Genomic DNA, 55,103 nt, shown 5'->3' with positions numbered 1-55,103 from the left:
CCACCACGACGGCGTTCAGCGCGAGATAGACCCCGACCAGGGCGAAGGCGACGCCGATCGCCTCCACGAAGCCCTTGAGGAAGACCGCGCCGAGCAGCGCGATGAGCAGGAGCGTGATCAGTATCTGGTGGCTGTGCAGCGCGGCCGTCAGATGCGGGTTCTCCACCAGGTGGGTCGAGGCGTCCGCGGCCGAGAGCGTCATGGTGATCAGGAAGTCGGTGGCGGCGAAGCCGAGCAGGGTCAGCACGAACAGCTTGCCCTGCCAGAACGACAGCAGCCGCTCCAGCATCGCGATCGAGCCCGCGCCGTGCGGGCTCTCCGCCGCCACCCTGCGGTACACCGGCAGGGCACCCGCGAGGGTGACGAGGACCAGCACGAGGGTGGCGATCGGCGACAGCAGCCCGGCCGCCAGCGCCGCGATACCCGGCTGGTACCCGAGCGTCGAGAAGTAGTCCACGCCGGTCAGGCACATCACCCTCCACCACCGCTGTCCCTTGTGCGGGGGCTCCGGCAGGGCGTGCGGGGCCTGCTGAATGCCCTTGCCCATGTCGGACAGGCCCTCCAGCATCCAGGCGCGCAGACGACTGGGAGGGTGCTCGGTGGTCGCCATGCCCCTGCTCCTGAGGTGTGGCTCGCGTGCGGACCGGGCCGTCACGGACCGGCCATCATGCGGACGGGTCACCAGCGTATGCGGAGAGTAACGCAGGGGCTCACGAGTACCCGAGTGAGCAGACGTCAATCTTCTGGCAAAAGCGGCTGTGACGACCCAGGCGTCACTTCATGACCAGCGGACACGCAGCTGTCACCGCGCCTTCGGCCGTCCGGGGGAGACACAATGGCGGGGCCCGGGCGGACACCCGGCGTCATGACTCCAGTCCCGAGACACGGAACACCGCCAGTGCGGTCTCCCGGTCCACCTGCTCGGAGATGTCGCGCAGCTCGTCCGTCCCGCACTGGAGCCTGCCCGCCGCCACACAGTGCCGGGCGTCCTCGTCGAGGCGGTACCAGACGTCGGGATGGTCCACCAGGACCTCGGGATCCAGCTCCACCCGCCCGCCGAGGGAGTCCAGCAGCACCAGCCGCCGGCAGACGCCGTCGACCGCGCGCACCGACACCAGCAGATCGGTACGGACCAGGCGGCTGCGCAGCAGCGACCGAGAAGCGATCCAGCCCCGACCGGCGTGGACGCGGGGCGGGCACAGCACCACGAAGAGCAGAACCGCGAGCGTGAACCAGAGCACCCCGCGCCACCAGGTGAGGCTGCCGGTGCCCCAGTCGATCAGGAGCAGCAGGGCGAGCAGCGCCACGGAGCAGCCGACCGAGGTGCGCAGCTCCCGCGCCCACGGATGGGTGCGGGCCTCGCGGCCGGGTTCCCGCGGCACCGGATCGGTGCCGGCTCGCTCGTCGTCGCGGTGTCCCATGTGCTCGACGTTAGAGCCCCCCGAGGCCTTCGGCACCTGCCCTTGACACGCCCCTGACGCGCCCGGGCCGGTTCTTGATGCCACTCCGCCGACGCGACCGGGTGGCGCGTCGTCAGGGGTCCGTCAAGGGTGGGTGTGCCGCCGTATGAGAGCCGTCAACGGTGGTCGGAATCGGGCAGAGGAGGTCGTTTCCTCGAATCGTCGATGTCCGTTCGCCTCTCATTCCAGGAGTTCGCGATGGCCGATGTGGCCTTCGTCGTCATCACGCTCGCGGTGTTCGCGCTCGTGGCCCTCGCCGTCAAGGGGGTGACGAAGCTGTGACCGCCGAGAACGTCGTCGGCCTGGTCGTGGCCGTCGCCCTGCTGGGCTATCTCGTCCTCGCCCTGATCTTCCCGGAGAGGTTCTGAGTAGCGTCATGAGTCCCGTACTCGCCGGAGTCCTCCAGCTGCTCGCTCTCATGGCCGCACTGGCGCTCGCCCACGCTCCGCTCGGCACCTACATGGCCGGTGTCTACCGCGCGCAGCGCCACTTGCGGGTCGAGAGATGGATCTACCGGGCCGTCGGCGCCGATCCGGACGTGGAGATGCGCTGGCCCGCGTACATCCGCGCCGTGCTCGCCTTCTCCCTCGCCGGTGTCCTCTTCCTGTACCTGCTCCAGCGGATCCAGGGCGTGCTGCCGCTCTCGCTCGGTTTCCGGTCCGTCGGCCCCGCCCAGGCCTTCAACACCGCCGCGTCCTTCGTCACCAACACCAACTGGCAGTCGTACTCCGGCGAGCAGACCATGGGGCACGTGGTGCAGACCGCCGGTCTCGCCGTGCAGAACTTCGCCTCCGCCGCCGTCGGCATGGCGGTGGCCGTGGCACTGGTACGCGGCTTCGCCCTCCCCCGAGCTCTCGGCTCCGCTCGAGCAGGGGGGACCCCCTTGCGCACCGGTGAACTGGGCAACTTCTGGGCCGATCTGGTGCGCGGCACCGTGCGCATCCTCCTCCCGCTGGCCGGGGTCGCCGCGATCGTGCTGGTGGCCTGCGGGGTGATCCAGAACTTCTCCGGGATCCACGAGGCCGGCCAGTTCCTCGGCGGCTCGCAGCAGTGGAACGGCGGCGCGGTGGCCTCCCAGGAGGCCATCAAGGAACTGGGCACCAACGGCGGCGGCTACTTCAACGCCAACAGCGCCCACCCCTTCGAGAACCCGACCCCGTTCTCCAACCTCTTCGAGATCTTCCTGATCCTGGTGATCCCCTTCGCGCTGACCCGGACGTTCGGCGTCATGGTCGGCTCGGTCCGGCAGGGCTACGCGATCCTCGCGGCGATGGCCACCATCTGGCTCGCCTTCGTCTCCCTGATGATGTGGACCGAGTTCGCCCACCACGAGGGCGCGCTGCGGATCGCGGGCGGCGCGATGGAGGGCAAGGAGGTCCGGTTCGGCATCGGCGCCTCCTCGATCTTCGCGGCGTCGACCACGCTCACCTCGACCGGCGCCGTCGACGCCGCGCACTCCTCGCTCACCGGGTTCGGCGGCGGGATCGCGATGCTCGGCATGATGCTCGGGGAGATCGCGCCCGGCGGAGTCGGCTCCGGCCTGTACGGCATCCTGATCATGGCCGTCATCGCGGTCTTCATCGCCGGTCTGATGGTCGGGCGCACACCCGAGTACCTGGGCAAGAAGATCGGCTCCCGGGAGATCAAGCTGGCCGCCGTCTACATCCTGATCACCCCGGCGCTGGTGCTGGTGTTCAGCGCTCTCTCGATGGCCCTGCCGACCCCGCCGCACTCGGCGCTCAACCCGGGCGCGCACGGATTCTCCGAAGTGCTCTACGCCTACACCTCGGCCGCGAACAACAACGGCTCGGCCTTCGCCGGCCTGAACGCCAACACCGACTGGTTCAACACCACGACCGGGCTCGCCATGCTGCTCGGCCGCTTCCTGCCCATGGTGTTCGTCCTCGCCCTGGCCGGCTCCCTGGGCGCGCAGCGGCCGGTGCCGGTCACCGCGGGCACCCTGCGCACCGAGAAGCCGCTGTTCACCGGCATGTTGGTGGGCGCCGTCCTGATCGTCGTCGGTCTGACGTACTTCCCGGCCCTCGCACTGGGCCCGCTCGCCGAGGGGCTGGCGTGATGACCACCTCCACACAGAACCACGAGGACTCCATGTCCGCAGTCACCAGGACCCGGGCACCGCACAGCGACGTGCCCACCGGGCACCCGTCCGGCCGGAGCCGGGTCGGTGCCGGTCTCTTCGACGCCCGGCAGCTGGTCAGGTCGCTGCCCGACGCCTTCCGCAAACTCGATCCGCGGGTGATGGTCAAGTCACCGGTGATGTTCGTGGTGTGGATCGGCTCGCTGCTGACCACCGCCTTCTCCCTCACCAGGCCGGGCGACTGGTTCGGCTGGGCGATCAGCGCCTGGCTGTGGCTGACCGTCCTCTTCGCCAACCTCGCCGAGGCGGTCGCCGAGGGCCGTGGCAAGGCGCAGGCGGAGACCCTGCGCCGGGCCAAGACCGACACCGTGGCGCACCGGTTGGACGGGACCGAGGTCCCCGGCACCGAGCTGCATGTCGGCGATCTCGTCGTGTGCGAGGCGGGCGACGTCATCCCCGGCGACGGGGACGTCGTCGAGGGCGTCGCCTCGGTCGACGAGTCGGCCATCACCGGGGAGTCGGCGCCGGTGATCCGCGAGTCCGGCGGCGACCGGTCCGCGGTGACCGGCGGCACCAGGGTGCTGTCCGACCGTATCGTCATCAAGATCACCACCAAGCCCGGCGATACCTTCATCGACCGGATGATCGGCCTCGTCGAGGGAGCCGCCCGGCAGAAGACGCCCAACGAGATCGCGCTGAACATCCTGCTCGCCTCACTGACGATCGTCTTCCTCCTCGCCTGCGCCACGCTGCCGCCGTTCGCCGACTACGCGGGCACCCACCTGACCATGGTGGTGCTGGTCGCGCTGCTGGTCTGCCTGATCCCGACGACGATCGGCGCGCTGCTGTCGGCCATCGGCATCGCGGGCATGGACCGGCTGGTCCAGCGCAATGTGCTGGCCATGTCGGGACGGGCGGTGGAGGCCGCCGGGGACGTGTCGACGCTGCTCCTGGACAAGACCGGCACGATCACCCTCGGCAACCGCAGGGCCGCGGAGTTCGTACCGGTGCGCGGTACCACCGCCGCCGAACTGGCGGACGCCGCCCAGCTCTCCTCGCTGGCCGACGAGACGCCCGAGGGCCGTTCCGTGGTGGTGCTGGCCAAGGAGAAGTACGGGCTGCGCGAGCGGCACCAGGGCGAGCTCGCCGGAGCCGAGTGGATCGCGTTCACCGCCCAGACCCGGATGTCCGGCGTGGACGTGGACGGCCGACGGATCCGCAAGGGCGCGACCGGATCCGTCATCGCCTGGGTCGAGGAGCAGGACGGGCGGATCGGCGAGGACGCCGACCGCCTCTCGAAGGAGATCTCCGCGGCCGGCGGCACACCGCTGCTGGTCGCCGTGCAGGACCAGGACGGCGCCCGGGTCCTGGGCGTCATCCACCTCAAGGACGTGGTCAAGGACGGTATGCGGGAACGTTTCGCCGAACTGCGCCGGATGGGCATCAAAACCGTCATGATCACGGGCGACAACCCGCTGACCGCTCGGGCGATCGCGAGCGAGGCCGGTGTCGACGACTTCCTCGCCGAGGCCACGCCCGAGGACAAGATGGCGCTGATCAGGCGCGAGCAGAGCGGCGGCAAGCTGGTCGCGATGACCGGTGACGGCACCAACGACGCGCCCGCGCTGGCCCAGGCCGACGTCGGCGTGGCGATGAACACCGGTACGTCGGCCGCCAAGGAGGCCGGCAACATGGTCGACCTCGACTCCGACCCGACCAAGCTGATCGAGATCGTCGAGATCGGCAAGCAGCTCCTGATCACCCGCGGCGCGCTCACGACGTTCTCCATCGCCAACGACGTGGCGAAGTACTTCGCGATCATCCCGGCCCTGTTCGCCGCGGTCTACCCGGGCCTGGACAAGCTGAACATCATGCGGCTGTCCTCGCCGGACTCGGCGATCCTGTCCGCGGTCGTCTTCAACGCGCTGGTCATCATCGCGCTGGTGCCGCTCGCCCTGCGGGGTGTGCGCTACCGGCCGACGAGCGCGGACCGGATGCTCCGCCGCAACCTCGCCGTCTACGGCCTCGGCGGGCTGATCGCGCCCTTCGTCGGGATCAAGCTCATCGACCTGATCATCTCCCTGATTCCCGGGATCGGCTGACGACATGAACCAGACCTTTGTGAACACCGGCCGTCTGCTGGCGGCGGCCCTGCGGGCGCTGCTCGCGCTGACGCTGCTCACCGGAGTCGTCTACCCGCTCGTCGTCACGGGCGTGGCCCAGGCCTTCCTCGGGCACCGGGCGAACGGCTCGGAGGTCAGGGAGAGCGGCAGGGTCGTGGGCTCCTCCCTGATCGGGCAACAGCACTACGGCCTCGACTACTTCCAGCCGCGCCCGGCCGCCGGGCTGGGCACGAACACCCTGAACACCCAGTACAAGCTGGTCCTTTCCGGCGCCACCAACCTCGCCGCCGACAACCCCAAGCTGGTCAAGGCCATCGAGCAGGCTCGGGCAGAGGTGGTCAGGGTCAACTCCACGTCCGGCTACGAGGTGAAGCCCTCCCAGGTTCCGGCCGACGCCGTGACCTCCTCGGGTTCGGGTCTGGATCCGGACATCTCCCCGGCGTACGCGCTGCTCCAGGCGCACCGGGTGGCGGAGCGCAACCACCTGTCCGTGGCGCGGGTCGAGCACCTGGTGCGGGAGCACACCGAGAGCCGCACCCTCGGCTTCATCGGCGAGCCGCGGGTGAACGTCCTCCAACTCAACGTCGCGCTCAGGGAACTGACCACGGGCCGCTGACGGCCCGCCCGCGCCCCGCGCACTCTTGTCGCCTTCCGGAGCTACAGTGCGGCTCCGGAAGGTTCGCCGTCAGTGGCGAAAGTTTCGCGGACTCAGGGAGGGGTGACGGGAAGTGAAGGCACCGGCCGCCGTGCGGACGTACGAGAACCCCGTGATCGGAGGCTTCCACCCCGATCCCAGCGTGTGCCGGGTGGGCGAGGACCACTACCTGGTGTGCTCCAGCTTCGAGTACTTCCCCGGGGTCCCGCTGTTCCACAGCCGCGACCTGGTGCACTGGCGGCAGATCGGCAACGTGCTGGACCGGCCGGGGCAGTTGGAGCTGCCGGACGACCTCCCCGCCTCCGCCGGCATCTACGCCCCGACGATCCGCCACCACGACGGCCGCTTCTACGTGATCACCACCAACGTCGCGGCCGGGGGCACCTTCCTGGTCAGCGCCGAGGATCCGCGGGGGCCCTGGTCGGACCCGGTCTGGATCGACCTGCCCGGGATCGACCCCGACCTCGCCTGGGACGACGACGGCTCCTGCTGGTGCGCCGTCGCCGGGGTGCGGGTGGCCCGCATCGACCCGGCGACCGGCAAGGTCCTGGAAGGGCCGCTGCCGGCCTGGTCGGGGACAGGGCTCCAGCACCCGGAGGCGCCGCACCTGTACCGGATCGGCGCCTGGTGGTACCTCATGCTGGCCGAGGGCGGCACCGGGCACGGCCACGGTGTGTCGATCGCCCGCGCCCGCTCCCCGCGCGGCCCCTGGGAACCCGCGCCGGACAACCCGGTCCTCTCCCACCGCGGCACCGACCAGCCCGTCCAGTGCACGGGCCACGCCGACCTGGTGCGGGCGGCCGACGGCACCTGGTGGATGGTGCTGCTCGGCACCCGCCCCCGCGGCTGGTTCCCGGAGTTCCACGTGCTCGGCAGGGAGACCTTCCTGACCCCGGTGGCGTGGGTGGACGGGTGGCCGCGGGTCGGCCCGGTGCGCGAGCGGCATCCGGCGCCCGCGGCCTGGCACCCCCTGCCGCCGGAGCCCGAGCGGGACGACTTCGACGCGCCGTCCCTGGCGCCGGTCTGGATCTCCCCGCGCAGCAGGCCGGAGGGCTCCTGGTCGCTGAGCGAACACCCCGGCCGGCTGACGCTGCACGCGACCGGCGACAGCCTCGACCGGCCCGGCCACACCTTCGTAGGACGACGGCAGCAGCACCCCGACTGCCGGGTGGCCGCGCGCGTCGAGGCGGTCTCGGGCCGTGCCGGGCTGTCCGTCCGGCTGGACGAGGCGCACCACTACGACGTGGAGATCGGCGGGGGAGTGGTGGGCGTGGTCGCCCGGATCGGGCCGCTGCGGCAGCGGATCGCGGAGCACCCGGTGCCGCCCGGACCACTCACCCTGGTCGTGGACATCCGCACGGACGACGTGCCCCCGCCCACGGTCACGGCTCCGGACCGGCCGGCCACCGGCGCGCAGGCGGCGACCGGGGTCCGCGCGGCCGGCCCGGACGTGATCGCCTTCTCGGCCGAGGGCCCGGAGGGCACACTGGCGCTGGCCGAACTCGACGGACGCTATCTGTCCACCCAGGTCGCGGCCGGCTTCACCGGGCGAGTGATCGGCATGTACGTCACCGAGGGCAGTGCGGCCTTCGACTGGTTCGACTACCAGCCCCGGCATCCGCGCCGCCCCGTCGGCGCCTGACGGGCAGCGGGGCGACCGAGGCCCGGTCCGGATCGGGCCGCTGCGGCAGCGGATCGCGGAGCACCCGGTGCCGCCCGGACGGCTCACCCCGGTCGTGGACATCCGTGCGCCGCCGGTGACGGGCGGGCACCCGGGCGTGCACAGTGACGGGCGGTTCCCGGGACCGTGTCACCGGCCCGTCACCGACAGTGGCCGGCCCGGACATGCGTCGGGGCCGGTACGCGCGGGTGTGCGCGCCGGCCCCTGGTGATCCGCGGGCGGTTCGCCGAAGCCGCCCGGTGGTGCTCAGGCGGCGGTCACCACCCGGTCGGCGCCCAGCGGGCGGTGCGGGGCGATGATCTGGCCGTCCGGCAGGAGCTCACCGGTGTCCTCGAAGAACAGGACGCCGTTGCACAGCAGGCTCCAGCCCTGCTCCGGGTGGTGCGCCACGAGACGGGCGGATTCCCGGTCGGCGGAGTCGGCTGACGGGCACGGTGGCTGGTGCTGGCACATTGATGGGATCTTTCGCTCAGTCGTGTGGTCGCTGTCGGCTGTCGTACGTGTCCCGCGGCTGATGGTGTTCTCCATGGCCGCCCCCCGTTGTCGAGTCGGTCCAAAACCAGTGTTCCCCCACGGGCCTGATTCCGCAGGGATTTCGCAGCACCGCTTCTCACCGGTTGGAGACGCGTCACACGCGCGAGCGGTTCATCCCGAGAGCACCGTCTCTTCGGATGGTTCGCACTGGCCGGATGGGGCTAGTCCGATGGGACCCCCGTCGCGAACGCGGGTCGTGCGAGCGGATTTCGCCACGTACGAGCGTCTTCGGCGGCCGAACGGCCGAACGGCCTCGTACCCGGCTGCCGGAGGTTCCGACAGCCGGGTACGAGGCCGATGGGCGGGCGGTCAGGCGGGGGAGCCCATGAGCCGGATCGGGGTCACGCGGTGGGTGAGGACGGGGAGCAGGTCGGCGACCTGGTGCGGAAGATGGGCCGCGATACCGGGCGGGGCCGGCGCGAGCGGCACGAGCAGGTCGGTGGCGGCGGGGTGCCCGGTGGCGCCGTCGTCGGAGAGGTCGCCGTGCAGCCACAGCGTGAGCATGTACAGGCTGGGTATGGACAGCAGACGCGGCTGGAATGGCTGGTCCAGGGCCTCGGCCTGGCGCAACGCGCGCTCGGTGGAGGCGACGTAGGGGCCCTCGAAGAAGTGCGAGAAGGTCCAGCCGTCGGGGGTCAGCATGGTCTCGGCCGCTGCCACCGCGTGGTCGCCGGACCGGATCAGGAAGCGCCATCCGGCCAGCCTGGTCGCGGAGATCCCCTCGGGGGTGATCCGGTCCAGGACGTGCACCGGCAGCGGAAGCTCGGGGATCGCGGGCTCCTGGGCGGAGCGCAGTGCGGGGGAGCCGGCCTCGCGGACCGCGGTGGGGGAACCGAGTGCCGTGAGAACGGAGCGCAGGGCGGGCGCGGGAGCCGGGGGTACGTGCAGCGGCATGGTGGGTCGCCTCTCATTCGACAGGCACGGTGGCGCGAGGGCGGGCTGGGTGCGGACGGCGTTGTCAGCTCTCAGGGCAGGAGGAGGCTGGGGCCGGGCTCTGGTGAGCGAGGGGTGCGGGGCGCGGCCTGCCTCACGGGCTCCTGACAGGGTTCAGGGCTGTGGGCGCCAACTTCTGCTGTGGAGCAGAGTTTATACGACAAATGTTCAGGTGGTGTTTCGCCTAGCTGTTTTCAATGTGAACGGCAAGAGGTTATTCAGCCGGAGTCAATCGGGAATCATCCCTGCTCCACGTCAGCCGTATCGCGATGACCTCGGGTTGTGCCCGCACGGCGGTCGGCCTGATCTTGTCGGCGTTTTTCACGAGTTTCGTGGGGTACTCGAAACTGCTGGCTGCCGTATGCCCCGTGAATGTGCCTCCGGTCACTACACGACCAGAGTAGTCGGTGCGGGGCGGGAGCGGGACGTTATCGATCGCGTCGGCGGGGCATCATCCCACCTGACCGGGACCCCGGCGGCCGGATCTTCGGTCCGCCTTGCGAGGAGGGACGCTGCGATGGGGGAGAAGGTCGTCGCCGGCCAGTTGGACCTGTCGGACCGCAACCGCTACCGCGACAAGCTGCGGCGGTGCCTGACGGGGCTGGAGCGGTTGCTGGACGAGAAGCGGTTCGACCGGCCGAAGAACCTCATGGGGCTGGAGATCGAATTGAATCTGGTCGGCCCCGACGGCATGCCGAAAATGCTGAATGCGCAAGTTCTCGAGCGCATCGCGAGCCGTGACTTCCAAACAGAACTCGCCATGTTCAATCTGGAAGTCAACATTGCCCCACACCGCTTGGGCGGCCGGGTATTCGACCAGCTCGCCGAGGAGCTGCGGACGTCACTGGCATATGCCGACCGGAAAGCCGGTGAGGTGGACGCCGGAATAGCGATGATCGGCATTCTGCCCACCCTGGGCCGGGACGACCTGGTGTCCTCCAATCTCTCCGACGTCGACCGCTACGTGCTGCTGAATGATCAGATCGTGGCGGCCCGCGGAGAGGACTTCACCCTCGACATCGACGGCGTGGAGCATCTCACCTGCACCTCGAAGTCCATCGCGCCCGAGGCCGCCTGCACCTCCGTGCAGCTGCACCTCCAGGTCACCCCGGGCCGTTTCGCGGACGTGTGGAACGCGGCAGAGGCCGCCTGCGCCGCACAGATAGCCGTCGGCGCCAACTCGCCCTTCCTCTTCGGGCGCGAGCTGTGGCGGGAGTCGCGGCCGCCGCTGTTCCAGCAGTCCACCGACACCCGCCCGCCCGAGCTCCAGGCCCAGGGAGTTCGGCCGCGCACCTGGTTCGGCGAACGGTGGATCTCCTCGGCGTACGACCTCTTCGAGGAGAACCTGCGCTACTTCCCGGCCCTGCTGCCGATCTGCGACGGCGAGGACCCCCTCGACGTGCTGGAGGCGGGCGGCGTGCCCAAGCTGGCCGAACTGGTCCTGCACAACGGCACCGTCTACCGCTGGAACCGTCCGGTCTACGACGTCGCGGACGGCGTGCCGCACCTGCGTGTGGAGAACCGGGTGCTGCCCGCCGGACCCACCGTCACCGATGTGATCGCCAACGCGGCCTTCTACTACGGCCTCGTGCGGGCCCTGGCCGAGGAGCCCCGGCCGGTGTGGACCCGGCTGCCCTTCGAGGCCGCGGCCGCCAACTTCGACGCCGCCTGCCGGCACGGCATCGACGCCCGGTTCACCTGGCCCCGGCGCGGACGCCACTCGGGCACGGCCGAGGTCGACGCCGTCACTCTCGTCCGCGACGAACTGCTGCCGCTCGCGGAGGCCGGACTGAGCGCCTGGGGCGTGGAGCGGGCCGACCGGGACCTGTATCTGGGCGTGATCGAGGAGCGGTGCCGGCGCCGGACCAACGGCGCGGAGTGGCAGGCCGCCACCTTCCACCGGGCACTGGAGACGGGGATGGGCCGGGAAGCCGCCCTGGCCGCAACGACCCGTCGCTACCGCGAGCTGACGAAGTTCGGCGAGCCGGTCCACACCTGGCCGATCGGCCTGCCGGAGCCGGTCCCGGCAGGCTAGCTAGGGCCTGTCGTCGAATTCCCGCCTGCCGTGCGACGACAGGACCCAAGGACCTGCCCGGCGACGACTGCGATTCCCGGCGCCCTGACCCGCGGACGGACCCAGCCGGCCGTGCCGCCTCGCCGTAGACGGGGGGCACTCGTGCCCGCGGGAGAGGGATCGGGCAAGCTGTGACGTCCCACGACGGTGGCGCCGCGCGTGCGCACCCGTGCCGGAATCCGGCCGTACCCGTGCGGCGGGCCGGCGCGCCCCGTGGCGGGACGACCGAACTGGAGGCAGGTGTGCTGGCGGAGTCACAGCCGGTGGGCGACTCTCAACCGCAGGAGCGGCTGTCGCGGCGGATCCTCCGCGACGAGACACTGCTCGTCCTCGGGCTCTCGCTCGGGGCGAGCGGGGTGTCCGCGCTGATCAGCTTTGTCGGGTCGGTCACCAAACCCGGTGGGCTGAAGGACCAGGCCACTACGCTCAACGCCTCCGCCGCTCCGGGCCGTCCCTGGCTCGACCTCGCCTGGCAGCTGTTCGGGATCGCCACGGCCCTGATCCCCGTGGCCCTCGTCGCCCACTTCCTGCTGCGCGAGGGGCGCAGCCTGCGCACGCTCGGCTTCGACCGCACCCGCCCCTGGCCGGACCTCGGCCGCGGAGCGCTGGTCGCGGCGGTGATCGGCAGCACCGGAATCGCCTTCTACCTGGCCGCCCGCGCGTTCGGCTTCAACCTCACGGTGGTGCCCGAGGCGCTGCCCGCCGTGTGGTGGAAGTTCCCGGTGCTGATCCTGTCCGCGCTGCAGAACGCCGTCCTCGAAGAGGTCATCGTCGTCGGCTATCTGCTGCGCCGGCTCGGGCAGTTGGGCTGGACCCCGGGGTCCGCGCTGGTGGCCAGTTCCGTACTGCGCGGCTCGTACCACCTCTACCAGGGCGTCGGCGGCTTCGTCGGCAACATGGTGATGGGCGTGGTCTTCGTCTGGCTGTACCGGAGGTGGGGCCGGGTCGGCCCGCTCGTCGTGGCGCACTCCCTGCTCGACATCGGCGCGTTCGTGGGCTACGCCCTGCTGGCCGGGAAGGTGGGCTGGCTGCCGACGGCGTGAGCGGCACGGGGAACTTGAGAGGGGGCGTACGACAGTGTCGTACGCCCCCTCTCGGTGTTCCTAGACGAGCAGGTCGCCCTCGATGACGGTGACCGCGTGGCCGGTGAGCAGGGTGCGGTCGCCGCGCAGGCCGGTGCGCACGAGGCCCGAGCGGGCGGAGGCCTGGAGCCCGGTGAGGTCGGGGCGGCCGAGGCGCTCGGACCAGCAGGGGGCCAGGGCCGTGTGGGCGCTGCCCGTGACCGGGTCCTCGTCGATGCCGACGTTGGGGAAGAAGCACCGGGAGACGAAGTCGTAGCCCCGGGAGGGATCCTCGGCGCGGGCGGTGGCGATGATGCCGCGCGCGGAGTAGGCGGCGAGGGCCTTGTGGTCGGGGGCGAGGCCGCGGACGGTCTTCTCGTCGGCGAGCTCCAGGACCAGGTCGCCGACGTTCGCCCCGGTGTCGTAGGCGGTGCGGGGCTCGGTACCGAGGGCCCGGGCCACCCCGTCGGGGACGTCCACCGCGGTGAGCGGGGCGGTCGGGAAGTCAAGGGTGATCGCGCCGTCGCCGGCCGGGCTCGCGATGAGCACACCGCTGCGGGTGGCGAAGCGCACCGGCCCCTCGTGGGCGCCCGTCGTGCGCAGGACGTGGGCGGTGGCGAGGGTGGCGTGACCGCACATCGCGACCTCGGTGGCGGGCGTGAACCAGCGCAGTGCCCAGTCGGCCTCGCCGCCCTCGGGCAGCCGGTGGGCGAACGCCGTCTCGGCGTGGTTGACCTCCAGCGCCACCTTCTGGAGCCAGTCGTCCTCGGGGAAGGCGTCCAGCAGCAGCACCCCCGCGGGGTTGCCGGCGAACGGGCGGTCGGTGAAGGCGTCGACGATTCGAATCCGCATGCCCAGACGGTACGGGTTGCGGCGGGCGGCGAACCAAGGCCAATCCGGGACCGGCGGCCTTGGGGCAGGGGAAGCCGCAGTTCGGAGGGGATGGCCAAGCGAGCTGTTCCGATATATCGTTGAAGCATCGTGACAGATCGACGATGGGATGGAGTGGTTGCGATGCGTACCCATGGATTCGAGCACGGGCACCGGCAGGGCGGTCCCCGGCGCGGCCGCGGCGGTTTCGAGGAGCGCCGGGCGGCCTTCGGGCCCTTCGGTCCGGGCGGACCGGGTTTCGGTCCCGGCTTCGGACCGGGGTTCGGCCCGGGGCACTGGGGCGGGCGAGGGCGCGGGGGACCGCGTGGCCGGGCCCGGCGCGGTGATGTACGGGCCTCGATCCTGGCCCTGCTGAAGGACCGTCCCATGCACGGCTACGAGATGATCCAGGAGATCGCCGAGCGCAGCGGCGGCGCGTGGAAGCCCAGTCCCGGCTCGGTCTATCCCACCCTCCAGCTGTTGGAGGACGAGGGCCTGATCGTCAGCGAGAGCGAAGGCGGCAAGAAGCTGTTCTCGCTCACCGAGGCGGGCCGCAACGCCGCCGACGAGGGGCCGGACGCGCCCTGGGAAGAGGCCTCGCGCGGGGTCGACTGGGAGGCCCTCGGTGAGATCCGGCAGGCCGGCTTCGGTCTGATGGAGGCCTTCGGTCAGGTGTGGAAGACCGGCAGCAAGGAGCAGCGCGAGAAGGCGCTCGCCGTCATCAACGAGGCCCGCAAGAAGCTGTACCTGATCCTCGCCGACGAGGACTGACGGACGGCCTCGGGGTCCGGAAGTCCGCCGCGTCCGGGGAGCCGCAGGCGATCCGCCCCCTGTGGGCTCCCCGGCCAGGGGCTGTGCGGATGCGTCCCGATCTCATCCGTAAGGAGGAGATTCCGTCCGCCCGGGTCCACTTCCCGTGGGACGCCGAAATGCTTCCCGCCGGGGATGACCGGAGCCGGAGAGGCTGGTGAGCTGGACGATGTGCGATCCCGTGTTCCCCGGCAGCCGCCCTCCGGGCAGGACGCCCTCCGTCCGGACGACGACGCCCGGCTCAGTGCCGAGCTGGCGGCGGCGGTCGCCGGTGCCCGCAGAAGGGCCGTCCGGGACAGGGACCGGCAGATCGACACCGCCCACCTGCTGCACACGCTTCTGGAGTCCGACCCCGAGGTGCGCGCCGTGTTCGACGGCGGGCCGCAGATCGCCCGGCTGCTCGGCTACCTCGTGCAGCGCAGCATCGGATACGGCCTGCGCTGGCAGAGCACCGTCGAGGACTCCGGCGCCCTTCCCGTGGTGACGGAGACCGACGGTCTCTCGCCCGTGGCCTTCGTCGCCCTGGAGTACGCCTGCGAGCGCGCCGCCCGGCGCGGCGACGACCTGGCGCGCGGCCTCGACCTGCTCGCGGCGATCGTCGTGGACCCGCAGGCGCGCGCCGTGGAGGTGCTCAGCGGCGCCGCGATCGACGCGGGAGAGCTTGCCGCGCGGCTCGACAACGATGCCAAGGACTGTCCGGGAGAGTGCGCCGCGGACGGCGGACCCACCCGCTGAGGGGCGAGAGGGTCGCCCGGGGTGGGCGTGTCGTCGGGGCGTTCCTGGGCTTTTGTCCGGTGTGCCCGGTGGTGGCCCCGTCCAGGCGATGAGACAGGTGCCATCGAAGATGACGCTCATGTCATCGCCTGTCATCATGTGCCGGTGCGTACGTCTCAGATCAGTCAGGGCCGTCCCGGCAAGGGTGTCGGGCTCGGTCTCGCGCTCCTGTCCGCGGTCGCCTTCGGCGGTTCCGGTGTCGCGGCCAAGCCGCTGATCGAGGCGGGTCTCGACCCGCTGCACGTGGTGTGGCTGCGCGCCACCGGCGCGGCCCTGGTCATGCTGCCGCTCGCCGTACGCCACCGCGCGCTGCTGCGCAGCCGCCCCGCACTGCTCGCCGGGTTCGGACTGCTCGCCGTCGCCGGCGTCCAGGCCTGCTACTTCGCCGCGCTCTCCAGGATCCCCGTCGGGGTCGCCCTGCTCGTCGAGTACCTGGCGCCCGCCCTGGTGCTCGGCTGGGTCCGGTTCGTGCAGCGGCGGCCGGTCACCCGGGCCGCCGCCTTCGGCGTGGTCCTCGCGGCGGGCGGACTCGCCTGTGTCGTCGAGGTGTGGTCCGGCCTGAGCTTCGATGTCCTCGGACTGCTGCTCGCGCTCGGCGCCGCCTGCTGCCAGGTCGGTTACTTCGTGCTGTCCGACCAGGGCGGCGACGCGGGCGACGCGGCTCCGAACCCGCTCGGCGTCATCGCCTACGGACTGCTGATCGGCTCCGCCGTCCTGACCGTCGTCGCACGCCCCTGGAGCATGGACTGGTCGGTGCTCGCGCACAGCGCGGACATGAACGGCACATCGGTCCCGGCCGTCGCCCTGCTGCTGTGGGTCGTACTGGTCGCCACGGTCCTCGCGTACGTCACCGGGGTGCTCTCCGTGCGGCGGCTCTCGCCGCAGGTCGCCGGGGTGGTGGCATGTCTGGAGGCGGTCATCGCGACCGTGCTGGCCTGGGTGCTGCTCGGCGAGCGCCTCTCGGCGCCGCAGGTCGTCGGTGGCGCGGTCGTCCTGCTCGGCGCGTTCATCGCGCAGTCCTCCACGCCGTCGAAGGGGTCGGCGGAGCCGGTGGCGAGCGGCGGGGCGGAAAGGGAGTTGTCGGCCCGGGGAACGGCGGCCTAGGGTACGGATCATGCATTCGGACGCACTCGTTCTTCCGCCTCCGGCCGCCTGAGGCGGGCCCTCCGGTGAGCGCGCCCGGCGGTGAGCCGGGCCGAACGGTGCTGCCCGCAGAGGAAGTCCGCACGATCCCGACCGACGGGGTCCTGCCTCCCGAACTTCTGCACCTCTGCGGAGACGACTCATGTCCCATGCTTCTTCTGGCCTGCCCGTCGGGCGTGGCCTGCTCTATCTGATCGTCGCCGGTGCCGCCTGGGGCACCGCCGGCGCGGCCGCCTCGCTGGTCTACCGGACCAGCGACATCGGGCCGGTCACCCTGTCCTTCTGGCGCTGTGCCATCGGCTTCGTCCTGCTGCTCGCCGCGCGCCTGCTGCGCCCGCGCGTGCGGCCGGCCGTGCCCGTGCCGCTCGGCCGCAGGCTGCTGCGGGCCGGTGCCACCGGCGTCGGGCTCGCCGTGTTCCAGACGGCCTACTTCGCCGCGGTCGCGGCCACCGGGCTGGCCGTGGCGACCGTCGTCACCCTCGGCGCCGGGCCTGTCCTCATCGCGCTCGGCGCCCGTCTGACGATGGGCGAACGGCTCGGCCGGGCCGGCCTGACCGCCGTCGCCGGGGCGCTGGCCGGTCTTGGGGTACTGGTGCTGGGCAGCGGCGGTGCCGCCGTACGGCCGTGGGGCGTGCTGCTCGCCCTGCTCTCGGCGGCGGGCTACTGCGTGATGACGCTGCTCACCCGCTGGTGGGGCCGCGACGGCGGAGCCGACCACTCCGGGTCGACCCTCGGGGCGTTCGCGGTCACCAGCCTGTGCCTGCTGCCGTTCGCGCTGTGGGAAGGGCTGGTGCCGCACACCGACGACCCCGTAAGGGCGCTGTGGCTGCTGGCGTACATCGCCTCGGTCCCGACGGCCCTGGCCTACGCGCTCTACTTCGCGGGCGCGGCCGTCGTCCGGTCGGCCACGGTCTCGGTGATCATGCTGCTGGAGCCGGTCAGCGCGGCCGTGCTGGCCATCGCCCTGCTCGGCGAACGCCTCACGGCGGCGACCCTCGCCGGCACCACGCTGATGCTCGGCTCAGTCGCCGGCCTCGCACTGACGGAGGCGCGCGGAGCGCGAACGACGGCGGAGGAACCGGCGCTGGCGTGACGCTGGACGGGCGCGGATCGCGGGCCCGTTACCGGGCGGTCCGCCGGGCCGTCGCCTGGATGGGCCCATCTGCTCACTCGGCTCGCGCCTCTGCACAGCAGAGGTTCCCCGGCCGCCGCGTCGCGCGGGCCGTCCTGGTCCGCGAATGCCGTCGCGATACGGTCCTGGCCCTGTGAGCCGCACTGGAGGCGAACTCGAAGGTGCCGCTGAGCGTCGTCGACGACCACGGGTACGTCCTCGGTCCCTGGCAGGCGGAGCCGCGCACCCCGCCCGGGCGCGGCGTCCCGCCCAGCTCGGCCACTTCCACGCCGAGGGCGGCTCGGCACGAGCGGGGCGGGGCGGGGCGTCGTACGGCCGTCCGCTGTCCGGTAGCCGCGGGTTCGGGCCGGGCACGTGGGTGACGGCCTCGCCACGCCCGACGTCGTGGGGGAAGTGCGGGGGGCGTGACGGTCGGCCGGCCGAAGTCGTGGACGGACAGCCACCGTTGCCACACGGGTGGATCAGATCACAGCACCGTGAGATAGCCGGGAAGCTCGGTGCCGGGGGCCAGGTCGGGGTCGGCGAGCGGGGTGCCGTACTCCCTGCGGACCGGGACCACGCCGGCCCAGTGCGGCAGGGAGAGGTCCTCGGGCTCGTCGTTCACGCCGCCGACGCGCAGCTTGGCGGAGACCTCGTCCAGCTCCAGGCGGAGCACGGCGGTCGCGGCCAGCTCCTTGGTGTTGGCGGGACGGGAGTCGGCCGACCGGCCCGGCACCACGTGGTCGACCAGCGCGTCCAGCGCCAGGCGCTTCTCCTCGGGGTCGGTGACCTGGTGGGCGGTGCCGTGCACCACCACCGAGCGGTAGTTGATCGAGTGGTGGAAGGCGGAGCGGGCCAGGACCAGGCCGTCGACATGGGTGACCGTCAGGCAGACCGGCAGCCCGGGGTCGGCCTTGCCTGCCATCCGCAGCGGGCGCGAGCCCGTCGAACCGTGCACGTAGAGCCGCTCGCCGACCCGGGCGTACAGCGTCGGCAGCACCACGGGCGCGCCGTCGCGGACGAAGCCGAGGTGGCAGACGTAGCCCTCGTCGAGTATCGCGTGCACCAGCTCCCTGTCGTGCGACGCCCGGTCGGCGGAGCGGGTGGGAACGGTGCGCTCGGTCGGGGCGTAGGCGGCGGGTGGCGACGTCGGCGGCTGGGTCTCCTGCATTGCGGTCTCCATTGCATTAGTGCATAATCTGCTTTGTGCTAGGAGAGTATCGGATCGAAGGGCGGCGCGCAGCCGAGATCGCGGCGAGCGTCGAGCGCGCGGTGGGCTCCGGGGATCTGGAGCCGGGTCAACCGCTGCCGCCCATGCGGGAGTTGGCGGCCGAACTCGGGGTGAACCCCAATACCGTCGCGGCCGCGTACCGGACCCTGCGCGAGCGTGGGGTCATCGAGACCGCCGGGCGCCGCGGCAGCCGGGTGCGGCCCGCGCCCGCCACGACCGGGCGGGACCTTGTCCGTGTGGACGTGCCCGAGGGGGTGCGGGACATGTCGAGCGGCAACCCGGATCCGGCGCTGCTGCCGCCGCTGGCACCCGCGTTCGCGGCGGCCGCCGCGCTGGCCGACCGTGAGCCGGTGCTCTACGGGGACGTGGCCGTGGAGCCGGAGCTGGCCCGGATCGCCCGTGCCGCGCTGGACGCCGACGGGGTGCCGGACGGTCCGCTCGCCGTCCTCTCCGGTTCGCTCGACGGGGTGGAGCGCGTCCTCGCCGCCCACCTCAGGCCCGGCGACACCGTCGCCGTCGAGGACCCCGGGTGGGGCCGCACCCTGGACCTCGTCCCCGCCCTCGGACTGCGCACGGCGCCGGTGGGGGTCGACGACGAGGGCCCGCGCGCCGACGACGTGCGCCGCGCCCTCACGGACGGCGCCCGCGCGCTGATCGTCACGGCCCGCGCGCAGAACCCGACCGGCGCCGCGGTCGGCGCCACGCGCGCGCGTGCCCTGCGGGCCGTCCTCCGGGAACATCCGGAGACACTGCTGATCGAGGACGACCACGGCCACGGCATCGTGGACCTGCCCCCGCACCCGCTCGCCGGCGCCACCCGGCACTGGGCCTTTCTGCGTTCGGTCGCCAAGGCGTACGGCCCCGACCTGCGGCTCGCCGTGCTCACCGGGGACGGGACCACGGTCGACCGGGTGCACGGCCGCCAGCGCCTCGGGCCCGGATGGGTGAGCCGTCTGCTCCAGCGCGCCGTGGTGCGGCTGTGGTCGGACGGAGCCCTCGACCCGAGCGCGGTGGCCGCGTCCTACCGGCGGCGGCGCGACCTGCTGACCGGCGCGCTGGCCGACCGCGGCATCGCGGCCCACGGGCGCAGCGGGATGAACGTATGGGTGCCCGTGCCGGACGAGACCGGCGTCGTCGCGAGCCTGCTGCACGCCGGCTGGGCCGTCGCCCCCGGCGCCCGCTACCGGCTCGCCGCCCCGCCCGGCATCCGGATCACCATCTCCACTTTGCGGGACGAGGAGGCCGAGCGGCTCGCGGAGGCGATGGCGACGGCCCTGCGTCCGGCGCCCGCGCGCAGTTACGTCTAGGGTCTCTCGTTTGGATCAGCCGGGCTCGCGGGCCCTGGCACCGTTCCCCCGAGCTCTTCGAGCAGGGGGTACCCCCAGCCGCGTCGTCGTCGGCGGCAGGGCTCCGCCCTGCCGCCCTCCTCCGCCTTGCGATGCACGGCACCAGACCCCGCTCCCTGATCCGGCCTGATCCAAACAAAAGACCCTGGGACAGACCCGAGGCGTCCGGTCTTTTCGGTGCTACGCCGTCGTGGCCGGCTCCGGGCGGGACGGCGGCTCGGGCGTCTTCGAAGCGGAGGCGGGCTCCTGGTCCGGCCGGGGCTTGCCGGGTCCGGCGGACGTGACGCGGCTCTTCGGGCGGGCCTGGGTCAGTGCCGCGCCCGCCAGGACGATCACCGCGCCGACCGGGGTCGACCAGGTGAGGGTCTCGCCCAGCACGGCGACACCGGCCGCGGTGGCGATCACCGGGACGAAGTACGTGACCATCTGGGCCGTGGTCGGCCCGACCTCCGCGACCAGGCCGTACTGGACGAGCATCGCGAAGCCGGTGCCCAGCGCGCCCAGGGCGGCGATCGCGAGCAGCGGCACGACGGGCAGATGGTCCGGAGCGCTGGTGAACAGTGGTGTGACGACGGCAAGTTGCACCGTGGCCAGCAGCAACTGCCCTCCGGTCAGCGACAGGTGGGACTCGCTGGAACCCGCCAGGGTGCGCCGTACGTAGATCCAGCCGACCGGGTAGCTCAGCGAGGCCAGCAGCGCCATCGCCGTGCCGCCGGCGTCCAGTCCGTGGAAGCCCTGCCAGGCGCCGAGCACCGTCAGCACACCGAGGAAGCCCAGCCCGAGGCCCGCGACCCGGAGCCGGGTCGGGCGGTCCTCGGAGAGGGCGACGAGGGACAGGACCATGCCCCACAGCGGCGAGGTCGCGTTGCAGATCCCCGCGAGGGTGGACGGAATCGTCAGCTCCGAGTACGCGAAGAGCGAGAACGGCAGCGCGTTGAGGAAGAACGCCGCGACCGCCAGATGCCCCCAGGTCCGCGCACCGCGCGGCAGCCGCTCCCGCTTCACCGCCATCGCCACCGCGAGCACCGCCGTGCCGAACACCAGCCGTCCGAGCGTCACCTGGAACGGGGCGAAGCCGTCCGTGCCCACCTTCATGAACAGGAAGCTGAAGCCCCAGACCAGCGACAGGAAGGCGAAACGGATCCGCCAGTGCACGGGACGCCGGGCCGGTCTGGCCGGGCCGGACGGGGACTGCGGGGAGGTGGGCGAGGTGCTGCTCATGGTCGTACGATGCACGCCCACGACCTCGTAGCACAATCGAGAATTCGCGCGCGATATCTCGTAGCATCGCTTACATGTTGAATCTGGAGCGCCTGCGCACGCTGGACGCCCTCGCGCGGCACGGCTCGGTCAGCGGCGCCGCGGAGGGTCTGCACGTGACGACCTCCGCCGTCTCCCAGCAGATGGCCAAGCTGGAACGGGAGGTGGGCCAGCAGCTCCTCGCCAAGAACGGCCGGGGAGTGCGGCTCACGGACGCCGGACGGCTGCTCGCCGAGCACGCGACGCGCATCCTGTCCCAGGTCGAGTTCGCCCAGGCCGATCTGGAGGCACAGCGCGGACAGGTGGTCGGCGAGCTGCGGCTCGGCGCGTTCCCCACCGCCGCGCGCGGGCTGTTCCCGGCCGCCCTGTCCCATCTGCGCGACCGGCATCCGAGCCTTCGGGTCCACACCGCGGAGATGGAGCCGGCCGCGGCCGTGCGCGCCGTGCTGCGCGGCGACGTGGACCTGTCCGTCGTCCTCGACTGGTACAACAAGCCGCTGCCCGTGCCGGACGGGCTCAGCCGGGCCGCGATCCTCGACGACCCCGCCGACGTGGCACTGCCCGCCGCGCACCCCCACGCCGACCGCACCGAGGTCGACCTGGAGGACTTCGCGGACGACGACTGGGTCACCTGGGGCGAGGCCCAGTTCTGCGACGAGTGGCTGCTGGACACCCTGCGCTCCAAGGGCGTCGAACCGCGCATCGCCCACCGTGCCGAGGAGCACGCCACCCAGCTCGCCCTGGTCGCCGCCGGCCTCGGCGTGTGCGTGGCTCCCCGGCTCGGGCGCGGGCCGCTGCCCGCCGGGGTGCGGACCGTCCCGGTGCGGCAGGTGGTCCGGCGGCACGTCTACGCCGTCTGGCGCGCCGACGCCGACCGCCGGCCCTCCATCCGCGCGGCCGTCGACGCCCTGCGGACGGTGGGCGCGCGGATCGTCTGAGCCGCCGCCGGCGGGCCTACACCGAGCCCAGCTTGCGGAAGTCCCAGGAGACGATCTTCTCCGGGGTAAGCCGCAGCCACGCGTGCCGGCCGTCGTGCGGCATCTCCTCCAGGCCGAAGTTCTTGCGGGCGAACAGCGTCTCGGGCAGGTCGAGTTCGGCGCACAGCTCCCCGGTGCGCGGTGCCTCGCCCACGACCTCCGCCGCGCCGGACAGCTCCGCGCCCCGCAGTTGTTCGTACTCCTCGCCCGTGTCGACGACCACGGCCACCCGCGGATCGCGGCGCAGATCGGCCCAGCGTCTGCTGCGCACCACGGAGTAGAGCCACAGCGAGGTGCCGTCCCAGACGAACCACAGGGCGCTCACGTGCGGAGCGCCGCCGGGCGACACGGTGGCGACCCGGCAGGTGCGCTGAGTGGTCAGGAACTCGTCCAGCTCGCCCGGCGTCATCATGATCTTCCGGCCCCGGCGCTGGGTGACGGTCATGCGGCCCTCTCTCTTCTCTTCTCCCACGCGCGGGGGCACCTTCCGACGGCCCGCCACGACCCGCCCCACCCTCCGCGGGTGTCAGGCGAGCCTGATCTCCCCGTCCGCTACCGAGATGTCCTTGGCGGGCAGCGGCTTCAGGGCCGGGCCCTTCTTGACGCTGCCGTCGGCGGCGGAGAACTCGCTCTGGTGGCACGGGCAGACGATCACGCCGTCGGCTATCCGGTTCACCGCGCAGCCCTGGTGGGTGCAGGTGGAGGAGAAGGCCTTGAACTCGCCCTTCGCCGGCTGCGTGACGACCACGCCCTGGGTGCCGAAGACCTTGCCGCCGCCCTCGGGGATGTCGGACGTCTTCGCGAGCACGGTGCCGCCGGAGCCCGCCGCGGCGCCGTCACCGCCCGAACCGCCGGTCGTCCCGGACCCGTTCTGGGTGGTGGAGGCACCGGAGCCGGAGTTGTCCTCCGATCCGCACGCGGTCAGCGCGGCGGCGAGCCCCGCCGCGCCCACCGCCGCCACCACCGTGCGGCGGGCCGGTGCCCCCTGGGGGTGAAGCGATTCGCTGGTCATGCCGACGTCCCCTTTCGATACAGGTCTCACGCTGGTTCCGCGCGGGTTCCACGCAGGGCTTGCTGGTCCGTCCAGGGGTACGGGCGGCGGGCATCCGGTGTTCAGATCGGGTCCGGACCCCGGCCGGCGGGCGAATCGGCCGGCCGCGGGACGCCCGGTACCGCACCGGTAAAGTGGGGCGGTGCTCAAGGAAGTCATCGCGACCCGCTACATCACTCCGCTGCGCGAGGGCGGCTCGCTGCCGGGGCTCGTCGAGGCCGACGACTTCGGGACGTACGTCCTGAAGTTCACCGGCGCCGGGCAGGGCCGCAAGACGCTCGTCGCCGAGGTGGTCTGCGGGGAACTCGCCCGCCGGCTGGGACTGCGGGTGCCCGGGCTGGTCACGGTCGACCTCGACCCGGTGCTGGGACTCGGCGAACCCGACGAGCGGGTGCAGGAACTGCTCAGGTCCAGCGGTGGCACCAACCTCGGCATGGACTTCCTCTCCGGAGCGCTCGGCTTCGACCCGCTCGCCTTCCCGGTGGACGCCGAAGAGGCGGGCAGGATCGTCTGGTTCGACGCGCTGGTGAACAACGTCGACCGATCCTGGCGCAACCCCAACCTGCTCAGATGGCGCGGCGAGCTGTGGCTCATCGACCACGGCGCCACGATGATCTGGCACCACAACTGGCCCGGCGCGCAGGCCTCGGCCGGGCGGCCGTACGACGCCTCGGACCACGCCCTCGCGCCCTTCGGTCCGGACGTCGCCGCCGCCGCGCGACGCCTGGCACCCCTGGTCACCGAGGACCTGCTCGCCGAGGTGACCGCCGAGATCCCCGACGCCTGGCTGACCGACGAGCCCGGCTTCGACACGCCCGACGACCTGCGACGGGCCTACGCACGACCGCTGCTCGCACGGGCCCCCGTGATCCACGAGCGCATCCACGGCATCGAGGAGGCCCAGTGAGCGAGCGTCACCTCGCCGGAGGCGGCCGGGCGGGCGACCGCCACATCGTCCGGGCCGGCCGGACGGACGACCGCGACGTCTTCGAGTACGCCCTGCTGCGCGTCGTCCCGCGCGTCGAGCGCGGCGAGTGCATCAACGCGGGCGTGCTCGTCTACAGCCGCGCGCGGGCGTACGTCGGCGCGCGCACCCACCTGGACGAGTCCAGGCTGCTCGCCCTGGACCCGGACGCGGACGTCGAGGGCGTCCGTGCCGCGCTCGCCGCGATAGAGAGCGTGTGCGCCGGGGGAGCGGCCGCCGGGCAGGCCGCGGGCGACGACGCCGGGCGGCGCTTCCGCTGGCTGGTCGCGCCCCGCTCCACCGTCGTCCAGCCCGGTCCGGTGCACACCGGACTGACCACCGACCCGGCCGCGGAGCCGGAGCGGTTGCTGGACCTCCTGGTGAGGTAATGGATCACATGCGCCCGGTGCGCCGTTGACACCGGGTGCCACGGCTTCTAGCGTCGCATCCACCAAAGGTACTAAGCGGTCGCTCACCGTAGATCAGGTTCTCTCAAGGGCGAGGAGAAGCAGCAATGTCCACCACTGAGCAGCGGGTCGCCGTCGTCACCGGTGCCGCGCGCGGCATCGGCGCCGCCACCGCCGTACGACTGGCCGCCGAGGGGCGCGCGGTCGCCGTGATCGACCTCGACGAGTCCGCCTGCAAGGACACCGTGGAGAAGATCACCGCGGCCGGCGGCAGGGCCATCGCGGTCGGCGCCGACGTCTCGGACGAGGCACAGGTCGAGGCGGCGGTCGCGCGTGTCGTCGAGGAACTCGGCGCGCCCACCATCCTGGTCAACAACGCGGGGGTGCTCCGCGACAACCTGCTGTTCAAGATGAGCGTCTCGGACTGGGACACCGTCATGAACGTCCACCTGCGCGGCTCCTTCCTGATGAGCCGTGCCTGCCAGAAGCACATGGTGGACGCCGGCTTCGGCCGGATCGTCAACCTCTCCTCGTCCTCGGCGCTCGGCAACCGCGGCCAGGCCAACTACTCGGCCGCCAAGGCCGGTCTGCAGGGCCTCACCAAGACCCTCGCCAAGGAACTCGGCAAGTTCGGCATCACCGCCAACTCCGTCGCCCCGGGCTTCATCGCCACCGAGATGACCAAGGCCACCGCGGAACGCGTCGGCATGGGCTTCGAGGACTTCAAGGCCGTGGCCGCCACCCAGATCCCGGTGCAGCGTGTCGGCGAACCCGAGGACATCGCCAACGCCATCGCCTTCTTCACCGGTGACGCGGCCGGCTTCGTCTCCGGCCAGGTGCTGTACGTCGCCGGCGGGCCGCTCGACTAGGGATCACGGACATGACTGAACTTTCCGGCAAGGTCGCCCTCGTCACCGGAGCGAGCCGCGGCATCGGATACGGCATCGCCGAGGCGCTGGTCGCCCGCGGCGACCGGGTGTGCATCACCGGCCGCAACGAGGAGGCCCTGAAGGAGGCCGTGGAGAAGCTCGGCTCCGACCGGGTCGTCGCGGTCGCGGGCAAGGCCCACGACGAGGCCCACCGGGCCGAGGCCGTCGATCGCGTCATGGAGGCGTTCGGCCGCGTGGACTTCCTGATCAACAACGCCGGCACCAACCCGGTGTTCGGACCGATCGCCGACCTCGACCTGAACGTGGCGCGCAAGGTCTTCGAGACCAACGTCGTCTCCGCGCTCGGCTTCGCCCAGCGCACCTGGCACGCCTGGCAGAAGGACAACGGCGGCGCGATCGTGAACATCGCCTCGGTCGCGGGCCTGTCGGCCTCGCCGTTCGTCGGCGCCTACGGCGTCAGCAAGGCGGCGATGATCAACCTGACCCAGCAGCTGGCGCACGAGTTCGCCCCGCGGGTGCGGGTCAACGCGATCGCGCCCGCCGTGGTGAAGACCAAGTTCGCCAAGGCGCTCTACGAGGGCCGGGAGGAGGAGGCGGCCGCCTCCTACCCGCTGGGCCGGCTCGGCGTGCCCTCCGACATCGGCGGCGCGGCGGCGTTCCTCACCTCCGCGCAGTCCGACTGGGTCACCGGACAGACCCTCGTCGTCGACGGCGGCATCTTCCTCAACGCCGGGGTGGGCTGACGCGCCGACGAGTCCCGGGCGCCGATACCGTCTCTTCGTCCCTTCGTCGACATACGGCTTCGTCGACGTTCCGTTGACGGAATCGGCGCCCGTGCCGCAGGCCGCCACGCGCTCGGCGGGATGACAACGTCGTCATGTTCCGAACTGATCAAGAGCCCCGTCCGAAGCAGGTTCAACGGGCGGGGCTCTGCGGTATGGTCTGCCGACCCCTTGGTATGGCAGATCGAGGAGCGTGCGCGTGTTCAACCGGAACCGATGTCTGCGGCCGGCGGTGGCGACAGCGGCCATATCCCTGGTGGCCGGCTGCGGCGTCTTTTCCAACGGCGGCTCAGATGGCAAGGGACCGATCTTCGTCGGGACCACGAGCGCCCCCAGCACCCTGGACCCGGCGGCTTCCTGGGACGGTTCCTGGGAGCTCTTCCGGAACATCTACCAGACCCTGCTGGCCTACCCGAACGGCGCGACCACGCCCCAGCCGGACGCCGCGGAGAGCTGCAAGTTCACCGACAACAGCTACCAGACCTACCGCTGCGAGCTGCGCCCGGACATGAAGTTCGCCGACGGGGACGCGCTGGACGCGCGTGCCGTCAAGTACTCGATCGACCGGATCAGGACCATCAACGTGGCCGGCGGCCCGGCGGGGCTGCTCGGCAGCCTGGACCAGGTGCAGGTGGCCGGTGACCGGGTCGTGGTCTTCAAGCTGAACAAGCCCGACGCCACCTTCCCGTTCGTGCTCGCCACGCCGGCCATGTCGATCGTGGACCCCGACGACTACCCCGAGCGCTCGCTGCGCAAGGACAACAAGGTCGTCGGGTCCGGCCCGTACTCCCTGAAGGCGTACGAGGAGGGGAAGAAGGCGGAACTGGTCAGGAACGACAACTACAAGGGGTTCGCCGACCGGAAGAACGACGCGGTGACCATACGCTACTTCCAGGACTCGGCCGCCATGGTCAAGGCGCTGCGGGACAAGCAGATCGACGTCACCTACCGAGGTCTGGGCGCCGACGACATCATCTCCCTCCAACACAGGGACACCAAGGGCCTCCAGCTCGTCGAGGGCGCCGGCACCGACATCAGCTACCTGGTGTTCAATCCGAAGGACCCGTGGTCCGCCAAGCCGGCCGTGCGCAAGGCCGTCGCGCAGGTCGTCGACCGCGCCGCCATCGCGCACCATGTCTACGAGGACACGGTCGACCCGCTGTACTCCATGGTCCCCAAGGGCCTCACCGGCCACACCACCGGGTTCTTCGACGAGTTCGGCGACCCCAGCGTCGCCAAGGCCCGCAAGATCCTCACCGGCGCGGGCATCACCGAGAAGGTGCCGCTCACCTTCTGGTACACCACCGACCGCTACGGCTCGGAGACGGCCAAGGAGTTCGAGGAGCTCAAGCGGCAGCTCGACGACTCCGGCCTGTTCACGATCACCCTGAAGAGCAGGCCCTGGAAGGCATACGTCGTGGGCTACCAGAAGGGCGAGTACCCGGTCTTCGGGCGTGGCTGGTTCCCGGACTTCCCCGACGCCGACAACTTCATCGCCCCCTTCGTGGGCGAGCAGAACGCGCTCGGCACGCCCTATCCGGAGTCGCAGATCACCAAGGTGCTGCTGCCCGAGTCGCGCCGCGAGGCCGACCGCGCGAACGTGATCACGCAGTTCGAGCGGGCGCAGCAGATCCTGGTGGACGACGCGCGGCTGCTGCCGCTGTGGCAGGGCAAGGTGTACGTGGGCGCCAGCGACGACATCTCCGGCGGTGAGCGGGCGCTCGACCCGTCGACGATCATGATGATGTGGGAGCTGTTCCGGAAGACCAGCTGGTAGGCAGGGCGTTCTTCGGGGCGTGAGCCCGTTGTCAGTGGTCGCCTGTAGGTTCTGAGACCTGGAAGTGACCGCACATCGTGAGGACGTTGACGTGACCGACATCGCCATGCTGCCCGAGTCCTGGCGCGGGGTTCTGGGCGACGAACTGCAGCAGCCCTACTTCAAGGAGCTGACCGAGTTCGTCGAGGAGGAGCGGGCGAAGGGCCCCGTCCATCCGCCGCGCGAGGAGGTCTTCGCCGCGCTGGACGCCACGCCGTACGACAAGGTGAAGGTCCTGATCCTCGGTCAGGACCCCTACCACGGCGAGGGCCAGGGTCACGGCCTGTGCTTCTCGGTCCGCCCCGGGGTGAAGGTCCCGCCGTCGCTGCGCAACATCTACAAGGAGATGCACGAGGAGCTGGGCACGCCGGTGCCGGACAACGGCTACCTGATGCCGTGGGCCCGGCAGGGCGTGCTCCTGCTGAACGCGGTGCTCACGGTGCGCGGTGGCGAGGCCAACTCCCACAAGGGTCGCGGCTGGGAGCGGTTCACCGACGCGGTGATCCGCTCGGTGGCCGGCCGGCCCGACCCCGCGGTCTTCGTCCTGTGGGGCAACTACGCCCAGAAGAAGCTCCCGCTGATCGACGAGACCCGGCACGTGGTGATCAAGGGTGCGCACCCGTCGCCGCTGTCGGCGAAGAAGTTCTTCGGCTCCCGTCCGTTCACGCAGATCAACGAGGCGGTGGCGCGGCAGGGGCACGAGCCGATCGACTGGCGGATCCCGAACCTCGGGTGACGTGGGCGCGGGGGCGCCCGATCGGCGGTGGTCGCGGTTAGCGTCGTAGGCGTCGGTCGGGACAGGCCTGGAGGGCGTGCGGTGGCGGAGCGACAGGAGCAGGCGTCGTCGGACGCCGTGCTGACGCGGATCGGGCAGAGTGTCCTGCTGCATCACGCCGGGGACCGGGAGGAGGCCCGTGGCCGCTTCCTGGCCCTGTGGGCGGAGATCGGCGAGGACGGCGATCCACTGCACCGCTGCACGCTGGCCCACTACATGGCCGACACCCAGGACGACCCCGCGGACGAGCTGGCCTGGGATCTCAGGGCGCTCTCGGCGGCCGAGGAGCTGACGGGGGACCGGCTCGCCGGGCGTGAGGGCGCGCCCGCGGCCCGCGCCCTGTATCCGTCCCTGCATCTCAACCTGGCCGCCGACTACGCGAAACTCGACCACCGCGCGGCCGCCCGGGACCACCTCCACCACGCCCGCACCGCGGCGGACGCCCTCGGCCCCGATCACTACGGCGACGGCGTCCGCTCGGCCATCCAGCGCCTCGCACTGCGGCTGGGGGAGGGCGGGCCCGGCCCGGAGCCGGGCGGCCCGCCGCGCCAGCGGTCGTAGGACGGGCCACCGGGCCGCCGCGGCCGGCTGGGCGTGCGCGGCGCACAACAGCCCGGACGCCGCCGTGCCCGGCACGGCACCGCGCCAGGGACGCCGCGTGTGGTGCTGCGGGATTGCGCTCGCCGATGATCGACGGGGGACGGACGCCTTACCGGGCGTACGTCCGCCCGCGCGCGGTGGCTGCCGGGCCTGCTCCGTGCTCGCCGTGAGGCTGACAGCTCCTTGTCCGCGTGGTGCTGTGCCGGGGTCCCGCGTGTGGTGCTGTGGGGTTGCGCTCGCCGATGATCGACGGGGGACGGGCGTCTCCTCGGGACTACGTCCGCCGGTGCGTGGTTGCTTCCGGGCTGCTGTGGGGCCTGCGCTGTGCCTGCCGCGAGGTTGGCGGCTCACTGTCCGCGTGGTGCTGTGCCGGGGTCCCGCGTGTGGTGCTGCGGGGCTGCACTGGCCGTCGGTCGACGGGGGAGGGGCGCCTCGCCGGGCGTACGTCCGCCCGTGCGTGGTTGCTGCCGGGCCTGCGCCGTGTCCATGGTGCAGGCCCGTTGTGGCTCAGCGGTTGTACGTCTGGCGGCAGATCCTGGTCTCCGGGCTGTCCGGTTTCCAGCCGCCGTACTGCCTGCCGAGGGCACAGAGGTCCGCGTTCGGTGGCAGGGCGTGCTTGGTGCCGGGGAGCTGTGCGCGCGGCGGCGACGCGGGCCGTGGGTGCCGGGGAGCCGCGTGCGCCGGGGCCCGGCTGGGGGAGTGCGCCGGTGCCGGCGGCCGCCGCTTGCCGGGCGGGTCTTCCGGGGACGGCGCCTGGGCCGGGGTGGCGGAGTGGCGCGGGTCGCCGATGTGCTCCAGGGCCTCGCGGGCGGGGGCCTGCACGGCCGCGTGCCCGGCGCCGTCCGGGCGTGGGACCGAGAGCGGGGTGGTGGCGGCCGCCGGGCCGGGCGCGGGCGGCCGCTCGACCGTGACACAGCCGGAGAGGGCCGAGACGGCCGCGGAGACCAGGAGCGTTGCGGTGGTCGTCGTACGATGCACCCGCGCAACTCTGCTGGGTCCGGGCCGTGAGCGGACCGCGGTCGGGCGGAGGATGCCACGGACGGGTGATCCTGGGCCCCGTAAGGGGTGTCTCACCGCGCCCGCCGCTGACGCCGGGTGACGGGTGTCGGCTTCAGTCTCCCGTCGTTCCGTCGATCCGCTCGCGGAGCAGGTCGGCGTGCCCGTTGTGCCGGGCGTACTCCTCGATCATGTGGGTGTAGATCCACCGCAGGTTGAACGGTTCGTCGGTGCGGTTGCTCTTGCGCTGCGACAGCTCGTCCAGGCCGAGGCCCGCGGCGTTGCGGCGGGCGGTCTCGATCTCGGACTGCCAGGTGCCGTACGCCTCCGCCCAGGTGTCCGCCTCGGTGACGTGGAAGTCGCCGTCCGGGTCCTGCTCGTCGTAGTAGATCGGTCCGGGGTCGTCCATCAGGAGCACGTTGCGGAACCAGTGCCTCTCCACCTCGGCCATGTGCCGCACCAGACCCATCAGGGTCAGCTCGGACGGCTCCGCGGACGCGGTCCGCAACTGCTCGTCGGTCAGGCCCTCGCACTTGCGCGCCAGCGTCTGCCGGTGGTACTCCAACCAGCCTTCCAGCATGGCGCGTTCGGAGGCGTTCAGGGCGGGCACTTGTCGTCGCTCGGTCGTCATGCCCCGATCCTGGCCCACAACCGGCCCGTCACACCAAGGGTTTTCCGGCGCCGAACATCCCCTCCAGCAGCTCCCGCAATCCCGCCCGCAACTCCTCCAGTTCCGGCACCCGGGCATGGAACGAACCCGCCACGCAGGAGTACATGAGCCCGTCCGCCCAGGCGACCAGGGACAGCACGTGCCGCTCCGGGGCGGTCGAGCCCATCGCCGTGACCAGCGCGCCGAGTTGGTCACGGAAGCGGGCGCCCGCCGCGTCGAAGTGGGACCGCAGTTCCGGGCGGCGGGTGGCCTCCAGGGCCAGCTCGTAGCGGGCGAGCGTCAGGGCCCGGTTGCGGGTCAGCGCGCGGTGGGTGGCCAGCGCAAGTCCCTCCACCAGCGAGTCGAGACCCCCGGTTCGCGGGTCCGGCATCTCGTGCAGCGCCAGCACCCGCGCCTCCCGCTCGGCCAGCCGCCGCACCGCCAGTTCCAGCAGGGCCTGCCGGGTGCGGGCGAGGTTCGACGTCGAGCCCTGCGGCAATCCGGCCCTCTCGTCGACCGCCCGGTGCGTCAGACCGCGCATCCCGCGCTCGGCGAGCAGGGCGAGCGCGGTGTCGGCGACGAGATCGGCGCGCTGAGCGCTGTCGGGACGTGCGGACATGGGGATCAACCTACCCGGCGACTACACCCGTAGTGCGGCGCACTACATCCGTAGTATCGTCGAGGCGCCGGTTCACTACAGATGTAGTCTCGCTGTGCAGGAGGAGCCATGCCCCAGCAGCCACGCGCCGTCGTCATCGGCGGCGGCATCGCAGGACTCACCGCGGCCGCGGCCCTGCACCTCGGCGGCCGGCAGGTCACCGTGCTGGAACGGGCCCCCTCCCTGGAGCCCGTCGGCGCCGCCATCTCGCTCTCCCCGAACGCCCTGCGCGCCCTGGACGTCCTCGGCATCGGCGACCGGATCCGTGATCTCGCCGCCTGGCAGGGCGAGGGCGGACTGCGCAGCCCGGCCGGCCGCTGGATCACCAGGACGGACGCCGCCGCGGCGGCCGAGCGGTTCGGCGGTCCCCTCGTCCTGCTGCACCGCGCCACCCTGATCGACAGCCTGGCCGCCCTCCTCCCGCCCGGCACCGTCCGCACGGCCGCCGACGCGCGGCTCGCCGACCCCGGGGACGACCACCGCCCGGCCCGCGTGAGCACCCCCAACGGTGAACTGGAGGCCGACCTGGTGGTGGCCGCCGACGGTGTCCACTCCGCCGTGCGCCGCACGCTGTTCCCGGACCATCCCGGGGCGGTCTACGCCGGATTCACCACCTGGCGGGTCGTGATCCCCGTACCCGGCGCCGAGTTCGCTTCCCACGAGACCTGGGGCAGGGGACGCCTGTGGGGCACGCACCCGCTCAAGGACGGCAGGGTCTACGCGTACGCCGCCGCCCTCACGCCTCCCGGACAGCGCGCGGCCGACGACGAGAAGGCCGAACTCCTGCGCCGCTTCGGCCACTGGCACGACCCGATCCCCGCCGTCATCGCCGCCGCCCGTCCCGAGGACGTGCTGCGCCACGACGTCCACCACATCGCCCAGCCGCTGCCCGCCCACCACCGCGGCCGGACCGTGCTCATCGGCGACGCCGCCCACGCCATGCCGCCGAACCTCGGGCAGGGCGGCAACCAGGCCATCGAGGACGCCGTCGTCCTCGCCCATCACGCCGACGACCTCGCCGCCCACACCGCGGCCCGGCTGCCCCGCACGACCATGATCGCCCGCCAGGCCGTCAGGGCCGCGCGGCTCGACATGATGCGCAACCGTGCCGGGATCGTCCTGCGCGACAACGCGATCGCCGCGCTGTCCAGGGTCAGCCCGGACCTGCTCCTGCGCGGATTCGACGGCATCGCCGACTGGCGTCCCCCGCAGCCCCCGTATGCTGCCGTGCAGTCAGGCACGGCAGAGCGGTGAAGGAGCCCACGTGAAGGTCGGCTGCATCGGACTCGGCGACATCGCGCAGAAGGCGTACCTGCCGGTGCTCGGCACCCAACCCGGAGTCGACCTGCACCTGCAGACCCGGACGCCCCAGACGCTCCAGCGGGTCGCCGACAGCCTGCACCTGCCCGCGGAGCGGCGCCACGCCGACCTGGACTCCCTGCTCTCCCAGGACCTCGACGCCGCCTTCGTGCACGCACCCACCGCCGTCCACCCGCAGATCGTCACCCGGCTCCTGGAGGCGGGCGTGCCGACGTACGTCGACAAGCCGCTCGCCTACGAACTCGCCGACTCCGCGCGCCTGGTCGGGCTCGCCGAGAAGCGGAACGTCTCGCTCATGGTCGGCTTCAACCGGCGCCACGCACCCGGCTACGTGCAGTGCGCCGACCACCCCCGCGAGCTGATCCTGATGCAGAAGAACCGCATCGGACTGCCCGAGGTACCGCGCACGATGATCCTCGACGACTTCATCCACGTCGTGGACACCCTGCGGTTCCTGGTGCCGGGCGAGGTCGACGACGTCACCGTACGCGCGCGCGTGCGTGACGGCCTGCTGCACCACGTCGTGCTGCAACTCGCCGGGGACGGATTCACCGCGCTCGGCGTGATGAACCGGCTCAGCGGTTCGACGGAGGAGGTCCTCGAGGTCTCCGGGCAGGACACGAAGCGGCAGGTGGTCAACCTCGCCGAGACCGTCGACCACAAGGGCCAGCCGACCGTGCGCCGGCGCGGCGACTGGGTGCCCGTCGCCCGGCAGCGAGGTATCGAGCAGGCCGTGCTGTCCTTCCTCGACGCCGTACGCGCCGGGAAGGTGCTCAGCGCCCGTGACGCGCTGGAGACCCACGAACTGTGCGAACGGGTGGTACGGACGGTTCTGGAGCGCTCCGGCGCCGCCTGAACGCCCGCAGTCCCTCCGCCGCGCCCAGTACGGCCAGCACCAGCAGCGCGCCGTGCGCGGGCCAGTCGCCGAAGCGGACGTACAGGGTGACGCCGTGCGCGGTCGGTACGTCGTACACGCGCGCGGTGCCCGTGTCCGTGCCCAGCCAGGAGCCGACGCGCTGCCCGCGCGGGCCGTACACGGCGGACACGCCCGTCAGCGTGGCGTGCACCATCGGCCGCCCGGTCTCGGCGGCACGCAGCGCGGCCAGCGAAGCGTGCTGTTCGGGGGCCCAGCTCTGCTGGAAGGTCGACGTCGAGGACTGCGCGAGCAGCACCCGCGCGCCGTCCTGCGCGAGATGCCGGCTCATGTCGGGGAACGCCGTCTCGAAGCAGATCATAGGGCCGACGCGCAGGCCGTGGCCGACGTTCATCACCACCTGCTCGGTGCCCCGCCGGCGGTCCTCACCCGCGGCCCGGCCGACGGAGGTCGCCCAGCCGAGCACCGAGCGGGCCGGGACGTACTCGCCGAACGGGACGAGCCGCATCTTGTCGTAGCGCTCGCCGGTCGGGCCGTCCGGACCGACGAGGACCGAGCTCTTGTATATGCCGGGCTGGTCGGAGCGCCGGGCGTCCACGTTGACCAGCACGTCGGCGCCGGTCGCGCGGGACAGCGCCGCGATCCGCCGCGCCAGGTCCGGCCGGTGGCTCAGGTCGAAGCCGACGCTGCTCTCGCCCCAGACGATCAGGTCGGGGTGCTGCCCCACCAGCCGGCGGGTCAGCTGTTCCTCCAGATCGAACCGCCGCTGCCCGCTGTCGGTGCCGGCCACGACACCCGGCTGCACGACGGCGATCCGGACGTGGCCGTCGACGTCGGGGCGCGGCGCCCACATCCACACCGCGGAGGTCGCCGCGGCCGTGGCCACCAGCCCGGCCACCGCGGGCACCCGGGACGCGCGGACCGCGACGAGCAGCGCGACCGCGACGTTGACGGCCACCACCAGGAAACTCAGCAGCCACACCCCGCCCACGGAGGCCAGCCGCAGCGCCGGCGCTACCTGCCACTGGCTGGAGCCCAGCATGCCCCACGGCCCGCCCAGCCCCTGCCAGGACCGGACGAGCTCGATCGCCAGCCACGCCGACGGCAGCACGACCAGCGCGGCCGCCGCCCGCCCCGGCGAGGGCGTCCCCGCCAGGAACCGCCGTACCAGCCGGCCCCAGGGCGCCCACAGCAGGCCCATGAGCGCGGCGAGCACGACGGTGAACACGTGCAGGTTCGGCAGCAGCCAGTGGAAGACGGCCAGCATGAACCCCAGGCCGCCGAACCAGCCGTCGTACGCCGCCCGCCTCCCGGTCGGAGCGGAGCGGACCAGCAGGATCCACGGGACCAGCGCGACGTAGGCGAACCACCACAGCGAAGGGGCGGGAAACGCGAACACGAACAGGGCACCCGCGAGCGCGGCGAGCACCGAACGCCGCCACGGGGAGGTCAGCCACCGGCCGAACGTCTTCATACGGTGCCCTCCTACCCCCACGGATGGCTCCAGTGTGCGCGCCCCGGAAGATCCCGCCCAGAGGGCCTTGGAGGGGCTGGGAATTCCTGCCTCCGCGCGCGGGCGGCCGGGGTCCTAGGATGATCACATTGGGTGTGGTCGCTCGGTGCTGCGGAGGTCCGAATGAAACGTCTCGTGACAGTCGTCACCGGCGGTGGCCGGGGCATCGGGGCCGCGATCTGCCGGCGGCTGGCGGCCGACGGGCACGACGTGGTCGTGGGGTACGTCGACGACACCGCGGCCGCCGAGGCGGTGGCCGACGAGGTGCTCGAGGCCGGGGCGCGCGGGGTGACCGTGCAGATGGACACCTCGGTGGAGGCGGACGTCGAACGGCTCTTCGCCCTGGCGGAGGAACGGCTCGGGCCCGTCACCGGACTGGTGAACAACGCCGGGGTGAGCGGACCGCTGGGCCGGCTCGCCGACACCGACACCGCCGATCTGCGTCGTGTCGTGGACGTCAACCTCCTGGGCACCCTGCTGTGTTCGCGCCGTGCGGCCCAGCTGATGGCGCCCCGGAAGAACGGCGTGATCGTGAACGTGTCGTCCGCGGCCGCCACACTCGGCAGTCCCGGGGAGTTCGTCCACTACGCCGCGACGAAGGCCGCCGTGGACGCCCTCACCCTGGGCCTGGCCAAGGAACTCGGCCCGGACGGCATCCGCGTCAACGCGGTCGCGCCGGGCATGATCGACACCGGGATGCACGCGGCGATGGGCGACCCGGACCGGGTGCGGCGGGCGGCCGGAAACATCCCGCTGGGCCGGGCCGGCCGGGCGGAGGAGATCGCCGCGGCCGTCGCATGGCTGATGTCACCGGACGCCTCCTACACGACGGGAGCGGTGCTGCGGGTGTCGGGCGGACGCTGAGCCTGAACCGGGTCGCCGGAACGGGCCGGCCCGGGCCGGAGCGGCGACCGCCGGTGGACCGGGGACGTCAGGCGGCCGCGATGAGCTCGTCCCTCATCGCGGTGGCCCACTCGACCACCAGCAGCTCGTACTCCTCGCGCTCCTGGGCCGACAGGGACCCGCCTGAGCGCAGCCACAGCGACCGGATCTGCTCGTTCAGCTCGGCGGCGGACCGCACGGAACCAGGGGCCACTGAATCGGGGAACATGGCCACAGCCTAGGGGCAAGGACTGACACTGCGCTACCGGACGGCTACAGCGGCCGTATGGACTCGGTCACCCGCGCCCGTCCCGGCCGTCGTACCGACCGGGTCGTCGGGTACGCGTACGCGTGCGGTGCCGTCAGTGATTCCGCAGGTGGTGGCGCTTGCGCCAGGCGACCGCCGTGCCGAGCACGGCCGGTACCGCGATGCAGGCCATCGCCAGGAGAAAGGCCGGAGAGGTCGGTGCGGAGGCGCGGGCGCCGGCGACGGCGTAGGCGGCGGTGTTGGGGATCGAGCCGAGGGCCGTGGCGAGGAGGAACGTCGTCCAGCCCATGCGGGAGACGGCGGCGCAGTAGTTGGCGGCCCAGAACGGCACTCCCGGGAAGAGCCGGGCCGCCATCATCGAACGGAAGCCGTGCCGGCTGAGCTGCCCGTCCGCCGCCTTCAGCAGCCGGCCGCGCAGCAGCGGGCGCAGCGCGTCCTGGCCCAGCACGCGGCCGAGGCCGAAGGCCGCCCCGGCGCCCAGCACCGTGCCGGCCAGCGCCGCCGCCAGTCCCAGCTGCGAGCCGAACAGCGCGCCCGCGGCCAGGTTCAGTAGCGGCCGCGGCACGAACGCCACCGTGCACAGGCAGTACGCCGCGGCGAACACCACCGCCGCGACGGCCCCGCCCAGCTGCGGTGGCCAGCCGTGTGCCAGCAGTCTCTGCGGCTCGAAGAGCAGCACGGACACTCCGGCCGCCGTGAGCAGGACGAGCAGGAGGGAGAGCCGCGCCCAGGGCGACAGCAGCACACGCGCCCAGCGGGCGGAGAGGCCGGCCGGCGGGGCGGACGGAACGACCGGGACCGGCGGGGCCGTGGGGACGGCGACGGCCGGCTCGGTGGCGGCGGCCCGGGGAGAGGCCGTGGCGGTGCCCCCAGAGCGGGTGGTGGCATCGAGCATTCGGTGACATTAGCGGACGGATACGAGTGAGCGCCGGATGGCCCGGCTCACGCGTGCGCCGAGTGCGCACGCCATCGGCGTCTCGGCCAAGTCCCCGAGCCCCCGGCCCTCCTGTCCTGAGAACCGCTCGCCGCCCAAAAACCGTTCGACGGGCGGCCGGGTGTCGTGAATGATCGGTCCCATGTTCCGGCACGCCTTCGTCCTCGCAGCATCCGCGGTAGCGGATGCCCCGGAGGCTGCCGTCCTGATCCTCGTCGCCGCAGTCGACGGCGCCCGAAGCTGACCCTCCCCGGATCGTCCGGCGGACCCCTCAGGGGGAGGGTCGGCCATCCCGTGGGGTCCCGCAGCATCTACCAGGCTTCGAGGTACAGCCATGCCCAAGACGGCGTACGTACGCACCAAACCGCACCTGAACATCGGCACGATGGGCCATGTCGACCACGGCAAGACCACGTTGACCGCCGCCATCACGAAGGTGCTGGCCGAGCGCGGCTCCGGCACCTTCGTCCCGTTCGACCGCATCGACCGGGCCCCGGAGGAGGCCGCGCGCGGCATCACCATCAACATCGCGCACGTCGAGTACGAGACCGACACCCGGCACTACGCGCACGTGGACATGCCGGGCCACGCCGACTACGTCAAGAACATGGTCACCGGGGCCGCGCAGCTCGACGGCGCGATCCTCGTCGTCTCCGCGCTCGACGGGATCATGCCGCAGACCGCCGAACACGTGCTGCTCGCCCGGCAGGTGGGCGTGAACCACATCGTCGTCGCCCTCAACAAGGCCGACGCCGGCGACGAGGAGCTCATCGACCTCGTCGAACTGGAGGTCCGCGACCTGCTCACCGAGCACGGCTTCGGCGGCGACGCGGTACCCGTCGTACGGGTCTCCGGGCTCCGCGCCCTGGAGGGCGACCCGCGCTGGACGGCGTCGATCGAGGCGCTGCTCGACGCGGTGGACACCTACGTGCCGATGCCCGAGCGGTACCTGGACGCGCCGTTCCTGCTGCCGGTGGAGAACGTGCTCACCATCACCGGCCGCGGAACCGTGGTGACGGGCGCGGTCGAGCGCGGCACGGTCCGCGTCGGCGACCGGGTCGAAGTCCTGGGTGCCGGTCTGGAGACGGTGGTCACCGGACTGGAGACCTTCGGCAAGCCCATGGAGGAGGCCCAGGCCGGGGACAACGTGGCGCTGCTGCTGCGCGGGGTGCCGCGTGACGGGGTCCGCCGCGGCCACGTCGTCGCGGCGCCGGGCAGCGTGGTCCCGCGCCGCCGCTTCGCCGCGCGGGTGTACGTGCTGTCGGCGCGCGAGGGCGGCCGTACGACACCGGTGTCCACCGGCTACCGGCCGCAGTTCTACATCCGCACGGCGGACGTGGTGGGCGACGTCGACCTCGGCGAGGCAGCCGTCGCGCGGCCCGGCGACACGGTCACGATGACGGTGGAGCTGGGGCGCGAGGTGCCCCTGGAGCCGGGGCTGGGGTTCGCCATCCGTGAGGGCGGCCGCACCGTCGGCGCGGGGACCGTGACCGCCATCGTGTGAAGGGGACCGCCGGGGCCGGGGACCGCCGGCCGGTGCTTGCCGGCCGGCGGTCCCCTCGCCGCCTCTCGCGTGACGGCGGCGTCCGGTGCGTGACGGGGCCGTCCGGGGTGTGACGGCCCGGCACAATGGACGCGTGAACGAGCCGATACCCGTGACCCGAGCCGTCGATCACGGGACCGCCAAGCTGATGCCCGACGTCGACCGCGAGCGGGCCTGGCTGCTGACCGTGGACGGTGCGCCGCAGTCGTACGTCGACCTGGACGCGCCCGCCCACCTGGAGTTCGAGTACGCGCGGCGGCTCGGCCACGCCCTGGACACGGTCGCGCGGCCGGGCTCCCCGCTGGACGTGCTGCACCTCGGCGGGGGCGCCCTCACCCTGCCGCGGTACGTGGCCGCGACCCGGCCCGGCTCCCGGCAGGACGTCGTCGAGGCCGACCGCGGACTGCTGGAGATGGTCGTCGCCCACCTGCCGCTGCCGGACGGCGCCGACGTCTCGCTGCACACCGCCGACGCCCGCGCCTGGCTGGAGGCCGCCCCCGACGACTCGGCGGACGTCCTGATCGCGGACGTCTTCGGCGGCTCCCGCGTCCCGGCCCACCTCACGTCCCTCGGCTACGTCCGCGAGGCGGAGCGCGTGCTGCGCCCCGAAGGGGTCTACCTCGCCAACCTCGCCGACGCCGCCCCGTTCGCCTTCCTGCGTTCCCAACTCGCCACCCTCGCTGCGGTGTTCGAGGAGATCGCGCTGATCGCCGAACCCGCGGTGCTCCGCGGCCGCCGCTTCGGCAACACGGTGCTGATCGCCGCGCACCGCCCGCTCGACGTGGCCGCGCTGACCCGGCGGACCGCCTCCGACGCGTTCCCCGCCCGCGTCGAACACGGCGCCGCGATACGGGAGTTCACCGGGGATGCCGGGCCGGTGCGGGACGACGAGGCCGTGCCGTCGCCCGAGCCTCCGGACGGCGCGTTCGGCATCGGCTGATCAGCGCGGCCGGGCGCCGCCACGAGTGTCGCTCAGCCGCCGGTCGGGGTTCCGTGCAGCCGGACCGTGCCGAGGATCTTCATGATGGTCGCGGTGGGGACCTCCTCGCCCACGCCCTTGGCACCGTAGAAGTTCCAGGACACGAAGTCCCCGGCGGAGTTCTTGAAGCCGAAGGAGAGCGCCTTGCCGTCGCTCGCGCACTTGCCCTTCTGGGGCGTGTTGTTCGACTGGGCCCAGGCGATACTGCCCTGGATGCCCGACGTGGTCGTGTAGGGCTTGGCCTTCTGGTCGAACGTCAGGCTCTTCTTGTCGGGCTGCGTGTAGCCGCCGTAGACCCACCAGCCCACGGTGTTCACGGCCACCTCGTTGGTGTCCTTGGCGCCGTCGGCACCCTTGGTGCCCACCGCGGCGAGCGACGTGTCCTCCTCGCGGCCGTCCTTGTCGTCGTCGGACGTGCACCACTTGGACTTGTACTCGGCCACGCCGGACATGATGGTGATCAGCTTGCCGTCCTTGTGCTCCTCGAAGCCGATGCTCACCCCCGGCGACTGGACCTCCCAGTCGGCCGGGACGTCGAAGGCGATGCCCCGCTTGGGGTTCACGACGACCTTCCAGCCGGGGATCGTCGGCTTCTCGGTCTCCGTGCCGCGCGGATTGTCGACCGAGCCCGAGTCCGAGGCGCTCGGGTCGGCGGAGGCCGAAGTGGTGGGCGACGGGCTCGACTTGGCGTCGTTCGACCCGCCGTCGGCCTTGTCGTCCTTGTTCCCGCCGAGAACCAGGAAGCCGGTCACACCGGCGGTCAGGGCCACAGCCGTGACGCAGAGGATCGCGATGAGCCTCGTCCGGTTGCCGCCTCCGCCCGGCTGCTTCGGCGACTGGGGACCGCCTATCTGTGTGGGCGCACCCCACTGCGGTTGCTGGGCATATGGGTTGGGCTGCTGGTAACCGGGCTGCTGATAGGGATTCGGCTGTTGGTATCCCGGCTGCTGGTACGGGTTGTTCTGCGGGTTCTGCTCGCCCCCGGGCGGCTGCTGTCCTGGCCACATGGCCAGCAACCCTAGTGGCGCCAGGGACACGATTCGGTCACCGCCCTTTGTCAGGGACGTACCAGTAACGGGTGCGGATACCGGCCCGTCCGGTCTGGCCCGAACGGCCTACTGGTGAGTAACATTCTGGTATGAGCGCTGACCAGATGTCGATCGGCGAGATGCTCGCCGCGACCGTGCCGATGGCCCGGACCCTGAATCTCGAGTTCCTTCAGACCACGCCGGAGAAGGCGGTGGTGACCCTGCCGGACCAGGCCGACTACCACAACCACGTGGGCGGGCCGCACGCCGGCGCGATGTTCACGCTGGGGGAGTCCGCGAGCGGGGCCATCGTGCTGGCAGCGTTCGGCGACCAGCTCTCCCGTGCCGTGCCGCTCGCCGTGCGGGCCGAGATCGCCTACCGGAAGCTGGCCATGGGGGCCGTCACCGCCACCGCGACCCTGGGCCGTCCCGCCGCCGACGTCGTCGCGGAACTGGACGCGGGGCAGCGGCCGGAGTTCCCGGTGCCGGTCGAGATCCGGCGCGCGGACGGTGCCGTCACGGGAGAGATGACCGTCGTCTGGACCCTGCGGCCCAACGGCTGAGCGGCCGCCGCCGCCCTCCACACGGCCGCGGAGCGCCAGGCGGACATCCGGCGATCCCCGAGCATCGGGCGAGCCCCCGAGCCGGCGTTCCCGTCCGCCCGGTCGCGGACGGGAGCGCCGGCGCGATCCGCGGGAGCCGCCCGGCCGGGCCGAACCGGTAGGCTTCCCGGGGGTGCGTCTTCGTGGCGCTCCGCAGCACATGCACGCGAAACGGGGAGGAACCGGCGGTGCACGTCCAGGAATGGCTCGACACGGTACCCGCGGCCGCCGTCTACGCCGTGGTCGGCCTGGTCATCGGTCTGGAGAGCCTGGGCATTCCGCTGCCCGGCGAGATCGTCCTGGTCTCCGCGGCCCTGCTGTCCTCGCAGCACGCGGGCATCAACCCGGTCGTCCTCGGCGTGTGCGCCACCGTCGGCGCGGTCGTCGGCGACTCCATCGGCTACGCCATCGGCCGCAGGGGCGGCAGGCCGCTGCTCGCCTGGCTGGGGAAGAAGTTCCCCAAGCACTTCAGCGAGGGGCACATCGCGACCGCCGAGCGCTCCTTCGAGAAGTGGGGCATGTGGGCGGTCTTCTTCGGCCGCTTCGTCGCCCTGCTGCGCATCTTCGCCGGCCCCCTGGCGGGCGTGCTGCACATGCCGTACTGGAGGTTCCTCGTCGCCAACGTCCTCGGCGGCATCTGCTGGGCGGGCGGCACCACGGCGGTCATCTACTACGTGGGTGTCGTGGCCGAGTCCTGGCTGAAGAAGTTCTCCTGGCTCGGCCTGGTGGCGGCCGTGCTCTTCGGACTCGGCTCGATGCTGGTGCTCAAGCGCAGGGCGAAGAAGGCGCAGGCGGGCGCGCAGAGCGAGACCGAGGAGCCGGAGACGGTTCCCGCCGGGGAGTAGCCGGGCGCCCCGGAGGGGGCGCGGGTGCTGGGCCCTACGCGTGCACCTCGCGGTGCGCCTGCGCGAGCTGCGTGTACATCGTGCCGTTCAGGGTGATCCCCTGACGCTCCTCCTGCGTCAGCTCCCGCCTGACCTTCGCGGGGACGCCCGCGACCAGCGATCCCGGCGGCACCCGCATGCCCTGCGGCACCAGTGCCTGCGCCGCCACCAGGGATCCAGCGCCGATCACCGCGCCGTTCAGCACGGTCGCCCCCATGCCGATCAGGCAGTCGTCCTCGACGGTCGCGCCGTGCACCACGGCGTTGTGCCCGATGGAGACGCGCTCGCCGACGTCGACCGGGAAGCCGGGGTCGGCGTGCAGCGTGCAGTTGTCCTGGGCATTGCTGCCCGCGCCGACGGCGATCCGCTCCACGTCGCCGCGCAGCACCGCGCCGTACCAGACGCTCGCGCCCGCGCCCAGTGCCACGTCGCCGATCACGGTGGCCGTGGGCGCCACGAACGCCTCCTCGTCCACCTGCGGCTCGCGGCCGCCGATGCCCGCGATCAGCGCCTTGTCCGTCATCCTCGTTCTCCCTTTCGCCGCATGGGTCCGACGGCACCGTACGTCATCCGGTAGGGCGAAGATCACAGACGTGCGGCGCCATGGCGTGGCCCGGGCTGAGTACGGTGAGCGGGTGCCCACGCGTAGGAACACGTTCTCATCATGGTGGCGCCGCCTCGCGCAGCGCGCCGTCCACGCGGGCTGGGCCTGGGTGCAGCGCACGGGTTCCGTGACGGCCGAGCGGCCCGGACGCCTCCGCTTCGGCTCGATGGGAACGGGTACCAGGCTGGCCTTCCCGCTCGGCACGGTCTTCGGCGAACCGTGGATCCACCTGGGAGCGCACTGCATCGTCGGCGAGCAGGTCACGCTGACCGCCGGTCTGATGCCCGACCTGGACCTCGGCCCGGAGCCGATCCTGCGCATCGGTGACGGGGTGGTGCTCGGCCGCGGCAGTCACGTCATCGCCGACACCACGGTCACCATCGGCAGCGACTGCTACTTCGGCCCCTACGTCTACGTCACCTCCACCAACCACTCCTACGACGACCCGCACCAGCCCATCGGCAAGCAGTGGCCCCGGATGGAGCCGGTGGAGATCGGCCCCGGCTGCTGGATCGGCACCGGCGCGGTGATCCTGCCCGGCGCGCGGATCGGGCGGAACGTCGTGGTGGCGGCCGGCGCGGTGGTGCGCGGCGAGGTCCCCGACCACGCGGTGGTCGCGGGGGCGCCCGCCCGGGTCGTACGCCGCTGGACCGCCACCGAGGGCTGGCAGCCGCCGTTGCGGACCCCGGCCCCGGTGCCGATACCGCACGGCATCACCCCGGAGCAGTTGCTGGCACTGGCGGAGCTGGACGAGGAGAGCGCTGCCCGGCTGGCCGAGTGGGACGAGGAGTCCGGTTACCGGCTGGCCGGGCTGGAGACCGAGGGCGGCTGATCCGGCCCCGGACGGCCTTCGGCCGGCCCGGGGAATCAGCCCGTCGCCAGCAGCAGGGTGCCCACCAGCGCCAGACCCGCTCCGGCCGCCTGGACGGCCCGCAGCCGTTCGCTGAGGAAGCCGCGGGCGGCGAGCGCGGTCACCACCGGGTAGAGGGAGGCGAGGACGGCGGCCACCGTGACCGGGCCGTGCTGGGCGGCGACGCAGTACGTGCCGTTGGCGGCGACGTCCGCGAGGCCGACGAAGCCGAGCGCGGGCAGTGAGCGCCAGGGGAATCCGGCCTCGGGCAGTACGGGCCCGCCGCGCCGTGCGGAGGCGTACAGCGCGGCGCCGCCCGCCGCCACGTTGGTCACGCGCTGCACGAAGAGCGCGAGGAACAGGCCGGTGACGGTGGTGGAGGCCTCGGCGATCAGCGCGAACACCGTGCCGAAGCCGAGGGCCGCGACCAGGGTCAGCCCGATCGCCCGCCGCTGCACGGCGGCGCCTCCCAGACGCGGCCCGCCCGCGAGCACGACACCGGTGACGGCGACCGCGATCCCCGCGACCTGGAGCAGTCCCGGCCGCTCGCCCAGCACCAGCCCGACGGAGATCGGCACGGCCACGCCGAGCGAGGCCAGCGGCGAGATCACGCCCATCGGGCCGAGGGCGAGCGCCTTGTAGAAGGAGAACATCGCGACCGGGCCGACCAGGCCGGCGGCGAACGCGAACCACAGCCGCGGTCCGGCCTCGCTCCAGCCGCCGGTGGCGACGACGATCACGCCCAGCACCGCCGCCGCGACGGACTGGGAGACCACGACGACCGTCAGCGCGGGCATGCGCCGGGTGAGCAGTCCGCCGCCGAAGTCGGCCAGCCCCCACAGGAGGCTGGTGGCCAGGGCGAAGAATGCTGTCACGGCGTGCCTCGCAGTACAGTTCGGTGAACGATCGGGTGCAACCCACCGTAGTTCAGCGAAGTAAACTCTGTCATCCAGAATATTGGACGGAATGTGTCGGACCTCGAACTGCTGACCCAGTCCCTGGCGCGCAACGTCAAGCGCTGGCGTACCGAGCGGGGCTTCACCCTGGACACGCTCGCCGCACGCGCGGGAGTCAGCCGCGGCATGCTCATCCAGATCGAGCAGGCCCGCACCAACCCCAGCCTCGGCACCGTCGTCAAGATCGGTGACGCGCTCGGCGTCAGCATCACCAGCCTGCTCGACTACGAGCAGGGCCCCCGGGTCCGCGTCGTCCCGGCCGACCAGGCCGTCCGCCTGTGGCACACCGACGCCGGCAGCTACAACCGGCTCCTGGCGGGTGTCGAGGCGCCCGGTCCACTGGAGATGTGGGAGTGGCGCCTGATGCCCGGCGAGGGCAGCCCCTCCGACCCGCACCCCGCCGGCACCGTCGAACTGGTCCATGTCACCGCGGGGGAGCTGACGCTCACCGTCGACGCGGTGGAGTACCGCGTGCCGGCGGGCGCGAGCGCCTCCTTCGAGGCCAACACCCCGCACACGTACGCCAATGACGGCGCAGAGCCGATGGACATGGTGATGGCCGTGTCGGTCCCGCCCGTGCACTGAGACGCCCCGTCGTACAGCCCGGCGCTGCTGTTAGCGTGCGGTCATGCGCGCACCCATCGGGAACTTCGACCAGGCCACACCCGCCCCCGACTGCCTCGACGAGCTGATCCGCCCGGTCGCCGACGCCGTACGCCACTGGCACGGCGGTGTCCCGGCCGACCAGATCGTCTACGTCGAGACCGACCCGGAGTGGGCCGACACCGCCGTCTTCGTCGAGCACTACGGCCCGGAACTGCTGGAGACCTCCGCGAACTGTGTGGTCGTGGCGGGCCGGCGCGGCGGCGAGACCCGGCTGGCCGCCTGCCTCGCCCTGTCCGCCACCCGCGTCGACGTCAACGGCGTCGTGCGCCGCCAACTCGACGCCCGCAAGGCCTCCTTCGCGCCCATGGAGGTGGCGACCGGGGAGACCGGCATGGAGTACGGCGGCATCACGCCCATCGGACTCCCCGCCGACTGGCCCCTTCTGGTCGACTCCCGCGTCGTCGACCTGCCCTACGTCCTCGTCGGCAGCGGGCGGCGCCGCGGCAAGCTCCTGGTGCCGGGCAAGGCGTTCGCGCAACTGCCCGGCGCGGTGGTGCTGGACGGGCTCGGGGTCTGATCCCGCCCGCGGCGCTCAGGCCGGCGCGTGGTGGGCGAGGCGCAGATGCGGATCGGCCTCGCCGGGGGCCGGGGCCGGGTCGGCGTGGACCAGGGCCGCGGTGAGGCCGGGTACGGCGTGGAGCAGGGCGTGCTCGGCCTCCACGGCGGTGGCGTGGGCCTGGCGCACGGTCGCCTCGCCGTCCACGACCACCGCGACCTCCGCGCGCAGCCGGTGGCCGATCCAGCGCAGCCGGAGCTCGCCGACCGCCCGCACGCCCGGCACCTCGCTCAGCGCCCGTTCGGCGCGGTCCACCAGGGCCGGGTCGACGGCGTCCATCATCCGCCGGAACACCTCGCGGGCCGCGTCGCGCAGCACCAGCGCGATGGCCGCCGTGATCGCCAGCCCCACGATCGGGTCGGCGGCCCGCAGCCCCAGGGCCGAGCCGGCGGCGCCCAGCAGGACGGCCAGTGAGGTGAAGCCGTCCGTGCGCGCGTGCAGCCCGTCGGCCACCAGCGCGGCCGAGCCGATGGCGCGGCCCACACCGATCCGGTGGCGGGCCACCCACTCGTTGCCCGCGAACCCGACGAGGGCCGCCAGGGCGACCGCGGGCAGGTGCTCGACGGGGCGCGGATCGAGCAGCCGCTGGAAGGCGGCCCAGGCGGAGAAGGCGGCGGACGCGGCGATGGTCACCACGATCACCAGGCCCGCCAGGTCCTCGGCGCGTCCGTAGCCGTAGGTGAAGCGCCGGGTCGCCGCGCGGCGGCCCAGCACGAAGGCGATTCCCAGTGGTACGGCCGTCAGGGCGTCCGCCGTGTTGTGCACCGTGTCGCCGAGCAGCGCGACGGAGCCGGACGCGACCACCACCACCGCCTGGGCGAGCGCCGTGGCGCCGAGCACGGCCAGCGAGATCCACAGCGCCCGCATGCCGCGGGCGGAGGACTCCAGCGCGCGGTCCAGCCGGTCGGCGGAGTCGTGGGAGTGCGGGGCGAGGAGGTGTGCGAGGCGGTGGCGGAGAGAGCGCCCGTGCGCGGACTCGTGCTTGGGTCCGTGGTGGTGCCCGCGGTGGTGCCGGTCGGTCACGTGGTTCCCCTTCCGTGCGCGCGGAGGTGGACGTGTGACGCCCACGACGCCATTATGTGCTTATGAGCGCACGCATGCACCTGTCACCTGCGCACGATGCGCACCCGCGCACCCCGGGCGAGGATCAGTTGGCGCTGGCCGCCGAACTCCTCGCCCTGCTCGGCGACCGCACCCGGCTCGCCCTGCTGCACGCGCTGACGTCCGGCGAGGCCGACGTCACCACGCTCACCGAGGCGTGCGGGGCGGCCCGTCCGGCGGTCAGCCAGCATCTGGCGAGGCTGCGGCTGGCCGGGCTGGTGAACACGCGCAAGGAGGGCCGCCGGGTCGTCTACTCCCTGCGCGACGGTCACCTGCGCCGGCTGGTGGCCGAGGCGCTGAACGTCGCCGACCACCGGCTCGGCGACCGGTCCCTCCACGGCTGAGGCGCCCCTACCGGCTCGGCGACCGGCCCCTCCACGACTGAGGCGCCCCCACAGGTGAGGGCGGCCGGTCCCGGAAAGCGGCGGCGAAGGTCAGCCCAGACGGGGGATCTCGATGGCCGGGCAGCGGTCCATGACCATGTCGAGGCCCGCCGCACGGGTGCGCTCGAAGGCGGCTTCGTCGACCACCCCCAGCTGCAACCAGACGGCCTTCGCGCCCTTGGTGACCGCCTCGTCGGCGACCTGGCCGGCGAGATCGCTGTTGACGAACACGTCGACCACGTCCACGTCGAACGGGATGTCCGCGAGGGAGGGGTACCCCTGTTCGCCGTGCACCGTCTCCGCCTTCGGGTGGACCGGGACCACACGCTTGCCGAAGCGCCGCAGCACCTCGGCGACGCCGTACGCGGCCCGGCCGCGGTTCGAGGACAGGCCCACGACCGCCCAGGTGTCACCGTGTTCGGTCAGGATCTTCCGGATGGTCGCAGCGTCGCCGTACACCAGGGGTCTCCTCGTCTCGGGAAGGGTTGCCGTCCGGGCAACGACGGCCGCCGCCCGGCGATTCCCGGCCGGCACGGAACCCGCCGACCTGTCCGGAACGTGCGGCCTCGGCCTGCGCGCGGCCGTCCGGCGGCCTACGCTCGGGCCGTGCTGCGCATCATCGACGCCCGAACCGGCGAGCCCGTGGACGCCGCCCCCGCCCGCCGCGGGCTGACCCGTGTCGAGGCGCACGCGTCGGGCTGCGACGCGTCGGGCCTGCGCGTGCTGCTGGTCGCCGACATCCTCGTCCGCGCCCTCGAACTGAGCGGCACGCCCGTGTGGTCGCTGTTGTCCGGCGGCCGGGAACAGGCGCAGGAACTGCGAGCGGCGGCCGCCGCCCTCGGCATCCGGCCCTTCGAGGACGGCCGCGGCGCCGGCACCGCCCCGGGCGAGGCCCAGATCGTCCATGTGGCCGTCGAGGGCGCCGATACCGCGACCGGGGGCGTCCGGATCGCCGTCGCGCCCGTCGACGCGACGGTGCCCGCCGTCCCCGCGCGCGACGACGACCCCGCCGCCTGGCGCCTGGCACTGCTCGCCCGCCGCCACACCCGGCCCGTACGGCTGGACGAGGCCGCGCTGGACGACGCCCGCCGGACTCTGGCGCGATGGCGCGCGGCGGTCGCCGACTGGGCGCGGCGGCCCTCCCGGCCGGTCCCCGACGAGGTGCGCGGACGGCTACGCGGCGCCTGGGAGGACGACCTGGACGTGCCGGCGGTCCTGCGGGTGCTGGAGTGGGCCGGGACCGATCCGGACCTGGCGGACGGGGCGCGCTTCGAGACGTACGCGTACGCGGACCGGCTGCTCGGCCTCGACCTCACGCGCGACCTGGGGCGTGCGGCGTGATCGCCCGCGCGGGAGCCGGCCCGCTGCGCCGCCTGGTCGTCCTGCGGCACGCCAAGTCCGCCTGGCCCGAGGGCGTCGCCGACCACGACCGCCCGCTCGCGCCCCGCGGCCGCCGGGACGCGCCGGCGGCGGGTCGCGCGCTCGCCGAGGCCGACTGCCTCCCCGACTTCGCGCTGTGCTCCACCGCGCTGCGTGCCCGGCAGACCTGGGAACTGGCCTCCGCCCAGTGGGGCACCCCACCGCCGGTGCGCTACGACCGCCGGCTGTACGCCGCAGACGCCCCCGATCTGCTCGCCGCCGTGCGTGAGGCGCCGCCCGAGGTCGGGACGCTGCTCCTGCTCGGCCACAACCCGGGCCTGGAGGAACTGGTCCTGGAACTGGCCGGGGACGGTCTGGACGACACGCTGGACCGGCTCCGGGCGAAGTTCCCGACCTCCGCGATCGCCATCGTGTCCTGGCACGGCCCCGGCTGGCCGTCCCTCGCCCCGGGCGCCGCCCTCCTGACGGACCTGACCGTGCCGAGGGGCGCCAAGAAACGGCGGTGAACGCGGGCGTGCCCGGCGGCCCGTTCTCCCTCCGGCCGGCCGGAGCGAACCCTCCTGCGGCACCCGCGTGGGCGCCGCATAGGCTGGACCGATGCAGGACGAGTACCGCACAGTCGCGCGCGCGGGCGTGCACGAGACCGAGATCAACCGCTCGCGCTTCCTGTGCGCTCTCGCCCCGGCGGCCACCGAGCGGGAGGCCCAGGACTTCGTCGCCGCCGTCCGCAAGGAGCACGCCGACGCCACGCACAACTGCTGGGCGTACGTCATCGGCGCCGACGCCGGGATCCAGAAGGCGAGCGACGACGGCGAGCCGGGCGGAACCGCCGGCGTCCCCATGCTCCAGATGCTGCTGCGCCGCGACATGCGGTACGTCGTCGCCGTCGTCACCCGTTACTACGGCGGCGTCAAGCTCGGCGCGGGCGGGCTCATCCGGGCCTACGGCGGAGCCGTCGGCGAGGCGCTGGACACGCTCGGGACCCGCACCCGCCGCAGGTTCCGCATCGCCACCGTGACCGTGGACCACCAGCGGGCCGGCAAGGTGCAGAACGACCTCAGGGCCACCGGGCGCGAGGTGCGGGACGTGCGCTACGGCGAGGCCGTCACCATCGAGATCGGCCTGCCGGACGCCGACGTGGACGCCTTCCGGGGATGGCTCGCGGACGTCACGGCCGGCACCGCCGGGTTCGAACTGGGCGGCGAGGCCTACGGAGATGCGTGACACATCGGGCATATCGCGCCAATCTGCCTGCCCGGTGTCGTGCATGACGGTCGATACGGGAGTAACCGAGAGGTTCATCCCCGTGGTGATCGAGAAGCGGGAACCGTTGCGACAGCGCACTACACCGGTGCCGTGAGGGGGAGGAGCCGGGGGTGGCCATCGCGGAGCGGAGCGGACCGCCGACGCTGATCGTGCGGTCGCCGGACGCCGTGGCCCGGCTGACGGCGGAGGGCGTCGTGTGGGAGGAGGGTGCCACCGTTACCCGCATTCCCTACCTGGCCGTCGTCGACGCCACCGTGGAGGCGGTCGGCGGCCGGCGGTTCCGGCTGCGTGTCGAGGTCGCCGATCGTGCCCGTGGCCGGTCCGGAGGGTACGAGCTGGAGTGCGGCGTCCGCGCCGCGCAGACATTTGTATGCGCCCTGCTCGCGCACCGCGCCGTTCTCCCGGCGACCGGGGCGATCCCGGCTGTCACGACCGAGCGGCGCACGTCGGCCCCGCTGAGCCGATACACCCGCGGGGAGCTGGGCCTTCGCGTGCTGCTGGTCGCTGTCGTGCTGAACTTCCTGGCCCTCGTGGCGTCTGGGCGGTACCTGGCCGCCGTTCTGAGCTGCTTCGGATTCTTCGCCTGGTGGGGTTGCGCCGATCTCGCGGCCCACATCTTCTCCCTCGCGCGCCCCGCTTGGTTATCCATCGCCCGGGGAGTGCAGGTGGAGGCCCACTACGTCAGGTCCGACCTGCGCCATTCCACGAGCGGCCGGATGTGGCACATGTGGGTGTATGAGTACACGGATCTGGACGGCGGGGTTCACGAGTACGTCACCGGCTCCTCATCACGCACCGCGCAGCCCCCGCGAACCAGAACGGTCACCATCGTCCCCGGTACCAAGGACAGCGCCCGCTCGCGGGCCGACGCCGTGCTCACCCTGCTGATCGTGTTGCCCGCCCTTTTGTTGGGCCTGGTGATCGTGAGCATCGCGGCTGTCGTGGCGATGCCTGGGGTGCTGCTGCTCGGGCTCGGTTAGGCCGTTGCTGATGGCTCCGGGACGGTGTCTCGGAGCCAGATGATGACGGCAGCTGCGGTCAGGGTGCCGTTGAAGATGTAGTCGCGCCTGTCGTACCGGGTGGCGACCGCGCGAAACTGCTTCCACGACCCGGCCTTTACGGCGGCGGTTGGCACGTTGGTCATCCGGCTCGGCGATGGCCGACTTGATACCACGACGCCGCAGCTCGGCGCGATTGTCGCGGCTGGAGTACGCCTTATCCCTCGGTCGTCGTTCTGAGCCCCTGTGCGAGTTCGTTCAGGACCATCTCGTGTGCGTACAACGTAGGCTTCTACCCCCATGGTTCAGACCAACGGTACGTGCGCGACCGCCCGTGAGCAGCGCAGTTTCTCGTGTCCTGATGGCGGAGCCATCTGATGCAGGCGGCAGGCTCTCCGTCGATCCCGTGCAGCGTCTTCTAGGCGGGTCGTTCCCCGAGTGAGTGTCTAACTGCGTGACAACGCAGACGGACCGCGGCGGTCAAACGCGGACGCCTGCGCACCAGCACACCAGAACAGGGGCACTCCGGCCCGAGGTCGGACGCCTATTCAAGGTGCTTCGGGACGAATGCGTCGTACTGCAATCCAATGCGGAACTGTGGTCGCACTCCGTTAAGGTGCGCCGCATGACCAGCAATGCCCCGGCCTGCCCCGACTGTGGCCGACTCATGGAGTCTGCTGGCCTCGTGCTCTCCAGGCGGGAGGGCGATGGCCGGCGGACTTGCCGTGCGCTGTGGAGGTGTGCCGGTCGGCATTTCTGGTGGAACTGGGCCGACCGGCCGGAGGACCCACTGGAGGTTTGTCCGGTGCCGGGGCTGTTCCACTGACATCCAACGCCGACATCAACGGCTACGAACAGCTGCGGTTGTCAACGGTCGGTCGTGGCCTCAGTGCACGTAGAAAGCCCCATCACGCTAGGGACGGTTCGAACTCCTGAAGCGGGTGTCGCAGGTTCGAATCCTTCCGGGGGCACAGAGAAAAGGGCCAGCTCAGGAGGGGTATCTCCCAGGCTGGCCCTTCGTCATGTTCTGAGCCGCGTACCACACGTGTGCCACTGGAGTCCGCGTGGAGTCCGCATCCCCTGGGCGGGGGGTCTCCTCCACCGTCGCGGATCACGGCCCGGCGGCCGCCCGCCCCGGCGGAGCGGGGCGTCAGGTCAGCGGTAGTGCTCGATGCTCTCCCCGCTGCTGTTGCAGGCTCCCGGGTCGGTCGTCGCCGGCGGCCGTTCCTTGAGGATCCGTCGGGCGCGAACCTCTCCCCAACTGATCTCGTACCAGGACGCCGTTGCCGGACCGAGCTCCTCCGCCAGGGGACCGAGGACGCAGGACCGCATGGGCTCTCTCAGCCTGTCCAGAGCCGGGACCGCGTCCGCCGAGAGACCACGCACGTAGTCCAGGTCGAACTTGCGGGTCTTCTCGTACCGCCGCACGTTGTTCTCGGCGATCAGCCCGTCGGGAGAGGCCAGGCCGAAGGCGAGGGCCCCGGCAGCGGCCGACGCGGCGACGGCGCGGGGCAGCCAGCGTGCGCCCCAGACTCCGGCGGCCATGATCAGCAGGATGACCAGGCCGAGCCACAGCTCCACGGTCACGACGGAGATCCGCAGCCGCGTCAGCCCGTACGCCTCGACGTACATGTCCATGCGCCGTACCGCCGAAGCGACCACGACCAGGGTGAGTGCGCACAGGGTGCCGAGAACCCCCCGCACCAGGTTCCGGTCACCTGGCCCGCCGCGCGGTGCCCAGCGCAGCGCGAAGACGATGACCAGGAGGGTGAGGAGCGTTGCGAGCAGGAGTTGCCAGAAGCCCTGCCGCGCGTACTCGGAGTAGGTCTGACCGGTCTCGTCCAGGACAGCCTTGTATCCGCCGAAGAGGACGGCGAGCTGGATGGCGTTGAAGACGGCGAACAGCACGCACAGCACGAGCAGGGGAAGCGCCCACTCACCCCGGCCGCGGGCGCGGCCCGGGCTTGTCTCGAAGCCGTCCCACCGCAGAGGGGCGGCGGCGGTGTGTGCCGCCGCGAGGGCACCGAAAAGCCCGAGGGTGAACAGCACCAGGCGCCAGGGGCCGTCGCCGACCGACGTGTCCGGGACCAGCCTGCCCAGCAGGTCGGCGAAGGCCGCGTCGGCCCCGGCGAACAGTGCGCCGAAGACCAGGAGGAGCACAGCCGTCACGGCAAGGGCGCGCAGCGCGGAGCCCACGTTGCCGGAGGCGTTGCCGGCACGGGTGCGCACCCCGCGCCAGCCCCAGCGTGCGCCCTTGGGCAGCGAATCGACCAGCCCTAAGGGGCTGAGGACGACGCCGGGCCACGTCCGCGAGCCGTGGAGAGCGAGCGACGCGAGACCGATGGCGGTGGCCACGGCGAGGAAGGAAGGCCACTGGGCGGCGCGGACCGCCGGAACCAGCAGCAGGGCGAGTCCTCCGATGCCCCAGGCGAGCGTCCAGATACGGGCTTGTACCCGGCCTGCCTGGCGCGCGGCGAAGTATGCGGTGACCGCGGCCGGCAGGGCGACGAGGAACAGATTGACGCCCACACCGTCGTTGAGCAGGACCATGCTGAGCACGCCGGTGGCGAGCGCCGCCCAGAGGACGGCGGTGTTCACGGTGGAGGGCGGCTCGCGGCGTAGGTCGGGGAACGAGGGTTTGTAGAGGTAGGCGCCCGCGTACAGATGGCTGGGAGCAGTGGACGGAAGGTGCGGCGGACGCCCGGCACTGACGGCTTCGCCGGGCCGCGTGTCCGTCGTCGCGCGCGACCTGCCCTCCGGTGGTGTTCCCGCCCGCTGTGCGCGTCCCGTGTTTGCGGCCTCTCCCTCAGGTAATCGCCCCGACTGCCGGGACCGCTCAGGCGGTTCGGCGGGCACAGGTGGTTTCTCTGTCATGGGGACCCCCTCCCAACCGGCCCCGGAACGCACATACTCGGGTACCGGTGTCGCTTGCGACGCCGGCCATGATCGACAGGCGGCGTGCCTGCAAGGGTAGCGGGACCGACGGGGACGTCCGCGCTCGCGTAGCTTCCGAAGGCATGGAGGATCCGGCGGTCCGCCGTGCACCTACGGGGCCGTCTACAGCAAGTACAGCAACCGCCGCGACTGGAGCCGACCAACATCACCTGCCGGCGAACGTCTGATCAGCCGGGCCGGCCCCAGCGACCGTCCCGCCCGTAGTTCGGGACGAAGAGGTCGCATGCCACAGCCGTGCCGGATACGAGGGTCAGCCGCGGTCAACAAGGGTGTCTGACGGGCGTATCCATGCCTGCTGGCTCGGTCATGAAAGCCGCAGGTCACAGGCAAGGCACCTCTACCTCTCTCCTCAAGCGGTGATTACTCGCCCGCCCGCCGTACGCCAGTGCAGGCCACCAATGCGCCGTCGTCTTCGGTGAGGAAGAGCATGAAGATCCATGCCCCATCGGCAGCTGTGACCTGCCCAAGGCGCACCGGCTGGTCATGCTGGACGAGGAGCTGCACCGCTCGTTCCAGCCCCAAAGTCTCGATGCCCTTCCGCCGCGTGGGCCGAAGCCGGCGCGTATGGGTCCGGGCATGCCACTCGGCAGGAACAGTCCCATCCCACACGACATGGGTAGCGCCGCTGAGGAGGGCAGCGAGGGCAGCCACGGATGCCTCGTCGTCACCGGCCAGCAGCCGCACCAACAGATGCCTTTCCATAACCACCCCGCAGGAATCCTGCCGCAGCCGCAGCAACCATCCCGGGCGGGTAGCGTTCCGACAGGGCCATGCAGCGACCCGAATGGCCGTCGTTGGCCGGTCCGGCCAGAGCTACGGATCAGAAGTCGTC

57 protein-coding genes and 1 pseudogene (1 of these 58 only partly in view) are annotated in these 55,103 nt (G+C 72.3%); 35 read left to right on the top strand and 23 right to left on the bottom strand.

Features of this window, described 5'->3' with window-relative positions:
• A protein-coding gene (locus ACFY3J_RS15160; RefSeq protein ID WP_384187372.1) for an amino acid transporter crosses the window boundary here: on the bottom strand, window positions 1-610 show its beginning. It extends 1,340 nt beyond the left edge of the window; only the first 610 of its 1,950 coding nucleotides appear in the window; it begins with the start codon at window positions 608-610; the stop codon falls past the left edge of the window.
• Window positions 611-863: 253 nt separating this feature from the next.
• On the bottom strand, window positions 864-1,421 hold the full coding sequence (locus tag ACFY3J_RS15155) for a hypothetical protein (protein ID WP_384187370.1): 558 nt from the start codon (window positions 1,419-1,421) through the stop codon (window positions 864-866).
• A gap of 317 nt (window positions 1,422-1,738) precedes the next feature.
• Between ACFY3J_RS15155 and kdpF the strand changes: the two genes are divergently transcribed.
• From kdpF to ACFY3J_RS15130, 5 genes are all read left to right on the top strand, one after another.
• Window positions 1,739-1,828: a K(+)-transporting ATPase subunit F gene (kdpF, locus tag ACFY3J_RS15150; protein ID WP_009326374.1), complete on the top strand. Its 90-nt coding sequence runs from the start codon at window positions 1,739-1,741 to the stop codon at window positions 1,826-1,828.
• A gap of 8 nt (window positions 1,829-1,836) precedes the next feature.
• The gene (gene kdpA / locus ACFY3J_RS15145; RefSeq protein ID WP_390841009.1) at window positions 1,837-3,537 is read left to right on the top strand and encodes a potassium-transporting ATPase subunit KdpA; all 1,701 of its coding nucleotides are present in this window, start codon (window positions 1,837-1,839) and stop codon (window positions 3,535-3,537) included.
• A complete protein-coding gene (gene kdpB / locus ACFY3J_RS15140; protein WP_384187362.1) occupies window positions 3,537-5,660 on the top strand; it encodes a potassium-transporting ATPase subunit KdpB in 2,124 nt (707 codons plus the stop codon). The genes kdpA and kdpB overlap by 1 nt, the downstream gene beginning before the upstream one ends.
• Window positions 5,661-5,664: 4 nt before the next feature.
• Entirely contained in the window at window positions 5,665-6,297 is a 633-nt protein-coding gene (kdpC, locus tag ACFY3J_RS15135) for a potassium-transporting ATPase subunit KdpC (protein ID WP_390841008.1), read from the top strand.
• A gap of 130 nt (window positions 6,298-6,427) precedes the next feature.
• The gene (locus tag ACFY3J_RS15130; RefSeq protein WP_390841015.1) at window positions 6,428-7,978 is read left to right on the top strand and encodes a glycoside hydrolase family 43 protein; all 1,551 of its coding nucleotides are present in this window, start codon (window positions 6,428-6,430) and stop codon (window positions 7,976-7,978) included.
• 285 nt (window positions 7,979-8,263) lie between these two features.
• On the opposite strand, the gene ACFY3J_RS15125 is transcribed toward ACFY3J_RS15130, so the two are convergent.
• Window positions 8,264-8,470: a DUF5999 family protein gene (locus tag ACFY3J_RS15125; protein ID WP_281155090.1), complete on the bottom strand. Its 207-nt coding sequence runs from the start codon at window positions 8,468-8,470 to the stop codon at window positions 8,264-8,266.
• Between the two features lie 390 nt (window positions 8,471-8,860).
• Complete coding sequence (locus ACFY3J_RS15120; protein WP_384187353.1) at window positions 8,861-9,445, bottom strand: hypothetical protein; 585 nt, start codon at window positions 9,443-9,445, stop codon at window positions 8,861-8,863.
• Window positions 9,446-10,001: 556 nt separating this feature from the next.
• Between ACFY3J_RS15120 and ACFY3J_RS15115 the strand changes: the two genes are divergently transcribed.
• Window positions 10,002-11,519 (top strand): glutamate--cysteine ligase, encoded by a 1,518-nt coding sequence (locus ACFY3J_RS15115; RefSeq protein WP_384187350.1) that lies wholly within the window; start codon window positions 10,002-10,004, stop codon window positions 11,517-11,519.
• A gap of 284 nt (window positions 11,520-11,803) precedes the next feature.
• Window positions 11,804-12,601 carry a CPBP family intramembrane glutamic endopeptidase gene (locus ACFY3J_RS15110; protein ID WP_384187633.1) on the top strand — a complete coding sequence of 266 codons (798 nt, stop codon included), beginning with the start codon at window positions 11,804-11,806 and terminating at the stop codon, window positions 12,599-12,601.
• 60 nt (window positions 12,602-12,661) lie between these two features.
• On the opposite strand, the gene ACFY3J_RS15105 is transcribed toward ACFY3J_RS15110, so the two are convergent.
• A complete protein-coding gene (locus tag ACFY3J_RS15105; RefSeq protein ID WP_390841007.1) occupies window positions 12,662-13,471 on the bottom strand; it encodes a PhzF family phenazine biosynthesis protein in 810 nt (269 codons plus the stop codon).
• Window positions 13,472-13,633: 162 nt separating this feature from the next.
• Here ACFY3J_RS15105 and ACFY3J_RS15100 point away from each other — a divergent pair, with 162 nt between their 5' ends.
• From ACFY3J_RS15100 to ACFY3J_RS15085, 4 genes are all read left to right on the top strand, one after another.
• A complete protein-coding gene (locus tag ACFY3J_RS15100) occupies window positions 13,634-14,260 on the top strand; it encodes a PadR family transcriptional regulator (protein WP_390841006.1) in 627 nt (208 codons plus the stop codon).
• Between the two features lie 210 nt (window positions 14,261-14,470).
• Window positions 14,471-15,034 (top strand): Clp protease N-terminal domain-containing protein, encoded by a 564-nt coding sequence (locus ACFY3J_RS15095; RefSeq protein WP_390841005.1) that lies wholly within the window; start codon window positions 14,471-14,473, stop codon window positions 15,032-15,034.
• Window positions 15,035-15,172: 138 nt separating this feature from the next.
• A complete protein-coding gene (locus tag ACFY3J_RS15090; RefSeq protein ID WP_384181765.1) occupies window positions 15,173-16,177 on the top strand; it encodes a DMT family transporter in 1,005 nt (334 codons plus the stop codon).
• A 181-nt stretch (window positions 16,178-16,358) separates the two neighbouring features.
• The gene (locus tag ACFY3J_RS15085) at window positions 16,359-17,309 is read left to right on the top strand and encodes a DMT family transporter (RefSeq protein ID WP_390841004.1); all 951 of its coding nucleotides are present in this window, start codon (window positions 16,359-16,361) and stop codon (window positions 17,307-17,309) included.
• A 505-nt stretch (window positions 17,310-17,814) separates the two neighbouring features.
• On the opposite strand, the gene ACFY3J_RS15080 is transcribed toward ACFY3J_RS15085, so the two are convergent.
• A complete protein-coding gene (locus ACFY3J_RS15080; protein WP_390841003.1) occupies window positions 17,815-18,498 on the bottom strand; it encodes a pyridoxamine 5'-phosphate oxidase family protein in 684 nt (227 codons plus the stop codon).
• Window positions 18,499-18,533: 35 nt separating this feature from the next.
• On the opposite strand from ACFY3J_RS15080, the gene ACFY3J_RS15075 reads away from it, so the two are divergent.
• Complete coding sequence (locus ACFY3J_RS15075) at window positions 18,534-19,865, top strand: aminotransferase class I/II-fold pyridoxal phosphate-dependent enzyme (RefSeq protein ID WP_384181758.1); 1,332 nt, start codon at window positions 18,534-18,536, stop codon at window positions 19,863-19,865.
• 219 nt (window positions 19,866-20,084) lie between these two features.
• On the opposite strand, the gene ACFY3J_RS15070 is transcribed toward ACFY3J_RS15075, so the two are convergent.
• Window positions 20,085-21,125 carry a DMT family transporter gene (locus ACFY3J_RS15070; RefSeq protein WP_390841002.1) on the bottom strand — a complete coding sequence of 347 codons (1,041 nt, stop codon included), beginning with the start codon at window positions 21,123-21,125 and terminating at the stop codon, window positions 20,085-20,087.
• 74 nt (window positions 21,126-21,199) lie between these two features.
• On the opposite strand from ACFY3J_RS15070, the gene ACFY3J_RS15065 reads away from it, so the two are divergent.
• A complete protein-coding gene (locus ACFY3J_RS15065; RefSeq protein WP_384181754.1) occupies window positions 21,200-22,102 on the top strand; it encodes a LysR family transcriptional regulator in 903 nt (300 codons plus the stop codon).
• A gap of 16 nt (window positions 22,103-22,118) precedes the next feature.
• Here the strand turns inward: ACFY3J_RS15065 and ACFY3J_RS15060 are convergent, their stop codons facing one another.
• Window positions 22,119-22,586: a pyridoxamine 5'-phosphate oxidase family protein gene (locus ACFY3J_RS15060; RefSeq protein WP_384181752.1), complete on the bottom strand. Its 468-nt coding sequence runs from the start codon at window positions 22,584-22,586 to the stop codon at window positions 22,119-22,121.
• Between the two features lie 81 nt (window positions 22,587-22,667).
• Window positions 22,668-23,153 carry a Rieske (2Fe-2S) protein gene (locus ACFY3J_RS15055; RefSeq protein WP_384181750.1) on the bottom strand — a complete coding sequence of 162 codons (486 nt, stop codon included), beginning with the start codon at window positions 23,151-23,153 and terminating at the stop codon, window positions 22,668-22,670.
• A gap of 181 nt (window positions 23,154-23,334) precedes the next feature.
• Here ACFY3J_RS15055 and ACFY3J_RS15050 point away from each other — a divergent pair, with 181 nt between their 5' ends.
• From ACFY3J_RS15050 to ACFY3J_RS15020, 7 genes are all read left to right on the top strand, one after another.
• Window positions 23,335-24,099, top strand: a complete 765-nt coding sequence (locus tag ACFY3J_RS15050) for a HipA family kinase (protein ID WP_384181748.1) — start codon at window positions 23,335-23,337, stop codon at window positions 24,097-24,099.
• Window positions 24,096-24,545: a DUF3037 domain-containing protein gene (locus ACFY3J_RS15045; RefSeq protein WP_384181746.1), complete on the top strand. Its 450-nt coding sequence runs from the start codon at window positions 24,096-24,098 to the stop codon at window positions 24,543-24,545. Before ACFY3J_RS15050 ends, ACFY3J_RS15045 begins: the two co-directional genes overlap by 4 nt.
• A 125-nt stretch (window positions 24,546-24,670) precedes the next feature.
• Window positions 24,671-25,432 (top strand): 3-oxoacyl-ACP reductase FabG, encoded by a 762-nt coding sequence (fabG, locus tag ACFY3J_RS15040; RefSeq protein WP_384181744.1) that lies wholly within the window; start codon window positions 24,671-24,673, stop codon window positions 25,430-25,432.
• 11 nt (window positions 25,433-25,443) lie between these two features.
• Window positions 25,444-26,196, top strand: a complete 753-nt coding sequence (locus tag ACFY3J_RS15035) for an SDR family oxidoreductase (RefSeq protein ID WP_384181742.1) — start codon at window positions 25,444-25,446, stop codon at window positions 26,194-26,196.
• 238 nt (window positions 26,197-26,434) lie between these two features.
• Window positions 26,435-28,012 carry an ABC transporter substrate-binding protein gene (locus tag ACFY3J_RS15030; protein ID WP_384181740.1) on the top strand — a complete coding sequence of 526 codons (1,578 nt, stop codon included), beginning with the start codon at window positions 26,435-26,437 and terminating at the stop codon, window positions 28,010-28,012.
• A 91-nt stretch (window positions 28,013-28,103) separates the two neighbouring features.
• Window positions 28,104-28,787, top strand: a complete 684-nt coding sequence (gene ung / locus ACFY3J_RS15025) for a uracil-DNA glycosylase (RefSeq protein WP_384181738.1) — start codon at window positions 28,104-28,106, stop codon at window positions 28,785-28,787.
• Window positions 28,788-28,868: 81 nt separating this feature from the next.
• Window positions 28,869-29,387 (top strand): hypothetical protein, encoded by a 519-nt coding sequence (locus ACFY3J_RS15020; protein WP_384181736.1) that lies wholly within the window; start codon window positions 28,869-28,871, stop codon window positions 29,385-29,387.
• A gap of 546 nt (window positions 29,388-29,933) precedes the next feature.
• Here ACFY3J_RS15020 and ACFY3J_RS15015 read toward each other — a convergent pair.
• From ACFY3J_RS15015 to ACFY3J_RS15005, 3 genes are all read right to left on the bottom strand, one after another.
• The gene (locus ACFY3J_RS15015) at window positions 29,934-30,404 is read right to left on the bottom strand and encodes a hypothetical protein (protein ID WP_384181734.1); all 471 of its coding nucleotides are present in this window, start codon (window positions 30,402-30,404) and stop codon (window positions 29,934-29,936) included.
• 133 nt (window positions 30,405-30,537) lie between these two features.
• Complete coding sequence (locus ACFY3J_RS15010; protein ID WP_384181732.1) at window positions 30,538-31,053, bottom strand: DinB family protein; 516 nt, start codon at window positions 31,051-31,053, stop codon at window positions 30,538-30,540.
• Window positions 31,054-31,081: 28 nt separating this feature from the next.
• Complete coding sequence (locus ACFY3J_RS15005; RefSeq protein WP_384181730.1) at window positions 31,082-31,690, bottom strand: TetR/AcrR family transcriptional regulator; 609 nt, start codon at window positions 31,688-31,690, stop codon at window positions 31,082-31,084.
• A gap of 108 nt (window positions 31,691-31,798) precedes the next feature.
• Between ACFY3J_RS15005 and ACFY3J_RS15000 the strand changes: the two genes are divergently transcribed.
• Both ACFY3J_RS15000 and ACFY3J_RS14995 read left to right on the top strand, forming a co-directional pair.
• On the top strand, window positions 31,799-32,983 hold the full coding sequence (locus ACFY3J_RS15000; protein ID WP_384181728.1) for an FAD-dependent monooxygenase: 1,185 nt from the start codon (window positions 31,799-31,801) through the stop codon (window positions 32,981-32,983).
• A gap of 10 nt (window positions 32,984-32,993) precedes the next feature.
• Window positions 32,994-33,905 (top strand): Gfo/Idh/MocA family protein, encoded by a 912-nt coding sequence (locus ACFY3J_RS14995; protein WP_390841001.1) that lies wholly within the window; start codon window positions 32,994-32,996, stop codon window positions 33,903-33,905.
• On the opposite strand, the gene lnt is transcribed toward ACFY3J_RS14995, so the two are convergent.
• Window positions 33,823-35,397: an apolipoprotein N-acyltransferase gene (lnt, locus tag ACFY3J_RS14990; protein ID WP_384181724.1), complete on the bottom strand. Its 1,575-nt coding sequence runs from the start codon at window positions 35,395-35,397 to the stop codon at window positions 33,823-33,825. The two genes, ACFY3J_RS14995 and lnt, sit on opposite strands and share 83 nt — an antisense overlap.
• 162 nt (window positions 35,398-35,559) lie before the next feature.
• Between lnt and ACFY3J_RS14985 the strand changes: the two genes are divergently transcribed.
• Window positions 35,560-36,300 (top strand): SDR family NAD(P)-dependent oxidoreductase, encoded by a 741-nt coding sequence (locus ACFY3J_RS14985; RefSeq protein WP_384181722.1) that lies wholly within the window; start codon window positions 35,560-35,562, stop codon window positions 36,298-36,300.
• Between the two features lie 67 nt (window positions 36,301-36,367).
• Here the strand turns inward: ACFY3J_RS14985 and ACFY3J_RS14980 are convergent, their stop codons facing one another.
• Both ACFY3J_RS14980 and ACFY3J_RS14975 read right to left on the bottom strand, forming a co-directional pair.
• Window positions 36,368-36,547, bottom strand: coding sequence for a hypothetical protein (locus ACFY3J_RS14980; RefSeq protein ID WP_384181720.1), 180 nt, complete (start codon window positions 36,545-36,547; stop codon window positions 36,368-36,370).
• A 133-nt stretch (window positions 36,548-36,680) separates the two neighbouring features.
• Entirely contained in the window at window positions 36,681-37,481 is an 801-nt protein-coding gene (locus ACFY3J_RS14975) for a TVP38/TMEM64 family protein (protein WP_384181718.1), read from the bottom strand.
• Between the two features lie 373 nt (window positions 37,482-37,854).
• Here ACFY3J_RS14975 and tuf point away from each other — a divergent pair, with 373 nt between their 5' ends.
• Both tuf and ACFY3J_RS14965 read left to right on the top strand, forming a co-directional pair.
• Window positions 37,855-39,024 carry an elongation factor Tu gene (tuf, locus tag ACFY3J_RS14970; RefSeq protein WP_384181716.1) on the top strand — a complete coding sequence of 390 codons (1,170 nt, stop codon included), beginning with the start codon at window positions 37,855-37,857 and terminating at the stop codon, window positions 39,022-39,024.
• 133 nt (window positions 39,025-39,157) lie between these two features.
• Complete coding sequence (locus tag ACFY3J_RS14965) at window positions 39,158-40,003, top strand: spermidine synthase (RefSeq protein WP_390841000.1); 846 nt, start codon at window positions 39,158-39,160, stop codon at window positions 40,001-40,003.
• Between the two features lie 32 nt (window positions 40,004-40,035).
• On the opposite strand, the gene ACFY3J_RS14960 is transcribed toward ACFY3J_RS14965, so the two are convergent.
• The gene (locus ACFY3J_RS14960; RefSeq protein WP_384181712.1) at window positions 40,036-41,049 is read right to left on the bottom strand and encodes a hypothetical protein; all 1,014 of its coding nucleotides are present in this window, start codon (window positions 41,047-41,049) and stop codon (window positions 40,036-40,038) included.
• Between the two features lie 146 nt (window positions 41,050-41,195).
• On the opposite strand from ACFY3J_RS14960, the gene ACFY3J_RS14955 reads away from it, so the two are divergent.
• Together ACFY3J_RS14955 and ACFY3J_RS14950 are read left to right on the top strand one after the other, a co-directional pair.
• Entirely contained in the window at window positions 41,196-41,633 is a 438-nt protein-coding gene (locus tag ACFY3J_RS14955; RefSeq protein ID WP_141366822.1) for a DUF4442 domain-containing protein, read from the top strand.
• Between the two features lie 227 nt (window positions 41,634-41,860).
• Entirely contained in the window at window positions 41,861-42,517 is a 657-nt protein-coding gene (locus ACFY3J_RS14950; protein WP_384181710.1) for a DedA family protein, read from the top strand.
• 34 nt (window positions 42,518-42,551) lie between these two features.
• On the opposite strand, the gene ACFY3J_RS14945 is transcribed toward ACFY3J_RS14950, so the two are convergent.
• Window positions 42,552-43,079, bottom strand: a complete 528-nt coding sequence (locus tag ACFY3J_RS14945) for a gamma carbonic anhydrase family protein (protein ID WP_384181708.1) — start codon at window positions 43,077-43,079, stop codon at window positions 42,552-42,554.
• 112 nt (window positions 43,080-43,191) lie between these two features.
• On the opposite strand from ACFY3J_RS14945, the gene ACFY3J_RS14940 reads away from it, so the two are divergent.
• Entirely contained in the window at window positions 43,192-43,992 is an 801-nt protein-coding gene (locus ACFY3J_RS14940) for an acyltransferase (protein WP_384181706.1), read from the top strand.
• Window positions 43,993-44,027: 35 nt separating this feature from the next.
• Here the strand turns inward: ACFY3J_RS14940 and ACFY3J_RS14935 are convergent, their stop codons facing one another.
• Window positions 44,028-44,885, bottom strand: coding sequence for a DMT family transporter (locus ACFY3J_RS14935; protein WP_384181704.1), 858 nt, complete (start codon window positions 44,883-44,885; stop codon window positions 44,028-44,030).
• Between the two features lie 93 nt (window positions 44,886-44,978).
• On the opposite strand from ACFY3J_RS14935, the gene ACFY3J_RS14930 reads away from it, so the two are divergent.
• Both ACFY3J_RS14930 and ACFY3J_RS14925 read left to right on the top strand, forming a co-directional pair.
• Window positions 44,979-45,551 (top strand): helix-turn-helix domain-containing protein, encoded by a 573-nt coding sequence (locus tag ACFY3J_RS14930; RefSeq protein ID WP_141363080.1) that lies wholly within the window; start codon window positions 44,979-44,981, stop codon window positions 45,549-45,551.
• A gap of 43 nt (window positions 45,552-45,594) precedes the next feature.
• Complete coding sequence (locus ACFY3J_RS14925) at window positions 45,595-46,149, top strand: YbaK/EbsC family protein (protein WP_390840999.1); 555 nt, start codon at window positions 45,595-45,597, stop codon at window positions 46,147-46,149.
• A gap of 15 nt (window positions 46,150-46,164) precedes the next feature.
• Here the strand turns inward: ACFY3J_RS14925 and ACFY3J_RS14920 are convergent, their stop codons facing one another.
• Window positions 46,165-47,211 carry a cation diffusion facilitator family transporter gene (locus tag ACFY3J_RS14920; RefSeq protein WP_390840998.1) on the bottom strand — a complete coding sequence of 349 codons (1,047 nt, stop codon included), beginning with the start codon at window positions 47,209-47,211 and terminating at the stop codon, window positions 46,165-46,167.
• 62 nt (window positions 47,212-47,273) lie between these two features.
• Between ACFY3J_RS14920 and ACFY3J_RS14915 the strand changes: the two genes are divergently transcribed.
• Window positions 47,274-47,633, top strand: a complete 360-nt coding sequence (locus ACFY3J_RS14915) for an ArsR/SmtB family transcription factor (protein WP_390840997.1) — start codon at window positions 47,274-47,276, stop codon at window positions 47,631-47,633.
• Window positions 47,634-47,723: 90 nt separating this feature from the next.
• On the opposite strand, the gene ACFY3J_RS14910 is transcribed toward ACFY3J_RS14915, so the two are convergent.
• Complete coding sequence (locus ACFY3J_RS14910; RefSeq protein ID WP_384181695.1) at window positions 47,724-48,131, bottom strand: CoA-binding protein; 408 nt, start codon at window positions 48,129-48,131, stop codon at window positions 47,724-47,726.
• A 147-nt stretch (window positions 48,132-48,278) separates the two neighbouring features.
• On the opposite strand from ACFY3J_RS14910, the gene ACFY3J_RS14905 reads away from it, so the two are divergent.
• The 4 genes from ACFY3J_RS14905 to ACFY3J_RS14890 all read left to right on the top strand — a co-directional run bounded on the left by ACFY3J_RS14905 (window position 48,279) and on the right by ACFY3J_RS14890 (window position 51,298).
• Window positions 48,279-49,013: a hypothetical protein gene (locus ACFY3J_RS14905; protein WP_384181693.1), complete on the top strand. Its 735-nt coding sequence runs from the start codon at window positions 48,279-48,281 to the stop codon at window positions 49,011-49,013.
• The gene (locus tag ACFY3J_RS14900) at window positions 49,010-49,558 is read left to right on the top strand and encodes a SixA phosphatase family protein (protein ID WP_384181691.1); all 549 of its coding nucleotides are present in this window, start codon (window positions 49,010-49,012) and stop codon (window positions 49,556-49,558) included. Before ACFY3J_RS14905 ends, ACFY3J_RS14900 begins: the two co-directional genes overlap by 4 nt.
• 91 nt (window positions 49,559-49,649) lie before the next feature.
• Window positions 49,650-50,276 (top strand): YigZ family protein, encoded by a 627-nt coding sequence (locus ACFY3J_RS14895; RefSeq protein ID WP_384181689.1) that lies wholly within the window; start codon window positions 49,650-49,652, stop codon window positions 50,274-50,276.
• 152 nt (window positions 50,277-50,428) lie between these two features.
• A complete protein-coding gene (locus ACFY3J_RS14890; protein ID WP_390840996.1) occupies window positions 50,429-51,298 on the top strand; it encodes a hypothetical protein in 870 nt (289 codons plus the stop codon).
• Here the strand turns inward: ACFY3J_RS14890 and ACFY3J_RS14885 are convergent.
• The 3 genes and pseudogenes from ACFY3J_RS14885 to ACFY3J_RS14875 form a co-directional block, all read right to left on the bottom strand.
• Window positions 51,295-51,538 (bottom strand): annotated as a pseudogene (locus ACFY3J_RS14885) (hypothetical protein); the annotation flags it as partial. The gene ACFY3J_RS14890 and the pseudogene ACFY3J_RS14885 overlap by 4 nt on opposite strands.
• A gap of 933 nt (window positions 51,539-52,471) precedes the next feature.
• Window positions 52,472-54,190 carry a DUF4153 domain-containing protein gene (locus tag ACFY3J_RS14880; RefSeq protein ID WP_390840995.1) on the bottom strand — a complete coding sequence of 573 codons (1,719 nt, stop codon included), beginning with the start codon at window positions 54,188-54,190 and terminating at the stop codon, window positions 52,472-52,474.
• A gap of 441 nt (window positions 54,191-54,631) precedes the next feature.
• Window positions 54,632-54,973 carry a hypothetical protein gene (locus tag ACFY3J_RS14875; protein ID WP_390840994.1) on the bottom strand — a complete coding sequence of 114 codons (342 nt, stop codon included), beginning with the start codon at window positions 54,971-54,973 and terminating at the stop codon, window positions 54,632-54,634.
• Between the last annotated feature and the right edge of the window lie 130 nt (window positions 54,974-55,103).

Origin of the sequence: Streptomyces sp. NPDC001231, assembly GCF_042896885.1 — a bacterium.
Lineage (GTDB): Bacteria > Actinomycetota > Actinomycetes > Streptomycetales > Streptomycetaceae > Streptomyces.
Note: the sequence above shows the minus strand (reverse complement) of the source record. Positions and strands in the feature narration are given on the sequence as shown.

What these genes read in the sequence shown, in the direction of transcription:
- ACFY3J_RS15155 (WP_384187370.1), bottom strand. Translation starts at nt 1,421, where the DNA reads ATGGGACACCGCGACGACGAGCGAGCCGGCACCGATCCGGTGCCGCGG.
- kdpA (WP_390841009.1), top strand. Translation starts at nt 1,837, where the DNA reads ATGAGTCCCGTACTCGCCGGAGTCCTCCAGCTGCTCGCTCTCATGGCC.
- kdpB (WP_384187362.1), top strand. Translation starts at nt 3,537, where the DNA reads ATGACCACCTCCACACAGAACCACGAGGACTCCATGTCCGCAGTCACC.
- kdpC (WP_390841008.1), top strand. Translation starts at nt 5,665, where the DNA reads ATGAACCAGACCTTTGTGAACACCGGCCGTCTGCTGGCGGCGGCCCTG.
- ACFY3J_RS15125 (WP_281155090.1), bottom strand. Translation starts at nt 8,470, where the DNA reads ATGTGCCAGCACCAGCCACCGTGCCCGTCAGCCGACTCCGCCGACCGG.
- ACFY3J_RS15120 (WP_384187353.1), bottom strand. Translation starts at nt 9,445, where the DNA reads ATGCCGCTGCACGTACCCCCGGCTCCCGCGCCCGCCCTGCGCTCCGTT.
- ACFY3J_RS15115 (WP_384187350.1), top strand. Translation starts at nt 10,002, where the DNA reads ATGGGGGAGAAGGTCGTCGCCGGCCAGTTGGACCTGTCGGACCGCAAC.
- ACFY3J_RS15105 (WP_390841007.1), bottom strand. Translation starts at nt 13,471, where the DNA reads ATGCGGATTCGAATCGTCGACGCCTTCACCGACCGCCCGTTCGCCGGC.
- ACFY3J_RS15100 (WP_390841006.1), top strand. Translation starts at nt 13,634, where the DNA reads ATGCGTACCCATGGATTCGAGCACGGGCACCGGCAGGGCGGTCCCCGG.
- ACFY3J_RS15085 (WP_390841004.1), top strand. Translation starts at nt 16,359, where the DNA reads ATGTCCCATGCTTCTTCTGGCCTGCCCGTCGGGCGTGGCCTGCTCTAT.
- ACFY3J_RS15080 (WP_390841003.1), bottom strand. Translation starts at nt 18,498, where the DNA reads ATGCAGGAGACCCAGCCGCCGACGTCGCCACCCGCCGCCTACGCCCCG.
- ACFY3J_RS15070 (WP_390841002.1), bottom strand. Translation starts at nt 21,125, where the DNA reads ATGAGCAGCACCTCGCCCACCTCCCCGCAGTCCCCGTCCGGCCCGGCC.
- ACFY3J_RS15065 (WP_384181754.1), top strand. Translation starts at nt 21,200, where the DNA reads ATGTTGAATCTGGAGCGCCTGCGCACGCTGGACGCCCTCGCGCGGCAC.
- ACFY3J_RS15060 (WP_384181752.1), bottom strand. Translation starts at nt 22,586, where the DNA reads ATGACCGTCACCCAGCGCCGGGGCCGGAAGATCATGATGACGCCGGGC.
- ACFY3J_RS15055 (WP_384181750.1), bottom strand. Translation starts at nt 23,153, where the DNA reads ATGACCAGCGAATCGCTTCACCCCCAGGGGGCACCGGCCCGCCGCACG.
- fabG (WP_384181744.1), top strand. Translation starts at nt 24,671, where the DNA reads ATGTCCACCACTGAGCAGCGGGTCGCCGTCGTCACCGGTGCCGCGCGC.
- ACFY3J_RS15035 (WP_384181742.1), top strand. Translation starts at nt 25,444, where the DNA reads ATGACTGAACTTTCCGGCAAGGTCGCCCTCGTCACCGGAGCGAGCCGC.
- ACFY3J_RS15010 (WP_384181732.1), bottom strand. Translation starts at nt 31,053, where the DNA reads ATGACGACCGAGCGACGACAAGTGCCCGCCCTGAACGCCTCCGAACGC.
- ACFY3J_RS15005 (WP_384181730.1), bottom strand. Translation starts at nt 31,690, where the DNA reads ATGTCCGCACGTCCCGACAGCGCTCAGCGCGCCGATCTCGTCGCCGAC.
- ACFY3J_RS15000 (WP_384181728.1), top strand. Translation starts at nt 31,799, where the DNA reads ATGCCCCAGCAGCCACGCGCCGTCGTCATCGGCGGCGGCATCGCAGGA.
- lnt (WP_384181724.1), bottom strand. Translation starts at nt 35,397, where the DNA reads ATGAAGACGTTCGGCCGGTGGCTGACCTCCCCGTGGCGGCGTTCGGTG.
- ACFY3J_RS14985 (WP_384181722.1), top strand. Translation starts at nt 35,560, where the DNA reads ATGAAACGTCTCGTGACAGTCGTCACCGGCGGTGGCCGGGGCATCGGG.
- ACFY3J_RS14980 (WP_384181720.1), bottom strand. Translation starts at nt 36,547, where the DNA reads ATGTTCCCCGATTCAGTGGCCCCTGGTTCCGTGCGGTCCGCCGCCGAG.
- ACFY3J_RS14975 (WP_384181718.1), bottom strand. Translation starts at nt 37,481, where the DNA reads ATGCTCGATGCCACCACCCGCTCTGGGGGCACCGCCACGGCCTCTCCC.
- tuf (WP_384181716.1), top strand. Translation starts at nt 37,855, where the DNA reads ATGCCCAAGACGGCGTACGTACGCACCAAACCGCACCTGAACATCGGC.
- ACFY3J_RS14960 (WP_384181712.1), bottom strand. Translation starts at nt 41,049, where the DNA reads ATGTGGCCAGGACAGCAGCCGCCCGGGGGCGAGCAGAACCCGCAGAAC.
- ACFY3J_RS14955 (WP_141366822.1), top strand. Translation starts at nt 41,196, where the DNA reads ATGTCGATCGGCGAGATGCTCGCCGCGACCGTGCCGATGGCCCGGACC.
- ACFY3J_RS14945 (WP_384181708.1), bottom strand. Translation starts at nt 43,079, where the DNA reads ATGACGGACAAGGCGCTGATCGCGGGCATCGGCGGCCGCGAGCCGCAG.
- ACFY3J_RS14925 (WP_390840999.1), top strand. Translation starts at nt 45,595, where the DNA reads ATGCGCGCACCCATCGGGAACTTCGACCAGGCCACACCCGCCCCCGAC.
- ACFY3J_RS14915 (WP_390840997.1), top strand. Translation starts at nt 47,274, where the DNA reads ATGAGCGCACGCATGCACCTGTCACCTGCGCACGATGCGCACCCGCGC.
- ACFY3J_RS14895 (WP_384181689.1), top strand. Translation starts at nt 49,650, where the DNA reads ATGCAGGACGAGTACCGCACAGTCGCGCGCGCGGGCGTGCACGAGACC.
- ACFY3J_RS14880 (WP_390840995.1), bottom strand. Translation starts at nt 54,190, where the DNA reads ATGACAGAGAAACCACCTGTGCCCGCCGAACCGCCTGAGCGGTCCCGG.
- ACFY3J_RS14875 (WP_390840994.1), bottom strand. Translation starts at nt 54,973, where the DNA reads ATGGAAAGGCATCTGTTGGTGCGGCTGCTGGCCGGTGACGACGAGGCA.